Annotated in this window: 54 protein-coding genes, 1 tRNA gene and 1 other RNA gene (1 of these 56 running past the window's edge); 35 read left to right on the forward strand and 21 right to left on the reverse strand. The window is 69.2% G+C overall.

Annotation, left to right across the window (positions count from 1 at the left end; translation table 11 throughout):
- The 5 genes from BR31_RS32450 to BR31_RS0114860 all read left to right on the forward strand — a co-directional run.
- Positions 1–579: asparagine synthase-related protein (locus BR31_RS32450; RefSeq protein WP_027501643.1), on the forward strand; the 579-nt coding region annotated here is incomplete at its 5' end.
- A gap of 102 nt (positions 580–681) precedes the next feature.
- The gene (locus BR31_RS28805) at positions 682–1,635 is read left to right on the forward strand and encodes an EamA family transporter (protein ID WP_037176787.1); all 954 of its coding nucleotides are present in this window, start codon (positions 682–684) and stop codon (positions 1,633–1,635) included.
- A gap of 102 nt (positions 1,636–1,737) precedes the next feature.
- Positions 1,738–2,997 (forward strand): Mur ligase family protein, encoded by a 1,260-nt coding sequence (locus BR31_RS0114850; RefSeq protein ID WP_027501644.1) that lies wholly within the window; start codon positions 1,738–1,740, stop codon positions 2,995–2,997.
- Positions 2,990–3,706: a type 1 glutamine amidotransferase gene (locus BR31_RS0114855; protein WP_027501645.1), complete on the forward strand. Its 717-nt coding sequence runs from the start codon at positions 2,990–2,992 to the stop codon at positions 3,704–3,706. Before BR31_RS0114850 ends, BR31_RS0114855 begins: the two co-directional genes overlap by 8 nt.
- Positions 3,707–3,864: 158 nt before the next feature.
- On the forward strand, positions 3,865–4,686 hold the full coding sequence (locus BR31_RS0114860) for a tyrosine-protein phosphatase (RefSeq protein WP_037176788.1): 822 nt from the start codon (positions 3,865–3,867) through the stop codon (positions 4,684–4,686).
- Positions 4,687–4,744: 58 nt separating this feature from the next.
- On the opposite strand, the gene BR31_RS0114865 is transcribed toward BR31_RS0114860, so the two are convergent.
- On the reverse strand, positions 4,745–5,662 hold the full coding sequence (locus BR31_RS0114865; RefSeq protein ID WP_027501647.1) for an AraC family transcriptional regulator: 918 nt from the start codon (positions 5,660–5,662) through the stop codon (positions 4,745–4,747).
- 96 nt (positions 5,663–5,758) lie between these two features.
- Here BR31_RS0114865 and BR31_RS0114870 point away from each other — a divergent pair, with 96 nt between their 5' ends.
- Positions 5,759–6,817, forward strand: coding sequence for a saccharopine dehydrogenase NADP-binding domain-containing protein (locus tag BR31_RS0114870; protein WP_051637447.1), 1,059 nt, complete (start codon positions 5,759–5,761; stop codon positions 6,815–6,817).
- 364 nt (positions 6,818–7,181) lie between these two features.
- Positions 7,182–7,808 (forward strand): maleylpyruvate isomerase family mycothiol-dependent enzyme, encoded by a 627-nt coding sequence (locus tag BR31_RS0114875; protein ID WP_027501649.1) that lies wholly within the window; start codon positions 7,182–7,184, stop codon positions 7,806–7,808.
- Positions 7,809–7,831: 23 nt separating this feature from the next.
- Here BR31_RS0114875 and BR31_RS0114880 read toward each other — a convergent pair whose 3' ends face one another.
- The 4 genes from BR31_RS0114880 to BR31_RS0114895 form a co-directional block, all read right to left on the reverse strand.
- Positions 7,832–8,608, reverse strand: coding sequence for a VOC family protein (locus BR31_RS0114880; RefSeq protein WP_027501650.1), 777 nt, complete (start codon positions 8,606–8,608; stop codon positions 7,832–7,834).
- A gap of 79 nt (positions 8,609–8,687) precedes the next feature.
- Complete coding sequence (locus BR31_RS28810; RefSeq protein ID WP_081830497.1) at positions 8,688–10,118, reverse strand: lipase family protein; 1,431 nt, start codon at positions 10,116–10,118, stop codon at positions 8,688–8,690.
- A 66-nt stretch (positions 10,119–10,184) separates the two neighbouring features.
- Complete coding sequence (gene recR, locus BR31_RS0114890) at positions 10,185–10,793, reverse strand: recombination mediator RecR (RefSeq protein WP_027501651.1); 609 nt, start codon at positions 10,791–10,793, stop codon at positions 10,185–10,187.
- 8 nt (positions 10,794–10,801) lie between these two features.
- Positions 10,802–11,101, reverse strand: a complete 300-nt coding sequence (locus BR31_RS0114895) for a YbaB/EbfC family nucleoid-associated protein (protein WP_331281132.1) — start codon at positions 11,099–11,101, stop codon at positions 10,802–10,804.
- A gap of 165 nt (positions 11,102–11,266) precedes the next feature.
- Between BR31_RS0114895 and BR31_RS0114900 the strand changes: the two genes are divergently transcribed.
- The gene (locus BR31_RS0114900; RefSeq protein ID WP_197023624.1) at positions 11,267–11,986 is read left to right on the forward strand and encodes an Rv3717 family N-acetylmuramoyl-L-alanine amidase; all 720 of its coding nucleotides are present in this window, start codon (positions 11,267–11,269) and stop codon (positions 11,984–11,986) included.
- Between the two features lie 35 nt (positions 11,987–12,021).
- On the opposite strand, the gene BR31_RS0114905 is transcribed toward BR31_RS0114900, so the two are convergent.
- Positions 12,022–12,456 carry an SRPBCC family protein gene (locus BR31_RS0114905; protein WP_027501654.1) on the reverse strand — a complete coding sequence of 145 codons (435 nt, stop codon included), beginning with the start codon at positions 12,454–12,456 and terminating at the stop codon, positions 12,022–12,024.
- A 255-nt stretch (positions 12,457–12,711) separates the two neighbouring features.
- Here BR31_RS0114905 and BR31_RS0114910 point away from each other — a divergent pair, with 255 nt between their 5' ends.
- The 4 genes from BR31_RS0114910 (at position 12,712) to BR31_RS28815 (ending at position 18,365) form a co-directional block, all read left to right on the forward strand.
- The gene (locus BR31_RS0114910; protein WP_027501655.1) at positions 12,712–14,127 is read left to right on the forward strand and encodes an FAD-binding oxidoreductase; all 1,416 of its coding nucleotides are present in this window, start codon (positions 12,712–12,714) and stop codon (positions 14,125–14,127) included.
- Entirely contained in the window at positions 14,124–15,437 is a 1,314-nt protein-coding gene (locus BR31_RS0114915; RefSeq protein WP_027501656.1) for a class I SAM-dependent methyltransferase, read from the forward strand. The genes BR31_RS0114910 and BR31_RS0114915 overlap by 4 nt, the downstream gene beginning before the upstream one ends.
- Positions 15,438–15,636: 199 nt before the next feature.
- The gene (locus BR31_RS0114920; protein WP_231496498.1) at positions 15,637–16,974 is read left to right on the forward strand and encodes a family 1 glycosylhydrolase; all 1,338 of its coding nucleotides are present in this window, start codon (positions 15,637–15,639) and stop codon (positions 16,972–16,974) included.
- A gap of 62 nt (positions 16,975–17,036) precedes the next feature.
- Positions 17,037–18,365, forward strand: a complete 1,329-nt coding sequence (locus BR31_RS28815) for a GDSL-type esterase/lipase family protein (protein ID WP_081830498.1) — start codon at positions 17,037–17,039, stop codon at positions 18,363–18,365.
- Between the two features lie 80 nt (positions 18,366–18,445).
- Here the strand turns inward: BR31_RS28815 and BR31_RS0114930 are convergent, their stop codons facing one another.
- Positions 18,446–19,216, reverse strand: coding sequence for an IclR family transcriptional regulator (locus BR31_RS0114930; protein ID WP_231496499.1), 771 nt, complete (start codon positions 19,214–19,216; stop codon positions 18,446–18,448).
- 24 nt (positions 19,217–19,240) lie between these two features.
- Positions 19,241–20,014 carry an SDR family NAD(P)-dependent oxidoreductase gene (locus BR31_RS0114935; RefSeq protein WP_027501659.1) on the reverse strand — a complete coding sequence of 258 codons (774 nt, stop codon included), beginning with the start codon at positions 20,012–20,014 and terminating at the stop codon, positions 19,241–19,243.
- Positions 20,015–20,242: 228 nt separating this feature from the next.
- Between BR31_RS0114935 and BR31_RS28820 the strand changes: the two genes are divergently transcribed.
- Complete coding sequence (locus tag BR31_RS28820; protein WP_051637449.1) at positions 20,243–21,601, forward strand: flavin-containing monooxygenase; 1,359 nt, start codon at positions 20,243–20,245, stop codon at positions 21,599–21,601.
- Between the two features lie 54 nt (positions 21,602–21,655).
- On the opposite strand, the gene BR31_RS0114945 is transcribed toward BR31_RS28820, so the two are convergent.
- From BR31_RS0114945 to BR31_RS0114970, 6 genes are all read right to left on the reverse strand, one after another.
- Complete coding sequence (locus tag BR31_RS0114945) at positions 21,656–23,797, reverse strand: 3-hydroxyacyl-CoA dehydrogenase NAD-binding domain-containing protein (protein WP_027501660.1); 2,142 nt, start codon at positions 23,795–23,797, stop codon at positions 21,656–21,658.
- Positions 23,798–23,828: 31 nt separating this feature from the next.
- The gene (locus BR31_RS0114950; RefSeq protein ID WP_027501661.1) at positions 23,829–25,043 is read right to left on the reverse strand and encodes an acetyl-CoA C-acetyltransferase; all 1,215 of its coding nucleotides are present in this window, start codon (positions 25,041–25,043) and stop codon (positions 23,829–23,831) included.
- 280 nt (positions 25,044–25,323) lie between these two features.
- Entirely contained in the window at positions 25,324–25,962 is a 639-nt protein-coding gene (locus tag BR31_RS0114955) for a response regulator transcription factor (RefSeq protein WP_027501662.1), read from the reverse strand.
- Complete coding sequence (locus tag BR31_RS0114960) at positions 25,959–27,932, reverse strand: sensor histidine kinase (RefSeq protein ID WP_027501663.1); 1,974 nt, start codon at positions 27,930–27,932, stop codon at positions 25,959–25,961. Before BR31_RS0114960 ends, BR31_RS0114955 begins: the two co-directional genes overlap by 4 nt.
- 91 nt (positions 27,933–28,023) lie before the next feature.
- Positions 28,024–28,719, reverse strand: coding sequence for a hypothetical protein (locus BR31_RS0114965; protein WP_027501664.1), 696 nt, complete (start codon positions 28,717–28,719; stop codon positions 28,024–28,026).
- A 124-nt stretch (positions 28,720–28,843) separates the two neighbouring features.
- Entirely contained in the window at positions 28,844–29,428 is a 585-nt protein-coding gene (locus tag BR31_RS0114970; RefSeq protein ID WP_231496500.1) for a CGNR zinc finger domain-containing protein, read from the reverse strand.
- A gap of 100 nt (positions 29,429–29,528) precedes the next feature.
- Between BR31_RS0114970 and BR31_RS0114975 the strand changes: the two genes are divergently transcribed.
- The 3 genes from BR31_RS0114975 (at position 29,529) to BR31_RS0114985 (ending at position 32,572) form a co-directional block, all read left to right on the forward strand.
- Positions 29,529–30,365: an SDR family NAD(P)-dependent oxidoreductase gene (locus BR31_RS0114975; protein WP_027501666.1), complete on the forward strand. Its 837-nt coding sequence runs from the start codon at positions 29,529–29,531 to the stop codon at positions 30,363–30,365.
- Between the two features lie 201 nt (positions 30,366–30,566).
- On the forward strand, positions 30,567–31,505 hold the full coding sequence (locus BR31_RS0114980) for an acyl-ACP desaturase (protein WP_027501667.1): 939 nt from the start codon (positions 30,567–30,569) through the stop codon (positions 31,503–31,505).
- 101 nt (positions 31,506–31,606) lie between these two features.
- Entirely contained in the window at positions 31,607–32,572 is a 966-nt protein-coding gene (locus tag BR31_RS0114985; protein WP_027501668.1) for an alpha/beta hydrolase, read from the forward strand.
- A 116-nt stretch (positions 32,573–32,688) separates the two neighbouring features.
- Here BR31_RS0114985 and BR31_RS0114990 read toward each other — a convergent pair whose 3' ends face one another.
- On the reverse strand, positions 32,689–35,001 hold the full coding sequence (locus BR31_RS0114990; protein ID WP_027501669.1) for a DNA polymerase III subunit gamma and tau: 2,313 nt from the start codon (positions 34,999–35,001) through the stop codon (positions 32,689–32,691).
- A gap of 207 nt (positions 35,002–35,208) precedes the next feature.
- Between BR31_RS0114990 and BR31_RS0114995 the strand changes: the two genes are divergently transcribed.
- Both BR31_RS0114995 and BR31_RS0115000 read left to right on the forward strand, forming a co-directional pair.
- Entirely contained in the window at positions 35,209–36,546 is a 1,338-nt protein-coding gene (locus tag BR31_RS0114995) for an ammonium transporter (RefSeq protein WP_027501670.1), read from the forward strand.
- Positions 36,547–36,669: 123 nt separating this feature from the next.
- Positions 36,670–38,367 (forward strand): alpha/beta hydrolase, encoded by a 1,698-nt coding sequence (locus BR31_RS0115000; protein ID WP_197023625.1) that lies wholly within the window; start codon positions 36,670–36,672, stop codon positions 38,365–38,367.
- Positions 38,368–38,438: 71 nt separating this feature from the next.
- Here BR31_RS0115000 and BR31_RS0115005 read toward each other — a convergent pair whose 3' ends face one another.
- Positions 38,439–38,921 (reverse strand): hypothetical protein, encoded by a 483-nt coding sequence (locus BR31_RS0115005; RefSeq protein ID WP_231496501.1) that lies wholly within the window; start codon positions 38,919–38,921, stop codon positions 38,439–38,441.
- A gap of 156 nt (positions 38,922–39,077) precedes the next feature.
- Positions 39,078–39,722, reverse strand: coding sequence for a TetR/AcrR family transcriptional regulator (locus tag BR31_RS0115010; RefSeq protein ID WP_231496502.1), 645 nt, complete (start codon positions 39,720–39,722; stop codon positions 39,078–39,080).
- A 222-nt stretch (positions 39,723–39,944) separates the two neighbouring features.
- Between BR31_RS0115010 and BR31_RS0115015 the strand changes: the two genes are divergently transcribed.
- From BR31_RS0115015 to BR31_RS0115040, 6 genes are read left to right on the forward strand one after another with little or no spacing between them, the layout of a single operon-like run.
- Positions 39,945–41,312 (forward strand): flavin-containing monooxygenase, encoded by a 1,368-nt coding sequence (locus BR31_RS0115015; RefSeq protein WP_027501674.1) that lies wholly within the window; start codon positions 39,945–39,947, stop codon positions 41,310–41,312.
- Between the two features lie 14 nt (positions 41,313–41,326).
- Positions 41,327–42,490, forward strand: a complete 1,164-nt coding sequence (locus BR31_RS0115020; RefSeq protein WP_027501675.1) for an EstA family serine hydrolase — start codon at positions 41,327–41,329, stop codon at positions 42,488–42,490.
- Positions 42,487–43,527 (forward strand): NAD(P)-dependent alcohol dehydrogenase, encoded by a 1,041-nt coding sequence (locus BR31_RS0115025; protein WP_027501676.1) that lies wholly within the window; start codon positions 42,487–42,489, stop codon positions 43,525–43,527. Before BR31_RS0115020 ends, BR31_RS0115025 begins: the two co-directional genes overlap by 4 nt.
- Before the next feature lie 31 nt (positions 43,528–43,558).
- Positions 43,559–45,220, forward strand: a complete 1,662-nt coding sequence (locus tag BR31_RS0115030; RefSeq protein ID WP_027501677.1) for a steroid-24-oyl-CoA synthetase — start codon at positions 43,559–43,561, stop codon at positions 45,218–45,220.
- Between the two features lie 49 nt (positions 45,221–45,269).
- The gene (locus tag BR31_RS0115035; RefSeq protein ID WP_027501678.1) at positions 45,270–47,018 is read left to right on the forward strand and encodes an N-acyl-D-amino-acid deacylase family protein; all 1,749 of its coding nucleotides are present in this window, start codon (positions 45,270–45,272) and stop codon (positions 47,016–47,018) included.
- 30 nt (positions 47,019–47,048) lie between these two features.
- The gene (locus BR31_RS0115040; RefSeq protein WP_027501679.1) at positions 47,049–47,822 is read left to right on the forward strand and encodes an SDR family NAD(P)-dependent oxidoreductase; all 774 of its coding nucleotides are present in this window, start codon (positions 47,049–47,051) and stop codon (positions 47,820–47,822) included.
- A 43-nt stretch (positions 47,823–47,865) separates the two neighbouring features.
- Here the strand turns inward: BR31_RS0115040 and BR31_RS28825 are convergent, their stop codons facing one another.
- Positions 47,866–48,462 (reverse strand): DUF732 domain-containing protein, encoded by a 597-nt coding sequence (locus BR31_RS28825; RefSeq protein ID WP_156042499.1) that lies wholly within the window; start codon positions 48,460–48,462, stop codon positions 47,866–47,868.
- Between the two features lie 204 nt (positions 48,463–48,666).
- Here BR31_RS28825 and BR31_RS0115055 point away from each other — a divergent pair, with 204 nt between their 5' ends.
- Entirely contained in the window at positions 48,667–49,503 is an 837-nt protein-coding gene (locus BR31_RS0115055; protein ID WP_027501681.1) for a hypothetical protein, read from the forward strand.
- Between the two features lie 52 nt (positions 49,504–49,555).
- On the opposite strand, the gene BR31_RS0115060 is transcribed toward BR31_RS0115055, so the two are convergent.
- Positions 49,556–50,140, reverse strand: a complete 585-nt coding sequence (locus BR31_RS0115060; RefSeq protein ID WP_027501682.1) for an HhH-GPD-type base excision DNA repair protein — start codon at positions 50,138–50,140, stop codon at positions 49,556–49,558.
- Between the two features lie 109 nt (positions 50,141–50,249).
- Between BR31_RS0115060 and BR31_RS0115065 the strand changes: the two genes are divergently transcribed.
- Positions 50,250–50,897, forward strand: a complete 648-nt coding sequence (locus BR31_RS0115065) for a DUF5701 family protein (protein WP_027501683.1) — start codon at positions 50,250–50,252, stop codon at positions 50,895–50,897.
- 35 nt (positions 50,898–50,932) lie between these two features.
- Here the strand turns inward: BR31_RS0115065 and BR31_RS0115070 are convergent, their stop codons facing one another.
- Positions 50,933–52,222 (reverse strand): aspartate aminotransferase type Ic, encoded by a 1,290-nt coding sequence (locus BR31_RS0115070; RefSeq protein WP_027501684.1) that lies wholly within the window; start codon positions 52,220–52,222, stop codon positions 50,933–50,935.
- Between the two features lie 46 nt (positions 52,223–52,268).
- An RNA gene (gene ffs / locus BR31_RS31160) (signal recognition particle sRNA small type) lies at positions 52,269–52,363 on the reverse strand.
- A 107-nt stretch (positions 52,364–52,470) separates the two neighbouring features.
- Here ffs and BR31_RS0115075 point away from each other — a divergent pair.
- The 9 genes from BR31_RS0115075 to BR31_RS0115115 form a co-directional block, all read left to right on the forward strand.
- Positions 52,471–52,558 (forward strand) — tRNA-Ser (locus tag BR31_RS0115075).
- A 194-nt stretch (positions 52,559–52,752) separates the two neighbouring features.
- A complete protein-coding gene (locus BR31_RS32455; RefSeq protein WP_269321351.1) occupies positions 52,753–52,875 on the forward strand; it encodes a hypothetical protein in 123 nt (40 codons plus the stop codon).
- A 128-nt stretch (positions 52,876–53,003) separates the two neighbouring features.
- The gene (locus BR31_RS0115085; protein WP_027501685.1) at positions 53,004–53,561 is read left to right on the forward strand and encodes a TIGR03086 family metal-binding protein; all 558 of its coding nucleotides are present in this window, start codon (positions 53,004–53,006) and stop codon (positions 53,559–53,561) included.
- A gap of 199 nt (positions 53,562–53,760) precedes the next feature.
- Positions 53,761–53,883, forward strand: coding sequence for a hypothetical protein (locus tag BR31_RS32460; RefSeq protein WP_269321352.1), 123 nt, complete (start codon positions 53,761–53,763; stop codon positions 53,881–53,883).
- 367 nt (positions 53,884–54,250) lie between these two features.
- Positions 54,251–54,379 carry a hypothetical protein gene (locus tag BR31_RS32465; protein ID WP_269321353.1) on the forward strand — a complete coding sequence of 43 codons (129 nt, stop codon included), beginning with the start codon at positions 54,251–54,253 and terminating at the stop codon, positions 54,377–54,379.
- A 101-nt stretch (positions 54,380–54,480) separates the two neighbouring features.
- Entirely contained in the window at positions 54,481–55,428 is a 948-nt protein-coding gene (gene gluQRS / locus BR31_RS0115100; RefSeq protein WP_051637451.1) for a tRNA glutamyl-Q(34) synthetase GluQRS, read from the forward strand.
- Positions 55,429–55,565: 137 nt separating this feature from the next.
- Complete coding sequence (locus BR31_RS0115105) at positions 55,566–56,087, forward strand: RDD family protein (protein WP_027501687.1); 522 nt, start codon at positions 55,566–55,568, stop codon at positions 56,085–56,087.
- Positions 56,088–56,201: 114 nt separating this feature from the next.
- The gene (locus BR31_RS0115110) at positions 56,202–57,245 is read left to right on the forward strand and encodes a membrane protein (protein WP_027501688.1); all 1,044 of its coding nucleotides are present in this window, start codon (positions 56,202–56,204) and stop codon (positions 57,243–57,245) included.
- Positions 57,246–57,345: 100 nt separating this feature from the next.
- A protein-coding gene (locus BR31_RS0115115; RefSeq protein ID WP_027501689.1) for a queuosine precursor transporter crosses the window boundary here: on the forward strand, positions 57,346–57,671 show its start. It continues 409 nt past the right edge of the window; the window shows 326 of its 735 coding nt (coding positions 1–326); its start codon is at positions 57,346–57,348; the stop codon falls past the right edge of the window.

Here is a 57,671-nt window from a genome sequence, read left to right on the forward strand (position 1 = left end):
CCGTCGGCGCAGGCCTTCCACGAGGAGACCGTCGCCAAGCTCGATGCCCTGCACAGCTACGACTGCCTGCGCGCGAACAAGTCGATGATGGCCTGGGGTGTGGAGGCGCGGGTGCCGTTCCTGGACCTGGAGTTCCTCGACACCGCGATGAGCATGGACGCCGCCCACAAGATGGCAGGCGGGGGCCGGATCGAGAAGGCCGTCATGCGCGAGGCGTTCGACGGGGCCCTGCCCGAGCAGATCCTGTGGCGGCAGAAGGAACAGTTCAGCGACGGCGTCGGCTACGGCTGGATCGACGGACTCAAGGACCACGCCGAGGCCGTGGTCACCGATGCCGAGCTCGCGTCCGCCGCGCAACTGTTCCCGCACAACACGCCGGAGACCAAGGAGGCCTACCTCTACCGGCGGATCTTCGCCCAGCACTTCCCCGGCGAGGCCTGCGCGGCCACCGTGCCCGGCGGCAAGTCCATCGCCTGCTCCACCCCCGCCGCACTCGAGTGGGACCCGGAGTTCGCCGCGATGGCCGACCCCTCCGGCCGCGCGGTGCAGGGCGTGCACGAACAGGCACTCGCCCGATAGCCGACGGCTCACCTTCCATGGACGGTTGATGTAGAAGAACTACATCAACCGTCCATTTATATTCGATTGTTCTGATACTTTCGCTCGCTCACGATTGACGGCATGACCAACCGTGATCGAGCCCTCGGACTGACCGTCGCGCTGCTGTGGGGACTGAACTTCCTCGCGATCCGCGCCGGACTCGATCACTTCCCGCCGTTCTTCTTCGCGGCGTTGCGGTTCCTGGTGATCGCGATCCCCGTTGTGCTCTTCGTGCCACGGCCGAACGTGCCGCTGCGCTGGCTCCTGCTGTACGGGTTCGGATTCGGCGTTGCGCAGTTCGGGTTCCTGTTCTGGGCGATGAACACCGGCATGCCGACCGGGCTGGCCTCCCTCGTGCTGCAGGCCTCGGCGCCGTTCACCGTCCTGCTCGGTGCGCTGCTGATGCGCGAGCACGTGAGCCGTCGCCAGCTGCTCGGGATCGCGGTCGCGGTCTGCGGGATGGCGATGATCGGCTGGGACCGTGCCCAGCATGCGGCGCTGCTGCCGGTCCTGCTCACCCTCCTCGCCGCGCTCGGCTGGGCCTTCGGCAACCTCGGCAACCGGCTCGCCAGGGCGGACAACCCGCTGCGGCTGACGCTGTGGATGACCGTGGTGGCGCCGCTTCCCATGCTGGCGCTGTCCGCCGCGGTCGAGGGCCCGACCACGGGCTGGTCCGCCCTCGGCGACTCGTTCAGCGCCGACGGCTGGCCCGCCCTCGCCGGACTCGCGTACATCGTCCTGCTCGGCACCATCGCCGGCTCCGGGCTGTGGTCCGCGTTGATGAGCCGCTACCCGGCGGGCGTCGTCGCACCGTTCTCGCTGCTGGTCCCGGTCGTCGGGATCGGAGCCGCCTGGCTGGTGCTCGGCGAGCGGCCGAGCGTCCTGTCCCTGGTCGGCGCGGTGGTCGTGGTCGGCGGCTGCCTCGGCGGCATGGCACGGCCGACCACTCCGTCCGCCGCGCGCGAGCCCGTGTCGACGACTCCGGCCACGGCCGGTCCAGTGACGATGCCCACGCCGGAACCGGCGCGAATCTGACCGTGGCCGCGGGTGTGGAAAACTCTGCCCGTGTCTACACGTCATGATGGGGCCACCCGCCCGGGTAATTCCGGGGCGACCCGCCCGGCCACCCGATTCTCCGTGCGCGGACGCCTCGCGCTGCGCGCCGCGGCCGCGGCATCCTGGGCCTCGCAGAAGGCCGGCCGGGGCAAGGGTTCGATGATCGGCGGCCTGATCGCCCTCAAGATCGACCCCACCCTGATGACCCAGCTCGGCCGCGGCAAGCGCACCGTGGTGATCACCGGGACCAACGGCAAGTCGACGACCACCCGGATGACGGCGGCGGCGCTGGCCACCATCGGCGACGTCGCGACCCAGGCCGACGGCGCGAACATGGACGCAGGCATCGTGGCCGCGCTCAGCTCCCACGTGGACGCGTCGCTGGCCGCCATCGAGGTCGACGAACTGCACGTCCCGCACGTCAGCGACGCCCTGCAGCCGCAGGCGATCGTGCTGCTCAACCTGAGCCGCGACCAGCTCGACCGGGTCGGCGAGATCAACATGATCGAGCGCAAGCTGCGGGCGGGCCTGGCCAGGCATCCCGACGCCGTGGTGATCGCCAACTGCGACGACGTGCTCGTCGCCTCCGCCGCCTACGACGCACCCAACGTGGTGTGGGTCGCGGCGGGCGGCGGCTGGGCGGGCGACTCGGTGAGCTGCCCGCGCAGCGGCGAGCCGATCGTCTGGGAGGAGCGCACCGGCGACGCGACGGGCATCGCCTACAACCACTGGCGCAGCACCGGAACCTCCTTCGAGCGGCCGACCCCCGACTGGTGGCTCGACGACGAGCATCTCTACGGCCCGGACGGATCGAAGATCCCGATGTCGCTGACGCTGCCGGGAAAGGCGAACCGCGGCAACGCCGCCCAGGCCGTCGCGGCGGCCGTCGCACTCGGCGCGCGCCAAGAGGACGCCGTCGCGGCGGCCGCCTCGGTCCGCGAGATCGCCGGTCGCTACAGCACCGTCCAGGTCGGCGCACACACGCTTCGGATGCTCCTGGCCAAGAACCCGGCCGGCTGGCAGGAGGCCCTGTCGATGATCGACCACGACGTCGACGGGCTGGTCATCGCGGTCAACGGTCAGGTGCCCGACGGTGAGGACCTGTCCTGGCTGTGGGACGTTCGGTTCGAGCACTTCGAGGGCGTCAAGGTGGTGGCGTCCGGCGAGCGGGCGACGGACCTCGCGGTCCGCCTGACCTACGCCGGCGTCGAGCACACCCTGGAGCCGAACCCACTGCGCGCCATCGCGTCCTGTCCGCCCGGGCGGGTCGAGGTGCTGGCCAACTACACGGCGTTCCGTGACCTGAACACGGCCATCGCGAAGGAGAACAGGGATGCCTGAGTCGACGGTGCGGATCGGGCTGGTGCTGCCCGACGTGATGGGGACCTACGGCGACGGCGGCAACGCACTGATCCTGCGTCAGCGGCTGCGGATGCGCGGGATCGATGCGGAGATCGTCGAGATCACGCTGTCCGATCCGGTGCCCGAGTCGCTGGACGTGTACACCCTTGGCGGCGCCGAGGATTCGGCGCAGCGCCTCGCGACCCGGCACCTGGCCCGCTACCCGGGTCTGCAGAAGGCGGTCGGTCGCGGCGCCCCCGTGCTGGCGATCTGCGCGGCCATCCAGGTGCTCGGACACTGGTACGAGACCTCGGCGGGCGAACGCGTCGAGGGCGTGTCGCTGCTCGACGTCACCACCTCGCCGCAGGCCGAGCGCTCGATCGGCGAGGTGATCACCCGGCCGCTGCTGGACGGGCTGACCCAGCCACTGACCGGGTTCGAGAACCATCGCGGCGGCACCAGCCTCGGCGCGGACGCGAAGCCGCTCGGCCGGGTCACCCACGGTGTCGGCAACGGCGTCGGTGACGGACTGGAGGGCGTGGTGCAGGGCTCGGTGATCAGCACCTACATGCACGGGCCCGCGCTGGCACGCAACCCGGAGCTGGCGGATCTGCTGTTGGCCCGCGCGCTTGGCGTCGACGCCCTCGAGCCGTTGGAGCTCGAGGAGGTCGACCGGCTGCGCCGGGAACGCCTCGCGGTCGGCCGCTAGCCGGGCTCGGCTTCCAGCACTGCAGCACTGCAGCCCTGTTGCAATTACATACCGTATTTTAACGAAATAGCCCCCTCTCGATCCGACACGCCGCTAGCCTCGGAGCCGTTCTCGCTCGAGCACCATGCCAATGTCTCTCGATCGAAAGAGGAACCCACGTGTCCCAGCGCACCCTCACCAGAACCAAGTCGGCGGCGGCCCTCGCCCTGACCGCAGGCCTCCTGCTCGCTCCCGTCCCGGCGATCGCCGCGGCCGCACCGACGCCGGTCGTGGCGATCGCCGCGACCGACCATTCGCTGCACCTGACGGGCGCTCCGAACGCCCGCGACCTGGGCGGCTACACCACCACCGACGGGAAGACCGTCCGGTCCGGGCTGGTATTGCGCAGCGATGCCCTCAACGCGCTGACCGCGGACGACCTGGCCAAGCTCGTGCAGCTGAACGTCAAGACGGTCGAAGACCTGCGCAGCAGCTTCGAGATCTCACGTGCCCAGGACAAGCTCCCCGCCGGTGCCACCTGGGTGAACCGCGACGTGGCCGGCTCGAACCCCGCCAATGCGATCGCGATGCTGAACCTGGCCGAGTTCTACAAGGTCATGCCGACCGATGCGGGCGCCTCCGCCGCATTCAAGGCCGCCCTGCTGGACATCAAGAACTCCCCCGACACGGTGCTCTACCACTGCACGAGCGGCAAGGACCGCACCGGCTGGCTGTCCGCGGTCCTGCTCACGATCCTCGGCGTCCCCCGCGAGACCGTGAACGCCGACTACATGCTCAGCAACGAGTACGTCGACCCGAACAGCGGCGGGTTGGGCAGCCTCGGGAGCATCAGCGGGCCCAATCCCGTCGAGCAGGCCTGGCTCGACAACGCCTTCGCCGCGGCGGACCAGAAGTACGGCAGCTTCGACAACTACGTGAGCCAGGGACTCGGTCTGACGAGCCAGGACATCGCCGACCTCAAGGCGAAGCTGCTCAGCTGATCGTCTCGCGGTCGGCCGGATCGTGCACTCGGCGAGTTGCGCAGAGCGCACGATCCGGTCAGACCGCGACGAGTGGGGGCTTGTCCTCGGCGCGGCGATACTGCCCTGGAGCGAGTCCGTATTCGCGCTTGAAGGCCTTGGCGAAGGCGAATTCGGAGCTGTAGCCGACCTTTCGGGCCACCACGCCGATCGGGCCGTCGGTCTCGCGCAGCAGGCGCGCGGCGGTCAGCATGCGCCATCGGGTCACGTAGGTAAGCGGCGGCTCGCCGACCGTTGCGGTGAAACGCCTGGCCAGAGTCGCCCGCGAGACGCCGGCGACGTCGCTGAGGTCCGGCACTGTCCATGAACGGGCGGGATCGTCATGGACGGCGCGCAGGGCGGCGGCGACCGCTGGATCCGCAAGAGCGCCAGCCCAACCGGTCGTGCGATCCCGAGCCTGGTCGTCGAGCCACGCACGCAAGATGAACAGCAACAGGGTGTCCAGCAATGCGGGAACCGCCGCGTCGCTACCCGGTCTCGGTTCAGCGATCTCGGCGACGAGTAGGTCCACGGCGCCGCGCAGCGCGGCGTGGCGGCCGAGACGTGCGGGGAGATGGACGAATTCGGGCAGCTCGCCCAGGAGCGGATGACTTCGCTGCCTGCCCAGTCCGTATGCCCCGCATAGCAATGCCGTCCGCACGCCCGGTCCGGATATCTCCCTCGGCTCGCCAGGTCGCGCGTTCTCGGTGACCGTACTGCCGAGGCTGTCCACCAGGTCGTGGTCCGCGCCGCGAGGCATGAAGACGACATCGCCGACGCCGAGCGCCATGGGTGCGCCGCCCGGCGGCACCAGCCAGCAGGAGCCCTCGAGCACCACGTGGAAGCCCGCGCCCGGCACCACCGGGTACCTGCGCCCCCACGGCGCGTGACGGACGAACATGCCCGAGGTCGGGTTGCCCGTGCGGATCGCGGCAACAGCTTCACTGAGAATGTCCACCACCTCACCCTACCGCTCATCCAGTGAGCGCTTGAGGCATAGAAGTGAGCAAACAAGCCATTGGTTCACTCAATCAATCTCCATACTGTTTGAGTCATGACAACAGCGAACTCCACCGACACCGTCAAGACGATCGCCATCTACGGCGCCACCGGCGCCACCGGCGGCTCTGTCCTCACCGAACTGAACCGCCGCGACATCACCCCGATCCTGGTGGGCCGCAACGCCGATCGGATGCGCGCCGCCGCCGCGGCCGTCGGGCTACCCGCCGCTGACGTTCGGGTCGCGGACCTCGGCGATCACGACGCACTGGTGGCCGCGTTCACCGGCGCCGACGCGGTGATCAGCAGCCTGCCCGCGTACGTCGACCACGGCGAAGCGGTGCTCGCGGCCGCGATCGACGCCGGGGCGCACTACACCGACCTGTCCGGCGAGCAGCTCTTCCTCAAGCGCGTGTTCGACGACTACGCCGCCCGTGCCGTGCGGGCCGGGGTGACGGTGGTCCCCGGCATCACCAACAGCAATCTCCCCGGCGACCTCCTCGGCTACCTGACCTCACGACGGCTGACGGGTCCGGTGGAGATCACGATGAGTCTCGTCGGCACGAGGGAAGGCAACGGGTCGAAGGGCAGTGCCCAGACGGTCCTGGCCGGCCTGGACTGGTTTCGCAGCGGCGGCTGGCACTTCCAGGACGGTGGACTGCGGACCGGCGAAACCGCGAGGCGCGCCGAGATGACCTTCCCCGGCGCCACCGAGCCCACCGGCGTGTCGAAGTTCCCGCAACCCCCGGTGCTCACGATCCCCCGCCACTCCGACGTCTCCTATGTGGAGGGCGTGCTGGAGACCGCATTCCACAGCCAGCTGACCGGCCTGAGCGCGGAGATCGTCGAATCATTGCCGAACGAGCCCACCCCGGGGTTGAGCTACGACTTCGTGGTCGACGCCTTCGGCGCGGACGGCCGCGCGGTTCGCGGTGTGGTGAGCGGCCCGGACTCGTACGTCGACTCGGCACTGATGGCGGTCGAGGCGGCGGTTCGGCTCGCGGACGGCGCTGCCGAGGCGGGCGTGCTCACGGCGGCCGAGGCCTTCGACGCCGAGAGGTTCCTCGACGCACTCGCGCCCTTCGGCATCACCTGGACGATCGACGAGCGGTAGGGGGCGGGCGACCGCAACCGGGATCAGACCAGACGCCGGACGGCTCGCCGAGCTTCGGGAGAGCGAACTTCCCCCAGACAGGGGTTCGGCCGGGGATGTAGCGATTAATCGCATCCTCGGCCGGATCTCTGCTTCTCAAGTTATTGACCGTTACCGGCCTTTCTTCTTGATCCGCACCACTGAGAGTACGCCCGGCGCGGCACCCTCGGCAATAGTTCTGACCTGCGAATCAGGGGTGAATTTCGCGACGCCGGGACCGGACACGATTGCGGAATCGGGCACCGAGGACGATCGTCAGAGGTACCGATGACGGCAGGGTCGCACCCACCGTGCGGGTCCGTCGGCAACTGCTCCGGGAGGCACCATGGCACCACCCAGCCCATGGCCCACGATTCACGCCGAGCGGTCGGCCCTCGCCGACGACCTCGCCTCGCTCACCGATGAGCAATGGTCGACCCCGTCGCTGTGCGGGCAGTGGTCGGTGTGGGAAACGCTCGGTCACATGACCGCGACCGCGAAGATGACGCCCGCGCGGTTCCTCCGCAAGATGGCCGGGACCGGATTCCGCTTCGAACCGATGTTCGCGAAAGAGATCGCGCGGGAGACCGCGGGCACCCCTGCCGACACCCTCGCCCAGTTCCGGTCCGCCGCGAACAGGTCCACAGCGCCGCCCGGCCCGGTCGACACCTGGCTGGGCGAGACGGTCGTGCACGCCGAGGACATCCGGCGCCCCCTCGGCATCACACACGAGTACCCGCCGGACGCACTCGTGCGCGTCGCGGACTTCTTCAAGGGCTCGAACCTGCTGATCGGTACCAAGACCCGCATTGCCGGGCTCACCCTCCGCGCCACCGACGCCGACTGGTCGACGGGGTCCGGGCCTGAGGTGACGGGACCGATGCTCCCCCTCGTCCTCGCGATGACGGGACGGCCCGCCGGACTGGCTGACCTGTCCGGCGACGGCCTGGCAACGCTGACCGAGCGGATCTGACCCGGCGCTCCGTCCCGACGCCGCTACTGCTGCTGAATCGAGGCGATCTGGAAGTTCGCGCCAAGCGGATCGGCCACCGCCGCCAACCGGCCGAACGGCGTGTCCTCCGCGGGGCGGACGACCGAGCCCCCGAGTTCGACCACCTTTTCGAGCGCCAGGTCCGTGTCCTGCACCCCGACGTAGAACTGCCAGAACGACGGGACACCCTCGGGCAGGAAGCCGGATGCGTCCATCGCACCCGCCACCATCTCGTCGCCGATCTTGGCCTGGGAGTACCGGAACTCGTCGCTGTCGCCGATCGGGTCGTACCTCCACCCGAACACGCTCTCGTAGAACGGCAACGCCGCCGCGTAGTCGCGGGACAACGTCTCGAACCAGACCGGGGCGCCGGCCTCGTCCACCAGACCGAATCCGCGGTGCTGATCCGCCTGCCAGACACCGACCACGGCTCCGGCCGGGTCGCCGATGATCGCCATCGTGCCCTGGTCGCCGACCACCATCGCCGGCATCATCACCTGCCCGCCTGCGGCCGCGGCCTTGTCCGCGGTCGCCGCCGCGTCCTCCGAGGCGAGGTAGACGGTCCAGACGTTGCCGTACGGATTGCCCTCCTGCTGCGGGCCGAGACCGGCGATCGGCTTGCCGTCCTTGCTGAAGATCGAGTAGCCGCCGTACTGCGGGTCCTCATTGGTGTCGGCCGCCCACCCGAAGAGCCCGGAGTAGAAGGGGATGACGCGCTGCGGATCCGAACTGGTCAGGTCCACCCAACACGGTGCGCCGACGATGGTTTTGGGTTCAGGCACTGCTGTCTCCTATGGCCGAGGTGTGGCTGCTGACGGTGTGCGGTGCCGAACCTACGCTCCCGCACCGACATCCGCGCGGTCACGCGGGCGGGCACTCGTCCGGCGCCGGAACTCCGCGCAACCGATCGTCGAGCCAGTGCAGCGCCCCCGGATAGCCGGTGACCGCGGCGACGAGATGCTCACCGAAGACCTCCCGGTACACCGCTGGAACGCCGAGCCCGCACTGCTCCAGGTAGAGCTCCCGTGCCCCCGCGGCCGGGATCCAGAACTCCTGCGCGCCGTTGTAGATGTACAGCGGGGTGCCCGACGCCATGCCTGCCATCTTCGTGACGCGATAGAGCTCGCGCGCCTGCGGCGAGGCCAGCGGATTGTCGATGTCGGCCATCACCTCGATCGGCAGGAACGTCACGCCCGCCGCACCGAGCGTGACGACGCACTGGTCCTTGAGCGGGGAGGTGGCCAGCTGCTGCGCCAGGTTGTTGGCGAGGGCGAGGATCTCGGTGCGCTCCCTCGCGATACCCAGCGTCGCGCCGTGGAACAACCCGGTCGCGAGATTGCCGTTCATGCTCCTGGTGAGCATCTCGAAGTTCGCGGGAACCCCGCCGAGCGCGGCGCCCACGATGGCGCCCGCCAGGTCCGGGGCGTAGGAGTCGATCAGCTTGACCGCGCCTTCGGTGGCGATCGCCCCACCCGAGTAGCCCGTCATCGCGAACTTGCTCGCGCCGAATTCGTCGGGCAGCGCGCGGTGCAGTCCGCGGATGGTGTCCAGGACCGCATGCCCCGCGACATACGGCTCGGCGTATGCCATTCTCGGCCCCTCGTGGTCCGGGATGAGGACCGCGTAGCCGTGCAGGGCCGCCAACGCGGTGGTCGGCGGGACGAAGTCGGCGACATTGGTGGACAGGTTCAGGCCGTGCGCCAGCGTGTAGCCGGGCGTGCACGCCCGCCCGAGCGCATCGATGGGCAGGTTGTTGACCAGGACCGGCCGACCGCCCGCCCCGGTCCACGGCCTGGCGGGGATGATCAGCGTCGCGGTCGCGTAGGAGGGCACGCCCACGGCGTCGGTTGTCCTGACCTTGATCTGGCGGACCTCCCGCACCGCCACACCGACGAGGGGCGCAGCCGCCGCGGTCACGTCCCGCATCTCCAACACGTCACCGTTCGCGCTGTCCCCCAGCGAGTCCGGCCACCGGTCGAAGAACGGGTCGCCCACGTCCGAGGGCATGACCGCGATCCGCAGCGCCTGGATTTCCGAGGGCTCCCCCGCGGCGGCCGCTATCGGCGGCACCTCACGCGGCGGGGGGCCGAGCGCCGGTGGCGGCACGATCGAGTCGACGATCGCAGGCAGCCCGGTGCCGGGAGGCGGCGGGACGGCCGTCTGCGCGGCGGCCGTCGCCCGCGCGGGGGACACCGCGAGCGCGATCGCCGTGGAGCACACGATGACCCCGCGTCGGGTGCGCCTCGCCAGAGCTCCCGTTGTCGTTCGTGCCCCTGCCCCGAGGACCGGCATACACCCACGCTAACACCGGAATCCGCCGCAACGGCGCACCCGGAGTGGCTCGATCCGCCGGTCGCGTCAGAGGGTTCGGCGCCCCGACAGCGCTCGCCCGAGGGTGAGCTCGTCGGCGAACTCCAGGTCTCCGCCCATCGGCAGACCCGAGGCCAGCCGGGAGACCGTCAGGCCGGGGAAGTCGCGCAGCATCCGAACCAGGTACGTCGCGGTGGCCTCGCCCTCGGTGTTCGGATCGGTCGCGATGATCACCTCCGAGACGTCGACGCCGTCCTCCTGATTACCGATGCGCGCCAACAACTCCCGAATGCGGAGCTGGTCCGGACCGACACCGCTGAGCGGGTCGAGCGCGCCGCCGAGCACGTGATAGCGGCCACGGAACTCCCGCGTCCGCTCCACCGCCTGGACGTCCTTCGGCTCCTCGACGACACAGATGACGGTGCGGTCGCGGCGGGCGTCCGCACAGATCCGGCACTTCTCCTTGTCGGACACCGTCCCGCACACGACGCAGAACTGCACCCCGTCGCGGACACGCTGCAGCGCGTTCTGCAGCCGATCGATGTCCGGCGGCTCGACGCTGAGCAGGTGGAAGGCGATGCGCTGCGCGCTCTTGGGCCCGATACCCGGCAGCTTGCCGAGCTCGTCGATCAGATCCTGTACCGGACCCTCGTACACCGGGGCCTCTAGAAGGGGAGCCCGGGCAGGCCGCCCGCGAGGGGGCCGAGCTTGCCCGCCGCGATCTCCTGCGCCTTGCCCGACGCGTCCGCGATCGCGCCGATCACCAGGTCCTGCAGGGTCTCGACGTCCTCGGGATCGACCACCTTCGGGTCGATCGTCAGCGCGACGACCTCGCCGGTCCCCTTGACCGTTGCCGTCACGAGCCCACCGCCGGCCTGGCCGGTGACCTCCGCCTGGGCGATCTCTGCCTGCGCGGCCATCAGGTGCTGCTGCATCTGCTGGGCCTGCGCGAGGAGCTGCTGCATATCGGGTTGTCCACCGGGCTGCACGTCGATGTCCTTTCTGCGTGTTGCCCCGTCAGCGTAGCCCCATCCGGATAGCGTGGGTCCGTGCGTGCGAAGTCGGCCGGGTACCGGAGCGTCCTGCTCACGGCCGTCGCTGCCTCGGCGCTGGCGCTGTCGGCCTGCACCATCCCGACCGAGACCGCCGCGGGCGTGACCGCGGCCCCCACCACCACCGCAGGCGAGTTGGTGCGATCGGCCACCCTCCAGGGCAAGACGGTGTTCCTCGATCCCGGCCACAACGGAGCCAACGACGCGGGGATGAGCGCGCCGGTCCCGACCGGGCGAGGCGGCACCAAGGAATGTCAGACCACCGGCACGAGCACCGACGGCGGCTTCCCCGAGCACTCCCTCAACTGGGAGGTCGTCGCCCAGATGCGAACCGAGCTCGAGAATCTCGGCGCACGGGTGCTTCTGAGCCGCGCCGACGACACGTCGGTCGCCCCGTGCGTCGACCGGCGGGCCGCCGACGCCAACGCGTCCGGCGCCGACGTGGTGGTCGCGATCCACGCCGACGGTGCCGCACCGGACCAGCACGGATTCCATGTCTGCTTCTCGGCGCCGCCGCTGAACGCGGTCCAGGCAGGCGCCTCGGTCGCCTTCGCCAAGTCCATGCGCGACGCCCTCGAGACGTCCGGCCTCACCCCGTCCACCTATGTCGGGGCGGGCGGACTGCTGCCGCGCGGGGACCTGAGCGGGCTCAACCTGTCCGAGCGGCCGTCGATCCTGGTCGAGCTGGGCAACATGCGCAACGCGGACGAGGCCCGCGCCATGACCAGCGAGGAGGGCAGGGCCCGGTACGCGCAGGCCGTGGTGTTCGGCATAGTCCGCTATCTCGACGGCCGCTGACCGAACGGATCGGTCAGCGGCCGCGGTGGTCGGCGTCAGGCCAGTTCGCGGGCCAGGTTCGCCAGCACGGCCGCCTGGATCTTCCGCAGCCCGGCAGGCGCGAAGGTGCGCTCGAAGAAGCCGCCGATGCCGCCGGCCCCCTTCCACTCGGTGGTCGTGGTGACCGTGGACCCGGCGCCGGAGGGGGCGACGGTCCAGGTGGTGACGAGGGTGGAGTTGGCGTCCTTCTCGGTCACCGTGTTGCCGTCGACGGTCACGGTGGCCTTGATGTCACGCGAACGCTTCTCGGTCGCCTTCAGCGTCCACTGCGCGATCGTGCCCGCACCCTGGCCGCCCTCGAGGACCCGGTAGTCCAGGTACTGCTCGGTGAGGATGCGGGGACGCACCGTCTCGTAATCGGTGAGCGCAGCGAGCGCCCGCTCCGGAGCCGCCGCGACCTCGACCGAACTGCTGGCGCTGACCTGTCCCACTGTGGATCTCCTTAGCATCTGCTGGCCGCACCCTGACGGTGGCCGACCCCGCCATCGTGCCCGCTCCGCGAACAGCCGGGCCAGTCCGCTCGACCGCGTGTGCCCCGGATCACAGCGACGCCGCGAACCCCGAACCGCGACCGGTTCGCAACATTTGCGTGACGTTTCTCCGGACCGCCTTCCACTTGGGTGGCCGGTGTCGCACCCAGGCGATAGCGTCGGGGGGTGGCTGCCTCTCAGAGTGCGTTGCAACGACTGGGTCGACGAACATCCACGCCGGGTCACACCGGCGCGGCGGCCCATCATGCCGGTGTCGAGCGCCTGCTCGCCAGCTATCACGCGATCCCGCCGTCGGCGACGGTGCGCCTGGCGAAGAAGACCTCAAACCTGTTCCGGGCGCGGGCGAAGACGAATGCGCCCGGACTGGACGTGTCCGGGCTCGGCGGGGTGATCTCGGTCGATCCCGCCGCCCGCACCGCCGACGTCGCGGGCATGTGCACCTACGAGGACCTGGTCGCCGCGACCCTGCCGTACGGCCTGGCACCGCTGGTGGTCCCCCAGCTCAAGACCATCACCCTCGGGGGCGCCGTCACCGGCCTCGGCATTGAGTCGACCTCGTTCCGGAACGGTCTGCCGCACGAATCGGTGCTCGAGATCGACGTGCTGACCGGCGGCGGGGAGATCATCACCGCCACCCCCGACGGCAAGCACTCGGACCTGTTCTGGGGTTTCCCCAATTCGTACGGCACCCTCGGCTACTCCACCCGGCTCCGCATCGAACTGGAACCGGTGAAACCGTTTGTCGCGCTGCGGCACCTGCGCTTCGACGATCTCACCGAACTGCAGCGGGCGATGGACCGCATCGGCACCGATCGCAGCCACGAGGGCGTCGCGGTGGACTATCTCGACGGTGTGGTGTTCTCGGCGACCGAGGCCTACCTGACCCTCGGGACGCAGACCGACGAGGGCGGCCCGGTCAGCGACTACACGGGCCAGCAGATCTACTACCGGTCGCTGCAGCAGCGCACCACGGATCGGCTCACGATCGCGGACTACCTGTGGCGCTGGGACACCGACTGGTTCTGGTGCTCGCGGGCGTTCGGCGCGCAGAATCCGCGGATCAGGCGATTCTGGCCGAAGCGCTACCGGCGCAGCAGTTTCTATTGGAAGCTGATCGCCCTCGACCAGAAGTACGACATCGGCGACCGGCTCGAACGCCGCAAGGGCAACCCTCCGCGTGAGCGGGTCGTGCAGGACGTCGAGGTCCCGATCGAGCACACCGCGGACTTCGTGTCCTGGTTCCTGCGCGAGATCCCCATCGAGCCGCTGTGGCTGTGCCCGCTGCGGTTGCGCGAGCCCGGGCCCGCGGGCGCGTCCGCCGTGCGCCCGTGGCCGCTGTATCCGCTCGAGCCGAAGCGGACCTACGTCAACGTCGGCTTCTGGTCGTCGGTGCCGATCACGCCCGGCGCCCGCGACGGCGAGGCGAACCGGCTGATCGAGGACACCGTCGCACGGTTCGACGGCCACAAGTCCCTGTACTCGGACTCCTACTACGACGCTGACGACTTCGCCCGCCTCTACGGCGGCGACAACTACTCGATCCTGAAGCAGAAGTACGACCCCGATTCGCGACTATTGGACCTGTATTCGAAGGCGGTGCAACGCAAGTGACCACGTTCAAAGACGCCAGTACCCAGACTCGCAACCACCACAAGCTCTCGATCGCCGAGATCCTCGAGACGGTGGCGGACGGTGAGATCCCGGTCCGCTTCACCGCCTACGACGGCAGCGCCGCGGGTCCGGAGGACGCCGAGTACGGCCTGACGCTCAAGTCCCCGCGGGGCACCACCTACCTGGCGACCGCGCCGGGCGATCTCGGCATGGCACGCGCCTACGTCGCGGGCGATCTCGACGCCACCGGGGTTCACCCGGGAGACCCATACGAGGTACTCCGGGTGATGGGCGACGACCTGCACTTCCGGCGGCCGTCGGCGCTGACGATCGCGAGCATCACCCGCTCGCTCGGCTGGGACCTGCTTCGGCCCATCGCCCCTCCTCCGCAGGAGGCCCTCCCCCGCTGGCGCAGGCTCGCGGAAGGCTTGCGCCACTCCAAGACCCGCGATGCCGAAGTCATCCACCATCACTACGACGTGTCGAACACCTTCTACGAGCACGTGCTCGGCCCGTCGATGACCTACACCTGCGCGGCGTACAAGTCGCCGAAGCAGAGCCTCGAGGACGCGCAGGAGAACAAGTACCGGCTGGTGTTCGAGAAGCTCGGGCTCAAGGCAGGCGACCGACTGCTCGACATCGGATGCGGCTGGGGCTCGATGGTCCGGTTCGCGGCCCGGCGCGGGGTCAAGGTGATCGGGGTGACGCTGTCCGCCGAGCAGGCAGCGTGGGCGCAGAAGGCCATTGCCGACGAGGGCCTCTCGGATCTCGCCGAGGTCCGGCACTCCGACTACCGGGACATCACCGAGACCGGCTTCGACGCGGTGTCCTCGATCGGGCTGACCGAGCACATCGGGGTGCACAACTACCCCGCCTACTTCGGTTTCATCCAGTCCAAGCTGCGTGACGGCGGGCGGCTGCTCAACCACTGCATCACCCGCCCGGACAACCGGCACCAGGCGCGCGCAGGCGGGTTCATCGACCGCTACGTGTTCCCGGACGGCGAGTTGACCGGGTCGGGCCGGATCATCACCGAGATCCAAAACATCGGCCTCGAGGTCCGGCACGAGGAGAACCTGCGCGAGCACTATGCGCTGACCCTCAAGGCCTGGTGCCAGAACCTGGTGGACAACTGGGACGCCTGCGTCGCGGAGGTCGGCGAGGGCACGGCGCGGGTGTGGGGGCTCTACATGGCCGGTTCACGGCTCGGGTTCGAACGCAATGTGGTCCAGCTGCACCAGGTGCTGGCCGTCAAGCTCGGCCCGAAGGGCCAGGCGGAGGTGCCGCTGCGCCCGTGGTGGAAGGGCTGACCGCCCGGATACTCCCCCGCTCGCTCTCGCCGTGATCGCGGCCACCCGGCAAGGGTGGCCGCGGCCGGCTGACCTCCACTGCTCGAAGATGCGCTGCCCAACGCATATCTGACCCAAAGCTGACCTACCGATCACTCGGTCAGCTAGTGTCTCCCGCATCACCACCGCGCCCGACGGCGCACGGATGCGAGGAGAACTGATGCGTCGACGAACGAGCGGCCTACTGGCGGTGCTGACGGGGCTCGCGTTGCTGGCCGGCGGGCCCGCGGCCGCCGCGCAGGGCAGCGGCGGCAGCGTGGACGGCGTCGGGAGCACCGGGTCCATCGAGCCGGTCGACAGCCTGCCCGCCGACTTCCTGTGGGGAGTGTCCTCATCGGGGTTCCAGTCGGAGGGCTATTCGCCGGACAGCAACTGGATGCGCTACGAAGCGGAAGGCAAGACCAAGGACCCGGTCGGCACGTCCGCCGACTTCCGCCACCGATACAAGGAGGACATCCAGCACGCCAAGGACCTCGGGACCAGGGTGTACCGGATGGGCGTCGAGTGGGCGCGCCTCGAACCCCAGCAGGGCCGCTACGACGAGACCGCCTGGGCCTTCTACGACGACGTGGTCGCGAGCATCCGAGCCGCGGGCATGCAACCGATGATCACCCTCGACCACTGGGTGTACCCCGGGTGGGAGTTCGACCGCGGCGGGTGGAACAACGCGGGCATGGTCGCCGACTGGCTTGCCAACGCCCGCAAGGTCGTCGACCGGTACGCGAAGTACGACCCGTCCTGGATCACCATCAACGAACCGTCGGCATACCTGTTCCAGGAACTCAGCCACGGGGGCCTCGACCCGGTGAACACCCCGGCCGCCCTCGATCGGTGGGTCCAGGTCCACTCCGGGATCTACGACTACATCCACCAGGTGCAGCCGGGCGCGCAGGTGTCCTCGAACGTGGCCTACTTCCAGGCGGTCGAGGCCGCGATCGACACCACCTTCCTCGACCGCATCACCGACAAGCTCGATTTCGTCGGCCTGGACTACTACTACTCGATGTCTCCCACGGACCTGAGCTACGCCAACGTCTTCTCGGAGCCGTGGAAGGCCAGCGCGGCGCCCGACGGTCTGTACTACGCGCTGCGCCACTACGCGAAGCGCTTCCCGGGCAAGCCCCTGTACATCGTCGAGAACGGCATGCCGACCGAGGACGGCAAGCCCCGCCCGGACGGTTTCGCCCGCGCCGACCACCTCCGCGACGCCGCCTACTGGCTGCAGCGAGCAAAGGACGACGGCATCAATGTCGTCGGATACAACTACTGGGCCACCACCGACAACTACGAATGGGGAAGCTACACACCCCGTTTCGGCCTCTACACCGTCGACGTGAAGAACGATCCGACGCTTGAGCGGAAGCCGACCGAGGCGGTCGCGGCGTACCGGTCTCTCATCGCACAGGGTGGAGTCCCGACCGACTACCAGCCGAGCAGGCCACCGACCGCGTGCTCGCTGGTCGACGGACTCGACAGCTGCCTGAGTCCGGCCAACTGATCGCCGACGCGGCGCCCCAAGGGCCAGGCGACGTTTCAAGTGAACCCGACAGAAGGATCTGCATGTCAAGGGATTTCAGGTATGGATTACTGGCGACGATCTGCGCGTCCGCGCTGGCGGCAACAAGCGTCACCGCCAGCGCGTGGGCAGGCGTGCCGAGCGCCGGATGCGGTGATCGGCACTGGGTGAGCGCCTGGTCCGCGAGCCCGACCGATGCTGTCGAGGCCACCGGTTCCGGGATGCCGGGCGGCGACCAGACCTACCGCGTCGTGGTGACGCCCCACCGCGGCGGGGACGACGTACGGATCCGGCTCAGCAACCGGTTCGGCAGCGAACCCGTCACCTTCACCCGGGTGACCGTCGGACGCCAGACCCATAGTGCCGCAATCGATCCGGATTCCGTCCGCCCGGTCACCTTCGACGGCGGCAACACCTCGACAACGGCCGCGCCGGGGACGGACATCCTGACCGACCCCGTGCCGATCACCGTCGAGGGATTCCAGCCGCTGTCGATCAGCATCCACACCGACGGTCGGGCAGGCCGGGTCACCGGGCACGCCAGCGGGAACGCGACGAGCTTCTACACGCCGCCGGGGCTCGGGGACCACACAGCGGATATCGGCGGTGACGCTTTCAGTCACACCACCATGCGGGTTCCGTTCGTGTCCCAGGTGGACATGCTGGCCCCGGCCGGTGTCTCGACGGTCGTCGCCTTCGGGGACTCCGCCACCGACGGGCATGTGGGTGCGGACTTCCTTGGCAACCCACAGGTCGACGGGGTCGTCGACCGGAACGTGCGCTACCCGGACTTCCTCCAGCGCCGGCTCGACGAGGCCGGCGGCGAGGTCGTCGTCACGAATGCCGGGATCGGCGGCAATCGTCTGCTCTCCGACGGGATGGTTCCGGCACTCGGACGGGCAGGCGAGTCGCGGATCGAGGCCGACGTGCTCGACCAGTCCGGTGTCACCGATGTGATCGTCTGGATCGGGATGAACGACCTCGGAATGCCGATCGGCGCACCGTACGAACAACTCGTCGCGGGGTACACCAGGGTCATCGGCCGACTGCACGACGCGGGCCTGCGGGTACACCTCGGCACCATGATGCCCGCGTCGAACTCGCTCGCGGCCGGACTGACCAGCTTCCCGCCCGCCGATCCCGTCCGGGTCCGGGTCAACTCCTGGATCAGGTCGCAGCACCTGTCCGACAGCGTGATCGACTTCGACGCCGCCGTTCGAGACCCGAACAACCCCAGCATCATCGACCCCGAGTACGCCAGCGCGGACAACCTCCACCCGACCCCCGAGGGATACCGGCTGATCGCCGACACCGTGGACATCACCGAGTTCGTCGGGAACGCCTGCCACTCCGGGAGCAGGTCTGGGAGATGAAAAGGACCTACACGGCAAGGGGTTTCAGGACTTGACCGCGCACGAGCACTCCTCCGGGCCACGGCCGGAAGCCGGTCGGCTCACTCTGCGGGAGCGGCCTGCCGGACGCTGCGGGCGATCTCGGCGGCGGCGCTCTGCACCGCCACACTCATCCTGCGATCGGTGGTGATGCGGCTGAGCGGCCCGCAGATCGAGAGGGCCGCGGGCGTCGGGTGACCGTGCGCGATCGGCGAGGCGACACACCCGAGGCCGGGCAACGCCTCACCGCGGTCGAAGGCGACGCCCTCCACGGCGACCCGGTCGAGCTCGTCCTCCAGCTCGCGCCTGCCGCCCGACCGCTGCGCGTCCCGCCGGTTCAGACGACCGAACACCGGCTGGTCGAGGGCCTCCCGCGGGAGCGAGCTCAGCAGGGCCTTCCCCACCGCGGATCGGTGCGCCGGGTACCGGCCGCCGATCCGCGAGGGGATCTTCGCCCCGAATGCGCCGGAGATCTTCTCCCAGTAGATGCCGTCGGCCCCGTCGAGGAAGGCGAGGTGGACCACGGCCCCCGTGGATCGGTGCAGTTCCTGCATGATGGGCAGGGCGGTGCGGTGGAACCAGTGGTTGCGGACCGCCCTCGATCCCAGCTCGAACAGTCGGACTCCGATCTCGTACCGGGTCCCGACCCGGGTGAGCCACCGCCTCTGCACCATCTTCTCGAGCAGTCGATGCGCTGACGATGTCGGGATCCCGGTCAGTCGCGATGTCTCGCTGAGAGTGAGATGCCCACAGTCGTCGAGCGCCTGCAGCACCAGCTCGATCCTGTCGAACATCTGCAGGGATTGCGTCTGCTCACCCTCGTTCACCGCCACGACCTCCTCTCCGGCCCGAACCGGCTAGACGCCGAAACCGCCGGACACCGAGATCTGTTGCCCGGTGATGTAATTGGCCTCGTTCGAGGCCAGGAAGACGCACGCAGCCCCGATGTCGGCCGGCGTGCCCCAGCGCTTGAGCGGCACCAGCTTGTGGACCTCGCGTTCCCACTCCTCGTCGAAGACGCCCTGGGCCTTGAGCTCGAGGAACATGCCCGCCTCGATGACGCCGACCAGCACCGAGTTGGCCCGGATGTTGTGCGCGCCCTCCTCCTTCGCGATACCGCGGATCAGCGATTCGTTCGCCGCCTTCGGGATCACCGACAATCCGTCGAGCGCCGGGAACCAGTGGTCGCCCGCAGATCCGAGATGGACGAACGAACCCCCGCCGTGCTCGCGAAAGTGCGGCAGCACGGCGTGCGCGGCGGCGAACAGTCCGAGGGTCTCGATCTCGATCGACCGCCGGTACTGCGCGGGCGTCGTCTCGGCGACGGTGATCTGGTCGACGACCGGGCCCGCTCCCCACACCACGGTGTGGATCCGCGAGTGTTCGCCGACGACCTCCCCGAGCACCCGCGAGACCTCCTCGTCCGCGCGGACGTCGACCTGGTGTGCGCTCGCCTTCACTCCGAGCGCCCGCAGCTCGGCCACCGTTTCCTCGGCGACCTCCCGCTTGGAGTTGTAGCAGATCGCGACGGCGCTGCCTGCCCTGGCGAACTCGCGGGCGACACCACGCCCGATGCCGCCGCTGCCGCCGAAGACCAGGGCAGCGCCCTCAGGAAAGCTCAAGGTCAGCATGCACGTGCTCCGTTCGTGTCCGATCCGAATCCCGCGCTGCCGTCGGAGGCCGCGCCGGGTGTGACCGGACGCCGTCGATGTGCTCCAGGCCACACCGGCTGAACGTAGCCGCCGCACCCAGCGGCGAACATACGGTTTCCCTTGTCGCGGGAACCCACAGGTCACCGTGCCGATCGTGTGCCAGCGGATCCCCCGCGACCGGGTGGTTTCCGCGGTTACTGTGGACCCATGGGCACCCGAACGCCGTCCACCTGTGTCATCGGCGCCGGCCTCAGCGGGCTGGTCGCGACCAAGGCGCTGCGCGAGCGGGGGCTACCGGTCGAGACGTTCGAGATGAGCGACCGGGTCGGCGGCAACTGGGCCTTCAAGAATCCCAACCGGCGCTCGTCCGCGTACCGCTCGCTGCACATCGACACCTCCAAGGAGCGACTCGGCTTCTCGGATTTCCCCATGCCCGACGACTATCCGGACTTCCCCTCGCACGAACAGGTGCACGCGTACTTCGAGTCCTATGTCGACCGGTTCCGCCTCGCGGAGAGCATCCGGTTCCGGACCGAGGTGCGTCATGCCCGCCGGCTCGAGGGCGGCGGCTGGGAACTCGAACTGTCCGACGGCGGCCGCCGCCACTGCGACGCGCTGATCGTCGCGAACGGCCACCACTGGGACCCCCGCTGGCCCGAGCCCGCCTTCCCCGGCGAGTTCGCCGGCCGTCAGATCCACTCCCACGAGTACATCGATCCCACCGAACCGATCGACATGCGGGGCAAACGAATCCTGGTGGTCGGCATCGGGAACAGCGCCGTCGACATCGCGTCCGAACTCAGCCGCAGGGACCTCGCCGAGAAGGCGTTCATCTCCACGAGGCGGGGCGCGTACGTGATCCCGAAGTACGTGTTCGGCAGACCGATCGACACGATCATGCGCACGATGCCGCACGTGCCGCTCGGCCTGCAGAAGTCCCTGGCCCGCGGCCTCATGCGGATCACCGTCGGGCGGATGGAGAACTACGGCCTCCCGACCCCGGACCACAAGCTGCTCGAGGCGCACCCGACCGTGTCGAGCGAGCTGCTCGTCCGGCTCGGCTCCGGCGACCTGGCCGCGAAACCGGACATCCGGCGGCTCGACGGCACCGAGGTCGAGTTCACCGACGGAAGCCGCGAGCGCATCGACGTCATCATCTACGCGACCGGGTACAGGATCACCTTCCCGTTCTTCGACGAGGAGTTCATCTCGGCGCCCGACAATCGGCTGCCGCTGTTCAAGCGGATGATCAAGCCAGGGGTGGACGACCTGATCATGATCGGTTTCGCGCAGGCGATTCCGACGCTGTTCCCGTTCTGCGAGCGGCAGGCCAGGTGGGCCGCGGCGTACCTGGCGGGCGACTACGCGTTGCCGGACATCGCCTCGATGGAGGCCATCATCCGCGCGGACGAGAAACGGGACCTCAAGCACTTCGTCAAGAGCAAGCGGCACACCATGCAGGTCGATACCGCCGTGTACGAATGGGGCCTCGACGCCGAGGAGTCCGCCGGTCGCGCCCGCGCCGCCGCAGGAACCGGGCGGCGTCTCGCCCCAGGAAACGACTGAAGGTGCCCCCCACCCGGTCGGACCGGGCGAGGGGCACCTTCAGGAGTTCGGTGCCTAGGCCTTCAGCGAGGCGGGCGGGGTGAAGCGCTCGCCGTACTTCGCGGCGAGCTCCTCCGCACGCTTGACGAAGCCCTCCTGGCCGCCGGGGTAGCCGGCGACGAACTGGCTGACGCCACCGGTCCAGGCGGGGTAGCCGATGCCCATGATCGAGCCGATGTTGGCGTCGGCGGTGGACGTGATCACGCCCTCGTCGAAGCACTTGACCGACTCGATCGCCTCGATGAACAGCATGCGGTCGATCAGGTCCTGGATCGGCGGGGTCACCGAACCCGACTTGAAGTGATCGCGCAGGCCCTGCCACAGGCCGGTGCGCTTGCCGTCCTCGTAGTTGTAGAAGCCGGCGCCGCCGAGGCGGCCCTTGCGGTCGTTGCCCTCGACGAGGTAGTTGATGACGTCACCGGCCGGATCCGCGGGCAGGGTCTTGCCCTCGGCGATCGCCGCGGCCTTCGACTCCGCACGGATCTTCTGCATCAGCGTCAGGTTCAGCTCGTCCGACAGCTGCAGCGGCGCCGCCGGGTAGCCGGCCTGCATGCCCGCCTGCTCGATGGTGGCCGGCTCGATGCCCTCGGCCACCATGCCGATGGCCTCGTTGACGAAGGTGCCGATGACCCGCGAGGTGAAGAACCCGCGGGAGTCGTTGACCACGATCGGGGTCTTGCGGATCGCCTGCACGAAGTCGAACACCCGCGCCAGCGCCTCGTCCGAGGTCTTCTCGCCGCGGATGATCTCCACCAGCGGCATCTTGTCGACGGGCGAGAAGAAGTGGATGCCGATGAAGTCCTCGGGACGCTTGACCCCGGTCGCCAGGTCGGTGATCGGCAGCGTCGACGTGTTCGACCCCAGCAGGGCGTCGGCGTCGACGATGTCCTCGATCTCCTGGAACACCGATCGCTTCAGGTCGGGCGACTCGAAGACGGCCTCGACGACGAAGTCGACGCCTGCGAAGTCGGCCGGGTCCGCGCTCGGCGTGATCAGCGACAGCAGCGCCTTCGACTTCTCCTCGGTGGTCTTGCCCCGGGAGAGCGCCTTGGCCTCGATCTTCTCGGAGTACGCCTTGCCCTTCTCGGCGGCCTCGATCGTGACGTCCTTGAGCACCACCGGGATCCCGGCCTTGGCACACACGTACGCGATGCCGGCGCCCATCATGCCTGCGCCGAGGACACCGACCTTCTTGATCTCACGCTTGGGGATGTCCTTCGGACGCGAGGCACCCGAGCCGATGGCCTGCATGTCGAAGAAGAACGCCTGGATCATGTTCTTCGCGACCTGCCCGGTGACGAGCTTGGTGAAGTAGCGGGACTCGATGGTCAGCGCGTTGTCGACGTCGACCTGGCTGCCCTCGACCGCGGCGGCCATGATGGCGCGCGGGGCCTCCATCGGCGAGCCCTTGAGGGTCTTGCGCAGGTTCGCCGGGAAGGCGGGCAGGTTCGCCGCGAACGCCGGGGTGGCGGGGGTGCCACCGGGGATCTTGTAGCCCTTGACGTCCCACGGCTGCACGCCCGACTCGGGGTTGGCCTTGATCCACGCCTTCGCGGCGGGAACGAGCTCCTCGACGGAGGAGACGACCTCGTCGATGAGGCCGATCTCCTTGGCCTGCACCGGTCCGCGCTGCTGGCCCTGCAGGAGCAGCTGGGTCAGCGCGGTCATGATGCCGAACATGCGGACCGTGCGGACCACACCGCCGCCGCCGGGAAGCAGGCCGAGGGTGACCTCGGGCAGACCGATCTTGACGCCCTTGACGTCCGCGGCGATGCGGTGGTGGGTGGCCAGCGCGATCTCGAGGCCGCCACCGAGCGCGGCACCGTTGATGCAGGTGACGACGGGCTTGCCGAGGGTCTCGAGGCGACGCAGGTCGGCCTTGAGGGTGACGCTGTGGTTGAAGATCTGCTCGGCGTCCGCCGGGCCGACCTTGATCATGTTCTTGAGGTCGCCACCGGCGAAGAAGGTCTTCTTGCCCGAGGTGAGGACGACGCCGGCGATGGCGTCCTTCTCCGCGTACAGCCGGTCGACGGTGGCGTTCATGGACGCGATGTAGGCCGCGTTCATGGTGTTCGCGCCCTGGTTGGGGTCGTCGATGGTGAGCACGACGATTCCGTCGGCGTCCTGCTCCCAGTTGATGATGTTCTGCTCGCTCACTGCTTCAAGTCTCCTGGTAGTCCGGGCCGCGTCAGACGCGCTCGATGATGGTGGCCACGCCCATGCCGCCGCCGATGCACAGGGTGACCAGTGCGTAGCGGGCATTGCGGCGCTCGAGCTCGTCGATCATGGTGCCGGTGATCATCGCGCCGGTGGCGCCGAGCGGGTGGCCCATGGCGATCGCGCCGCCGTTGACGTTGAGCTTCTCGTCCGGGATGTTCATGTCCTTCTGGAACTTGAGCACCACGGAGGCGAACGCCTCATTGATCTCGACGAGGTCCATGTCCTCGATCGTCAGACCGGCAGCGGCCAGGGCCTTCTTGGCCGCCGGCGTCGGGCCGGTGAGCATGATGGTCGAGTCGGCACCCGAGGTGGCGGTCGCGACGACGCGGGCCCGCGGGGTCATGCCCATGGCCTTGCCCGCCTCCTCGCTGCCGACGAGCAGCAGCGCGGCGCCGTCGACGATGCCGGAGCTGTTGCCGCCGTGGTGGACGTGGTTGATCTTCTCCACGAAGTGGTACTTCTGCATGGCGACGGCGTCGAAGCCGCCCATCTCGCCGATCATCGCAAAGGCGGGAGCGAGGCCCGCCAGGCTCTCCACGGTGGTGCCGGGGCGCATGTGCTCGTCGTGGTCGAGGATGGTGATGCCGTTGATGTCCTTCACCGGAACCACGGACTTGGCGAAGTATCCGCCGGCCCAGGCCTTCGCCGCCAGGTCCTGCGAACGGACGGCGTACGCGTCGACGTCGTCGCGGCTGAAGCCCTCGATGGTGGCGATCAGGTCGGACGAGATGCCCTGCGGGACGACGTAGTTGTCGTAGTTGGTGGCCGGGTCGTTCACCCAGGGGCCGCCGTCGCTGCCCATCTTGACGCGCGACATCGACTCGACGCCGCCGGCAATGACCATCTCGTCCCAGCCGGAGCGCACCTTCTGCGCGGCCATGTTCACGGCCTCGAGGCCGGAGGCGCAGAAGCGGTTGATCTGCACGCCGCCGACGGTGTCGGGCAGGCCGGCGTCGGTGGCGGCGATGCGCGCGATGTCCATGCCCTGGTCGCCGAGCGGGGAGACCACACCGAGGATCAGGTCCGAGATCCGATCCTCGTCGAGGTCGGGGAAGCGCACGCGCAGCTCGTCGATCAGGCCGGTGACCAGCGAGATCGGCTTGACCGAGTGCAGCGAACCGGTCTTCTTTCCTCGGCCACGTGGGGTTCGGATGGCTTCATAAATGAATGCCTCTGTGGTCACTGTGAGGTGTTCCTTCCTGTGCACGGCTCCGCCGCGTGCGTGGTGTTCGCAATGGCAGTTCAAACGTCATCGCCGAGCGCCGACTCGAGCGGCACCTGGCCCGAGGCATACACCTCGACGCAAGCCATACTAGAACTCGTTTCAGAATTGGGTCTAGGACCGAACCGAGCGGGCTCTGTGACCGTTGCGATCGTCACGGCGGGCCGGGGTCGGGGCCCGTTCTAGTGAGACGGCCCGGCCCGGCCCGGCCGCGAGGCTCAGCCCAGCCCGCCGGCGAGGCTCAACCCAGCCCGGCCTGGCGCGCCCGCACGATGGCCGCGGACCGGTCCGGCACCCCGAGCTTGGTCAGGATGTTGGAGATGTGGTTGCGGACCGTCTTCGGGCTCAGCACCAGGCGCCGGGAGATCGTCGCGGTGTCGTGCCCGCCCGCCACCAGGTCGAGCACCTCACGTTCCCGGTCGGTCAGCTCGGGGAACACGGTCGGCGCGAGGCTCCTGGAGGCCGCCATGAATCCGAGCGCGCGCTCGGCCACCGCCGCGCCGAGCAGCAGCTCGCCGTTCGCGACCGCCCGGATGGCCCGCTCCACCTCGTCCGGGACCGCACCCTTGACGAGGTAGCCCCTTGCCCCCGCACGCATCGACGCGACGATCGACTCGTCGTCCTCGTGCATCGTCACCATCAGCACCCGCAGCGCCGGGAACCGCGAGACCAGGTCCCGCGTCGTCTCGACGCCGGAACGATCGCCGAGTTCGAGGTCCATCAGCACCACATCGACGTCGGCCGTCACCAGCGCCGTCGCCTCCGCCGACGAACTGGCCTCGGCGACCACCTCGATCCCGTCGAGCGTGGAGAGCAGCGCCACCATCCCCAGCCGGAAGACGGGGTGGTCGTCGACGACGGCGACACGGATGGCGGTCATGATGCGGTCAACGGTAGCCGCGCGGTGACCCTGGTGCCGTGCGGGTGCACCGAGTCGATGACCAGCGTGCCGCCCAGCTCGCCCGCCCGCTCCCGCATCGAGCGGGTCCCGACGCCCGCCTCCCGGCCCGCGTCGAAGCCGGTGCCACCGTCCCGGATCGTGACGGTCAGCTGACGGCCACCGGACTCCGTTGCGGCACAGACCGCCTCGACCCGGCATCCGACGGCACCGCTGTGCCGCCTCGCGTTCGAGACGGCCTCCACCACGATTCCGTATGCGGCCGCGCCCGCGTCCGGGTCCACCCGCGCCGGCAGCTGCGCGCGCACGTCCAGCGCAAACCCGCCGCGGGCGTGCTGGGCGGCGAGGTCCTCCAGCGCCGCGGCCAGGCCCAGTTCGTCCAGGATCGGGGGGAAGAGGTTGCGGGACAACGACCGGACGCCGTCGACCTGGTGGTCGAGCTGGACCTGCAGCGACTCCAGCAGCCGCACCGCCGCGTCCGAATCGGTCCGCAGCAGGTTCCTGACCCCCTGCAGCCCGAGCCGGATGCCGGCGAGGGACGGCCCGAGACCGTCGTGCAGCTCCCGCCGGATCACCCGGCGCTCCTCCAGCCGCACCGTGGACAGCCGCTCCCGCGCGGCGTCGAGATCCTGCGTCGCCTGCACCAGCACCAGTCCGGCGGCGACCACCGAGGCCAACTCGTCCAAGGACTTCCGGCTCCGCGACCCGAGGGTCTCCCCCGGCGGGGCGGTCACCGTCAACCGGCCGACCGGGGCGCCGCGGTGGATGAGCTCGACCGTGGTCGGGTGGCCCGTCGGGTCGCCGAAGCTCGCGACGGGGTCGGTGTCGTCTGAACGCCAGACGGACACCGATTCCAGGCGCAGCGCGACCGCCACGCCTGCGGCGAGCTCGGACACCAGGTCCTCGGGCGTCTCCGCCTCCGCGAACCGCGCCCCGAGGCGGCGCACCGCCCTGGCCGGGTCACGGCCCTCCCCGTACACGAGGTCGTGCACGCGGCGCTGCAGCCACAGCCGGGACGGTTGCACAGCCACGGCAACGGCTCCGGCCGCAACGGCCTGTGCGAGCACCGAGTCCGCGGCGGGCAGTAGCCGGGCCAGCGCCGTGGCCACCACCACGTACAGCGCGAGGAGAACGACGGTGAGGGTGCCCGCGAGCACCGCGCGGCTGACCGCGAGGTCGAGCCCCCACATCCGTTGCCGCAGAATCGAGACCAGGATCGCCGCCGGATAGAACGCCTGCACCGCCAGGTGGATCAGCGGGGTGAGCATCCACAGGCTCGGCCACGTCGGCGGCAGCGCGAGCGGGACGAACGAGAGCGCCATCAGCGCTGTGCCAAGGCACAGCCAGCCGAGCCCGATCCGCTCGTCGACCGGTCCCCGCCGCCACCGCCACGCGGCGTCGGCCGCGGCGAGCAGGCCCACCGTCACCACCGGTGCGATCAACCAGATCTGCGTGATGTCGGTGTAGGTGCGGGACACGAAGTACCAGACGATGGTCGCGGTGCCGAGGAGCAGGCCTGCGCGGGCCACCGGCTCCAGCCGGTGGTCGCGGATCAGCCATGGGATCACCAGGAACAGCGCCAACGTGCCGGGAATCCAGGCGGTGTTCTGCAGTGGCTCGATCGCCGCGACCGCGGGCAGGCCGGGCCGAACCAGCGCCAGCTGGGTGTAGCCGTAGCTGAACGCGGCCAGCCCGACCCCGATCCCGGTGAGCCCGAGGATGATCGGCACCGGATGCACCCGCCGCGCGAGCACCACCCCGGCGACCGTGCCGTAGACACCCGCGCCGAGCAGGTCGACGAGGAAGAACAGCTGGTCGGCGTCGAGGGTCGGCTCGGCGGCGACGAACGCCACCAGCGCCAGCACCCCCAGCAGCCAGGACGTGAACGCGAGCACGGCGGCGGGCACCGGCCATCCGCCGGTGCCCGCCGACCCCCCACTTCGCTCGCTCAAACCGTTCCTCCTCGAGGCGACTCCGTCGCCCGTGAGTCCTTCTGGTCCGTTGGCGGGCCAGAAGGACTCACGGGCCGGGGCCCATTCTGGGTCACGCCCGCGCAGAACGCCCCGAGAACCACAGCCCGACCGCGCACACCAGCACCCAGACCGGCCCGGTGAAACCGGCCATGTACTGCAGCGGGGAGATGCCGAACAGCGCCGTGACCGTGCCCAGCACCGCGCTCGTCCAGCCGATCCATCGCGGCAGCGCGCCGTGTCGCAGCGAGGCCGCCGCGACCGCGAGCGCACTGATGCCCGCGCCCGCCCATAGCCACGGGATGGTCCCCATCCAGTGCGCCCCGAAGGCCGCGAACTCCGGCAGCAACTGGTCGCCCTCGCCGAGCCCGAACACGAGCTCGGTGGTCAGGCCGGTGCCGATCAGACAGGCGGCCGACGTGAGGATCAGTCCGCCCGCCGCGACCTGCGGCAGCAGGCTGTGCTGGTCGAGGCCGCCCGCGAGCCGGCGACACAGCCCGGCGGCGAAGACCAGCAGCAGCAGCGCCGCCACGTTCATGGCCACGTGCTCGGTCAGGATCAGGGCCCGCTCCTCGGCCATCCTGTTCATCATCGCGACGGCGTTGCCCACGACACCCTCGTCCATGGTGGCGGAGAGGCTGGTGCTCGCCTGCATGCCGACGATCCCGGCGAGACCCGCGATCGCACCGGTCACCGCCCACCACGACGACGGTCCACGCCGGTCGGCCGCGTCGACCTGGCGCCCCTCCGTGGGAATGGTGGTACTCATCTGCACGCTCCTCCGGTTCTGTCCCGACCGTTTCGACTGCAGACGAGGATGGTGCGCCCGGTGTCCCGGCCGCCAGGGACAACCGACCCGAACCGCCAGGAATTACGTACGGACAACGGCCAGTTCAGGAACCGGCCCGCTTCTGGCGCTGACGATAGGCGCGCATGGAAACCTGAGAGCCGCATCCGGGACTGCAGTAGCGAGCCGCCCGGTTGCGGGTCCGATCAACGAAGCCGAAATGGCACGGTGGGTTGCAGCACGCCTTGATCCGCGTCCAGTCGCCGCTCTGCGCCACCTCGGTCACTGCGGCGAGAATGGTGCCCAAAGCGCCAGGGACACCGGTGGATCCGGCGCCGAGCCGTGCCGACCCCGCGGTGATGACCGTGGTCAGGGGATAGCGGGCACCGGCCTGCCGGAGATACCTTTCCGCGTCGCCGATCCGGACACCGTCGACCGCGGGGTCACCCGCATGCGCCAGGAACACCGTGACAAACGCATCGCGAAGCTCGCGTGCGGCCGCGGCGTCCGAGTCGGTCACGACCGTGGCAGTGGTGAGCAGGTCCTGCTCGACCGCCCAGTCAGCGAAGCCCCCGGCCGTGCTGAAGACCTCGATGTTCCCCGCGCCGTCCGCTCGGGTGTTCACGAATCGCAACACCACATCGGCGGCGTCGGGGCGGCTCCGCGTCGGCGATCCATGCACTGCATCCACCCCCCACACGATACACAGCGATATGTCCATACCGAGAAGAGCCGCAACATCCACACAAATCTTACGGAGATGTTGCGGTCTAACGTGTTACGGTCACAACATGAATACTCCAGAGATCACCTCACCTGTTTGGTTTGTCACCGGCGCTTCCTCGGGCATCGGGCGCGAGCTCGTGCGCCAGGCCCTGGAGGCGGGCGAAGCGGTCGCGGCCGTGGCACGGCGCACCGCCGACCTCGACGAGCTGGGCGAGCGCGACCAGTTGCTCAGGATCGACGCCGACGTGCGCGACGAGGCCGCCGTACGGACGGCGGTCGAGCAGACGATCGCGCGGTTCGGACGTATCGACGTCGTGGCGAACAATGCCGGCTACGGACTTTTCGGCGCCGTCGAGGAGGCGGACGACGCTCAGGCGCGGGCGATCTTCGACACCAACGTGTTCGGCGTGCTGAACGTGCTCCGCGCGACATTGCCCGTGCTGCGGGGCCAGCGGTCCGGTCACATCCTGCAGGGCTCGTCCTACTACGGCCAGACCGCGGACCCAGGGGTCGGCCTGCTCGCGGCGACGAAATACGCCGTCGAGGGGCTCACCGACGCGCTTGTCGCCGAGGTGGCTCCGCTGGGCATCAAGGTGACTCTCGTCCAGCCCGGGCTCACCGCAACCCCGTTCCTGGGCAATCTCGCTGCGGCCAGCGCGACGCATGCCGACTACGACCAGACGGTCCGCGTGGTGCAGCAGGCCATCGGGGCACTGCCAGGGTCGGCGTACTCCGGCGTGGACCGCGTTGCGGCCGGCATCCGCGCCGCCGCGGCAGGCGACAACCCCCCGCTACGTCTGGCGTTGGGTGTCGCGGGCGCCGATGCCATGCGCTCCGCGCTCACCGCGCGCATCGCCGAACTCGACGAATGGGCCGCCGTCACGCAGGCCGTCGACGCCTGAGCCCACCGTCGGCCACCCTCGACACGATCGGGCAGTGGGCGGGCCACACGACTGACGTACGACGCCGCGTGGCCCGCCGCCGATTCTGCGGCTTTCCTGGAAGTGTCGCGATGCGCGGTGTTCAATAGGGCCTGGACAACCGCGGGCATCGCCGCGGGCCAGGTACTGGTTCTCGAGGTTCTTCCTTCCCAAGGAGTTCTCATGACCATGACGTTCACCCAACTCGACCTGCTCAGGGAGCTCGAGCCGACGGTCGAAGCCAATCTCAACCGGCACCTGTCGATGACCAAGAACTGGAATCCACACGACTACGTGCCATGGGACGAGGGCAGGAACTTCGCGGAAATGGGTGGGGTGGACTGGGACCCGGACCAGTCGCGGCTCTCCGAGCTGGCGAAGGTCGCCATGATCACGAACCTGCTGACCGAGGACAACCTGCCCTCGTATCACCGCGAGATCGCCGCCAGCTTCTCCCTAGACGGGGCGTGGGGCACCTGGGTCAACCGGTGGACGGCGGAGGAGAATCGGCACGGCATCGTGATGCGCGACTACCTGGTGGTCACCCGCGCCGTCGACCCCGTCCAGCTCGAGCAGTACCGGATGGAACACCTGACCAACGGCCTCGACTCCCCGCTGAACGCCGCGTTCCTGCCATCGGTGGCCTATGTGACGTTCCAGGAGCTCGCCACCCGGCTCTCGCACCGCAACACCGGACATGTCTGCGCGGACGACGTCGCGGAGCGGATGCTCGACCGGATCGCGGCGGACGAGAACCTGCACATGGTCTTCTACCGAACGCTCGCAGGCGCAGCCCTCGACCTCGTCCCCGACGCGGCACTCGAGGCGATCACCGACGTGCTGGTCAATTTCCAGATGCCCGGCCTGTCCATGCCCGGCTTCCGGCGGAACGCGGTGCTCCTCGCCAAACACGGCATCTACGATCTCCGGCAGCACCTCGACGACGTCGTGATGCCGGTGCTCCGCATCTGGAACGTGTTCGAGCGCAACGACTTCACCGATGCGGGCGAGCGGGCGCGGGACCGTCTGGCGGCCCACCTCGACGACCTCCGCCGCTCGGCCGAGCGGTTCGAGGAAGCGCGGGACCGAATGCTCGCCCGCGAGGCCGCGCGCGCGGAATAGCGGCCACACACCGGCCGGGCGGCTGGGACTCTGGTCGCCGGCACCACGCCGCCATATCGTGGTGGCACCGAAACCGGCACCAACGAGGGGACAGCAAGCCGATGCAGGGATCCACCGTATGGCACTGGAACGTCAGCCTTCGGGCACGGCTGGTGTTCTGGTTCGCGAGAATCTTCATCAAACCGCTGTTCACGGTGTGGCCGATGTCCGACCGCGGCATCCGCGCACTCGGGAAGCTCGATGAATGGTCCGACCGCACACCCGCCCCCAAGGGGGTGAGCATCGAGCCGATCACCCTGGGCGCGGTGCGATGCGAGAAGGTCACCCACCCGAGGCGTGCCACCGACGCACTGCAGGGGGCGACCATCCTCTACTTCCACGGCGGTGGATTCGTCTTCTGCGGGCTGGCCACCCATCGCGGCGCCTGCGGGGCGCTCGCAGCCCGCTCGGGGGTCCCGGTGATCTCGGTGGAGTATCGGCAGCTGCCGCACGGCGGCATCGGCACCTCGATCGCCGATGCGATGGCGGCGTACACCGCGCTGTTGGAGACCTGTGACGATCCGACGCGGATCATCGTCGCGGGCGATTCCGCGGGCGGCTACCTCGCGATGAAGGTCGCCGAGATCACCGCGCTGCAGGGGCTGACCACCCCCGCCGCGGTACTCGGGTTCTCGCCGCTGCTCAATGTCGATCTCGAGTCGCACGACCCGGAGTACATGAAGCGCGACGCGTACCTGCCGATGCGTCAGGTGCGCAACCTCAAGGACCGTTGGCTCGCGGGTCCCGACCTGATCGTCGGGGCGCAGTCCCCGGTGCAGGCAGACCCGGCGCTGTTCCCGCCGGTGTTCTTCTCCGCCGCCGAGTACGAGCTGATGCGGCCGGATGTGGAGGTCATGACCGAGCGGCTCGAGCGGGCGGGCAGGCCCGTGGAGACCCACCTGTGGAGCGGGCAGATCCACGCCTTCCCGGTGTTCGGCATCATGCTCGAGGAGAGCAAGACCCTGATCGCGCTCAGCATCGACTTCGCCAGGCGGAACGTGGCCTCGCGAGAGCGTCGTTCGGCCTAGCCGGCCCGGCGCTTCCGCCGAGTGTGCACCTACCGGGGCATCGGCCCAGGACAGGCGACGAGAACTGCACACTCGACGGGGCGGGCGGACTGGGGTGAGCGAACGAGCCGGGCCTGCTAGCCGTCGATTCGCTTGGCCCCGAGGTGGGTCTCCAGCAACTGGAGCGCGATCTCCTCGGGATCACGGCGGACGGATGGGTCGGCCGGCTCGGCGGCCTGCGCCATCATCTCTTCCTCGTCCTCCGGGGTGACCGACTCGGGCGTGGCGGGCGGCGGGCCCGGGTCGTCCGGATAGTCGGGTTCCTCGGGCGGCGGGATGTCGTCGGCGCCCGCACCCGGCGCGGACACGGCCCGCGGGGCGGGCGCGGATGCCGCCTGCTCCTGGCTCGGACGCGAGAATCTCGGTGCGCCGGCCGGTTTCGCCTGCTGCTGGCGGGCGGGCTGGGCGCGCGGAGCAGTCTCTGCGGGCGCGGCGGTGCCGACCTCGCAGTCGATCGCCCAGTCCACGCCGAACACCTCCCGCAGCGCATCGCGGATCACGTCGGCGTTGCGCGGCTCCACCAGACGCTTGGCCAGTGGCGCGGAGGCATGGATGAGGATCAGGCGGTCGTTGTCCACCGCTCGGACCGTGGCGCCCGAGAGCATCACCTCGACGGTGCGACTCCGGTCGCGCACCTTCGCCCTGACCTCCGACCACACGGCGCGGACCGCGGTGGCGTCGGGCTGACCGGCGGCCGCGGGCGCGGACACCGGCGGGGCCACCGGCTCGGACGGCGACGGCTCGGGCTCGGGCTCGGCGACGGCCAGCGGTTCCGGTTCGGGCGCGGGCACGGACACCGACTCGACGGGGGGCGCAACGGGTTCGGGCACAACCGCTTCCGGGACAACGGGGGCCGGTGCGGAAGGTGCAGGGGCAGGCGGTTCCTGGGCCGCGGGGGCGGGCTCGGGCGGCTGCGGGGCGGACACCGGCTCTGGCGCTGCGGCGGGCGCCTCGGCCGGAACACCGACCTCCGCGGCGGGCGCCGCATCCCGTTCCTGCGCACCACGTTCGGCCGCCGCGGGGGCGACGACCTCAGGGGCGACCGGCTCGGGCCGAACGGGCGGGGCCGGTGCCGGCTGCGCCGGCTGGGCCGGTTCGGGGTGCCGCTGCTGCGCCGCCGCGCGCTGCGACGGGCGCTGGTAGATCGGCTCGGGCTCAGGGGCACTCGACCGCGCCACGGGCTCCGCGGGCGCGCTCGATCGTGCCCCTGTGGCCTGCTCCGTCACCGGCAGGCCACCCTCGGCCCGCCGTTCGAGCCGCTCCAGCCGTTGCAGCACAGCCGATTCCGCGTCCGACGCGGCCGGCAGCAGCATCCGGGCGCACATCACCTCGAGCAGCAGCCGGGGTGCCGTGGCCCCACGCATCTCCCCCAGGCCTGCGTGCAGGACCTCGGCGTAACGGGCCAGGGTCGCCGGACCGATCCGTTCCGCCTCCTCGCGGATCCGCTCGAGCACGTCGCCGGGGGCGTCGACCAGGCCGCGCTCCCCCGCGTCGGGGACCGCCCGCATCAGGATCAGGTCGCGGATCCGCTCGAGCAGGTCAACGGCGAACCGCCGCGGATCGTGGCCCGCGTCCATCACCTTGTCCACGGTGCCGAAGAGCGCGGCGCCATCACAGGCGGCGAGCGCATCGACCGCGTCGTCGATGAGCGCGACGTCGGTGACCCCGAGCAGGGACAGCGCGCGCTGATAGGTGACGCCCTCGTCGCCCGCGCCTGCCAGCAGCTGGTCGAGCACGCTGAGCGAATCGCGCGGCGATCCGCCGCCCGCGCGGATCACCAGCGGATAGACCGGGGCCTCGACGGCGACGTTCTCCTGCGCGCAGATCTTCTCCAGCAGCCCACGCATCGTCGAGGGCGCCAGCAGCCGGAACGGGTAGTGGTGGGTGCGCGACCGGATCGTCGGCAGCACCTTCTCCGGCTCGGTGGTCGCGAAGACGAAGATCAGGTGCTCCGGCGGCTCCTCGACGATCTTGAGCAGCGCGTTGAAGCCCGCGGTGGTGACCATGTGGGCCTCGTCCACGATGAAGATGCGGTACCGGGACTCCGCGGGCGCATAGAACGCCCGGTCACGCAGCTCGCGGGTGTCGTCGACGCCGCCGTGGCTGGCCGCGTCCAGCTCGATCACGTCGAGGTTGCCGGGGCCGCCCGGGGCGAGCGCCACGCACGACGAGCACACACCGCACGGGGTGGAGGTCGGACCCTCCACACAGTTCAGTGACCGGGCCAGGATCCGGGCCGACGACGTCTTACCGCAGCCGCGCGGGCCCGAGAACAGATACGCGTGGTTGATGCGTCCGGCGTCGAGGGCGGTGCTCAGGGGGTCGGTGACGTGCTCCTGCCCCACCACCTCGGCGAAGGTTGCCGGTCGATATTTCCGGTAGAGGGCCACGCGGAGAGGGTACCGGCGAGGGGCGACAGCGCGTCGGCGGACCGCCGTCCCCGGGCCTCCTGCGCCGGAACCCGCACCCATGGGACGGCTCGGGTGAGCGGATTCCGAAACACAGCCGCAACACATTCGCAGCGCAGGCGAAACCGCGACAGACCATCGTCACCACTCGCGTGCGGCCGAGGCCCGCGCGCGTGAGGAGAAACCGACGTGCCCGAGACCATCGACGCCGGAGCCACCGCATGGCTGCTGGTGAGCACCGCCCTGGTCCTTCTGATGACGCCGGGGCTCGCCCTGTTCTACGGCGGCATGGTCCGCTCCAAGGGCGTGCTCAACATGATCATGATGAGTTTTGTCGCGATCGCCCTGGTCAGTGTGGTCTGGCTGGTGATCGGTTACAGCCTGGCCTTCGGTGAGGACATCGGCGGCGGGCTGCTCGGCGGGCTCGAGCACCTCGGCATGGCCGACATCACCCCGACAACCGTGCACAGCGGCGTACCCGAGTTCCTGTTCGCCACCTTCCAGCTGACCTTCGCGATCCTCACAGCCGCGTTGATCAGCGGTGCGATCGCGGACCGCACCAAGTTCTCGGCGTGGATGGTGTTCGTCCCGGTGTGGACGCTGGCCGTGTACGCCCCGGTCGCGCACTGGGTCTGGGGTCCGGACGGCTGGATCGCGCAGCTCGGCGCGCTCGACTACGCGGGCGGCCTGGTCGTCGAGATCGTCTCCGGCGCGTCCGGGCTGGCGCTGGCACTGGTTCTCGGCCCGCGCATCGGCTTCCGTTCCGAGCCCATGCGACCGCACAACCTGCCCCTGGTGCTGCTCGGCGTTGGGCTGCTGTGGTTCGGCTGGTTCGGCTTCAACGCCGGTTCCGCGCTCGCCGCGAACGGCACCGCGGCCGCCGTCTTCCTCAACACCCTGGTCGCGGGCTGCGCGGGCATGCTCGGCTGGCTGCTGGTCGAGCAGAAGCGCGACGGACACCCCACCACCTTCGGCGCGGCCTCCGGCGTGGTGGCCGGCCTGGTCGCGATCACCCCGTCCTGCGGCTGGGTGACGGTCCTCGGCGCCGCGGTGGTCGGCACGCTGGCGGGCGTCGTCTGCTCCTTCGCGGTTGGCCTGAAGTTCCGCTTCGGCTACGACGACTCGCTCGATGTGGTCGGCGTGCACCTCATCGGCGGCATCGTCGGCACGCTCCTGATCGGCCTGCTCGCGGCCGAGGTGATGACCGGAGGGGTCGAGGGCCTGCTGTACGGCGGCGGACTCGCCCAGCTCGGCAAGCAGACCCTTGCGGTCGTCGTGGTCGGCCTCTACGCCTTCGGGGTCACCTACGCGCTCGGCAAGGCGATCGACCGCTGGATGGGTTTCCGGGTCAGCCGCGAAGAGGAGATCGCGGGCGTCGACCTGGCGTTGCACGCCGAGTCCGCATACGAGCACGCGGTCCTCGCCCACGGCGGACCGGCCGGTCCGCCGCCGGGGATCTTCTCCCGCGAGCACGACGAGCAGCGTCACCGCCCGGCCGAGCCCGACCCGGACGACGTCACCGACTGACCGAGATGCCCTCGTTGTCGGGTTCGATTCGATACGCTCCGCCCCGGTCCGGATAGGTAGGACCGTCAGCAGCCGACCCTCCCGCCCGGAGGCGCCGCGACCGGACCAGGAACGACGATGACGATGACGACGACGCTCCCCCCTGCCGGGCCGCACCCGGCGGGCACCCCGGACACCGACGGGTTCGCCGATCGCGCGCGCCGCTACGGCCGATCACTCCATCCCGTCGGCCTCGCCGTCGCGCTGCTCTTCTTCTGCTGGTCGCTGACGCCCTCCCTGCTGCCGCGCGTGTGGTACCTGCAGGGGGTCGCCACCGGCATCAGCATCGCGACGGGCTACGGGATCGGCTGCCTCGCGGCCTGGGCGGTGCGCAGATGCGGTGTCTCGCCTCGATACTCCGAGCGGACCAAGCGGATCGGCCGATGGACCCTGCTCGGGTTCACGGTGGTCCTCGTCCCGACCTTCGCGATCCTCGGCGCGGTGTCACAGCAGGTGGTGCGCGACCTCGTCGGTGTCGAGAAAGAGCACGAGGCGAACTACCTTCTGGTGCTGTTGATCTCTCTCGGTATCGCCGCATTGCTCCTCTGGATCGCCCGCGCCACCCGGACGGCCACCAACCGGATGGCGGCATTCGGCCGCCGCTATGTGCCCGCACCGGTGGCCAGGGTCGCGAGCCTGGCCGTCGTGGTCGCAGTCGGCCTGATGATCGTCAACGGCATCGTCTACCAAGGACTCATCGGCCTCGCGAACCGGTCGGCCGCCGCGTCCGACCACGGCACCGCCGACAACGTGACCCGACCCGAGATGCCCGAACGCTCGGGTTCTCCCGCGTCCGCAGAGCCGTGGGAGAGCCTCGGGCGCGAGGGCCGCACCTTCGTCGCGGGCGGTCCGACCGCAGACCAGATCACCGCGGCCACCGGCCGCCCCGCGCTGACCCCGATCCGCGTGTACGTGGGACGTGAGTCCGCGGAGTCGATTTCGGACGCGGCGGATCAGGTGGTCGCGGAACTGGTGCGGACCGGCGCATTCGACCGCGCGGTGCTGGCCGTCGCCACCGGCACCGGCCGCGGCTGGGTCAACGCCTCGGTCGCGGGCGCGCTCGAGTACACGGCCAACGGCGATTCCGCGATCGCGTCCATGCAGTACTCCTTCCTGCCCAGCGCGTTGTCGTTCATCGCGGACCGGGAATCGCCCAAGGAGGCGGGCAGGGCACTGTTCGAGGCCGTCTACCGGGAATGGGGGTCCCGGCCCGCCGAGAGCCGCCCGAAGCTGCTGGCGTTCGGCGAGAGCCTCGGCTCCTTCGGCGGCCAGTCCGCGTTCGCGGGAGCCCAGGACATGCTCGCCCGAACCGATGGCGCGCTGTGGGTTGGTACCCCGAACTTCTCCCCGCAGTGGTCGGGCGTCACCGAGGGGCGCGATCCCGGTTCGCCCGAACGACTTCCGGTGATCGACGGCGGCACCAACGTCCGGTTCGCCTCGTCCGCACAGGATCTCGAACTCGAGGGCCCCTGGGGCATGCCCCGGATCGTCTACTGGCAGCACGCGAGCGATCCGATCACCTGGTGGTCGTTCGACCTGTTGCTGAACCGGCCGGACTGGCTGCGCGAGCCGCTCGGCCCGGACGTCAACCCCGATATGCGCTGGATCCCGTTCGTGACATTCTGGCAGGTGACCCTGGACATGGTCTTCTCGGCGGACGTGCCCGACGGCCACGGGCACACCTTCCAGGCGGACGCCGCGAACATCTGGGCGGCCATCCTCGCGCCCAACGGCTGGACGGCCGCGGACACCGAGAAGGTTCGGGCCGCGATGTCCGAGTAGGCGGCTTCGCCGCCCGTGAGTGATTCGTACCCCGGTAGGGGTGCGAATCACTCACGGGCGGCGCAGCCGCCTCAGGGATGCATGGTGACGGTGTAGCCGGCGTTCAGGTTCGGGAAGCCGGTGTCCATGGTGCTCGCGATGCCGTAGTACATGCCGTCCTGACCGGTCATCCTCGTCCCGTCCAGGTTCGCGTCACCCTGGTAGTTGTTCGCCATGAACACGGCCTGGGCGTCGCCCGGCAATCCGTAGGTGACATCGACACCGATCCCCCGCGGATCGTTGTTCGTCGCGGTGACGATCTGCGAGCTCCACGGCGCGAGCACCGCCCGCGGCCCCTGGATCCACTCGCCGTACGGATTGTCCGAGCCCCGCAGCACCATCGGCTGACCGGTGTTGTTCGTGATCGTCATCGCGATCGTGGGACCGGTCGTGGGCAGCGTTCCGGCGGACGCCGCGGCGCCGGTGAGGCCGAGGGTGGCGCCAAAGGCCAGGACAAGCGGAGGCAGGATGGCGATGCGGGCGAGGCGACGGCTGCGGGTTGTGGCAATGCTCATGGTGAATGATCCTGTCCGGGTGGATGTTTGACATCTCGGGCCGGACCGTTCCGGCGCTGAGACAACTATCACCCGGCCGCACCGCCAGCTCTGTCCACCGGGCGGCCCCCACAGGGGATGAATCGCGTGTCCCCCGACCGGGGGACACTGCAGGCGCTACGACGCGGCGGGAGCCGTCAGCGCAGGGAACCAGATGTCCGTCAGGACCTCGGCAGCCTCCCCGCCGGAGACGTCGATCGTTCCCAGCATCGCCCACCGGGTGAAGAACCGTTCGAGCTGCGTCACGAGAAGCTCGACGCGGAGCCTGGCCTCGTCGCGCTTGTCCTCGGGCCAGCGTGCGAGATAGCTCGTCATCGAGTTCGGGAGGGCGAGGATCCCGTCCCTTGCGATGGCGCGGAAGTCGGGCTCGAGCGCCGTCGCCTCGTCCCAAGCCGGGAGCATCTCCTTGTACAGCTGGAACCACTCGATGGCCCGGGTGATCCAGTCCGTGAACTCGGCACGCGATCCGGTGTCGAGCACGCGGTCGAGGTCTTGATAGAAGGCCAGCGCGCTCGGCGCCATGCCGTCCTCGGCCACGGCGAGCAGGATGTCCACCTTGCCTGGGAAGTGCAGATAGAAGGTCGCCCGGCTGCAGCCGACCTCGGCGGCGATGTCATCGACCGTCACGGCCGCGTAGCCCCTGGCGGCGAAGAGCCCCCGGGCCGACTCCAGCAGCCGCGCGCGGGTCGCCCGCTTCTGCTCGGCCCGGAGCGTGCCGCGCCTGTTGCCCGCGCTCGTCGCATTGCTCACTGCGTCCACCACCAATCGGAGTTTACTCGCGGCCCAGTAAGTGGCCGCATCGCCAGAAAAGCAACTTTACGTCATTCACTTGACAGACCGTCAGTCAACGCTAGTCTATGTCGCAGGTCACATCGAGTCGTACTTGCTGTAGTCATCACAGTCGTGTTCCCACCGGCGCCGCGACCGCGCCGGCCAGGAAGGACGAGACCGCGGCCCATCGATCCCCGGCAGAAAGAGATCGCCATGCACTCCCCGAACCTGCCCCGCGTCTGCGTCATCGGCGCCGGTCCGTCAGGAATCACCACCGCCAAGCGTCTCAAGGACTACGGCATCCCCTACGACTGCTTCGAGGCCTCCGACGAGGTCGGCGGCAACTGGTACTACAAGAACCCCAACGGGATGTCGGCCTGCTACCAGAGCCTGCACATCGACACCTCCAAGTGGCGCCTGGCGTTCGAGGACTTCCCGGTTCCCGCCGAGTGGCCCGACTTCCCGCACCACTCGCAGCTGTTCCAGTACTTCAAGGACTACGTCGACCACTTCGGTCTGCGGGAGACGATCACGTTCAACACCTCCGTCGAACACGCGGAGCGCGACGACGACGGGCTGTGGACCGTCACGCTGTCCAACGGCGAAGCGCGCACCTACGACGCGCTGATCGTGTGCAACGGCCATCACTGGGATCCGCGGACCCCGGACTACCCCGGCGAGTTCGACGGCACGCTCATCCACAGCCACGCATACAACGATCCGTTCGACCCGATCGACATGCGCGGCAAGAACGTCGTGGTGGTCGGGATGGGCAACTCCGGCCTCGACATCGCCTCCGAGCTCTCGCAGCGCTTCCTGGCCAAGACACTGACCGTCTCCGCCCGTCGCGGGGTCTGGGTGCTGCCGAAGTACCTCAAGGGCACGGCAGGCGACAAGATGTCGATGCCCGCCTGGATACCGCGCCCGATCTCGCTGGCGCTCAAGCGGCGCTTCCTGAACAAGAACCTCGGCTCCATGGAGGGCTACGGTCTGCCCAAGCCCGACCACCTGCCCTTCGAGGCGCACCCGTCCGCGAGCGGCGAGTTCCTCGGCAAGGCGGGCTCGGGAGACATCGCGTTCAAGCCGGCCATCGCCGCGCTGGAGGGCAAGCAGGTGCGCTTCACCGACGGCAGCACCCTTGACGTCGACGTGATCGTCTGCGCCACCGGCTACCACATCAGCTTCCCGTTCTTCTCGGATCCGAACCTGTTGCCCGACAGCGAGAACCGCTTCCCGTTGTTCAAGCGAATGATGAAGCCCGACATCGACAACCTGTTCTTCATGGGCCTCGCGCAGCCGATGCCGACCCTGGTCAACTTCGCCGAGCAGCAGAGCAAGCTCGTCGCCGCCTACCTCGCGGGCAAGTACCTGCCGCCTGCCCCCAGCGAGATGGGCGCCGTCCTCGCCGCCGACGAGGAGTACTACCTCAAGCCGTACTACAAGTCGCCCAGGCACACCATCCAGTGCGAGTTCGATCCCTACGTGCGCAACCTGAAGAAGGAAATCGTCAGCGGCGGCAAGCGCGCCCAGGCCGCGGGCAACGCGTTGCCCGTGCCTGCCCGCGCCATGCAGAACGCGTGAGGGAGGAGATCGACATGGCACTGACACAGGGATTCTGCGCGGAGGGCTTCGAGCCGGTCCGCGATGCACTCGAACAGCAGCTAGCGTCGGGCGAGGAACTCGGCGCATCCATCTGCGTGACCGTCGACGGTGCGCCCGTCGTCGATGTCTGGGGTGGCTACGCCGACCAGGAGCGGACAACGCCCTGGGCCGAGGACACCATCGTCAACGTCTTCTCGATCACCAAGACGATGACGGCGCTCAGCGCGCTGCTCCTCGTCGATCGCGGCGAACTCGACGTGTACCAGAAGGTCTCGCACTACTGGCCCGAGTTCGCGGCGAACGGCAAGGCGGACATCGAGGTTCGGCATCTGCTCTCACACACCTCAGGGGTGTCCGGCTGGGAGCGGCCGATCGAACTCGAAGACATCTACGACACCGAGGCCGCCAGCGCCCGGCTGGCCACGCAGGCGCCCTGGTGGGAGCCGGGCACCGCGTCGGGTTACCAGGCACTGAACTACGGGCACCTCGTCGGCGAGGTGATCCGGCGAGTGGACGGCCGCAGCCTGGGCCGCTTCTTCGCCGAGGAGCTGGCGGGACCGCTGGGTGCCGACTTCCACATCGGTACCGGCCCCGAGCATTTCGGCCGGATCGCTCCGATGATCCCCGCGCCGGACCTCAACTTCGACATGTCCACGCTCGATCAGGACAGCATCCTGGTCAAGACGGTGACCTGCCCGTGGCTCGACATGGCGAAGGTCAACACCGCCGAATGGCGGCAGGCGGAGCTCGGCGCCATGAACGGTCACGGCAACGCGCGCTCGGTCGCCCGCCTGCAGTCGCTGATCTCCTGCGGCGGCGAAGTGGACGGCACGCGCCTGCTCTCCCAGGCCACCATCGACCTGATCTTCGAGCAGCAGGCCGACGGCATCGACCTGGGCATCCTCACCCCGCTGCGGTTCGGCATCGGTTACGGTCTCCCCCACCCGGACACCGCCCCGCTGGTGCGCGACGGCCGGGTGTGCTGGTGGGCCGGGTTCGGCGGCTCGATGCTCGTCAACGACCTCGACAACCGGGTCACCTTCGCCTACACGATGAACAAGATGGCGCCCGGACTGATCGGTTCCGATCGCAGCGACGCCTATCTGCACGCCACCAACGAGGCCGTTCGATCGGCACGAAGCGAGGTTTCCCTGTGAGGGCACTACAGCTCACGGATCCGGGTGTCATCGAGATCCGGGACGTCCCCGTACCGGAGATCGGCCCGTCCGACCTGTTGATCCGCGTCGGTGCGGCCGGCATCTGCCACTCCGACCTGCACCTGCTGCACTTCCCGGTGAAGATGCGGGAGGAACCGCTCACCATCGGACACGAGATCGCGGGCACCATCGAGGCCGTCGGCAGCGAGGTCGACGGGCGCCAGGTCGGCGAGCGCGGGATCGTCTACCTGTGCTGGTCGTGCGGCGTCTGCCGGGAGTGCATCAGCGGCAACGAGAACGTCTGCCTGGCCGCGGGCCGGACCGCCATGCCGCCGTGCCCGGGGCTCGGCCCCGACGGCGGCATGGCCGAGTACGTCCGGATCCCCGCCCGGTCGTTCGTCCCCATCGGAGACCTGGACTTCCTCCAGGCGGCTCCGATGGCCGACGCCGCACTGACCAGCTACCACGCCATCCGGGGCGCCAAAGAGCACCTCCGTCCCGGCTCGACCGCCGTGGTGATCGGCGTCGGCGGCCTCGGGCACGTCGCCGTGCAGATCCTGCGCGCGCTCAGCGCGACCAGGATCATCGCGGTGGACCTCGGCCAGGACCAGCTGGACCTGGCCAAGCGCTGCGGTGCCGACGTCACCCTCGAATCCGGCCCCGACACCGCGCGCCAGATCCTCGAGCTGACCGGCGGCCGCGGCGCGGAGGCGGTGTTCGATTTCGTCGGCGTCGACCCCACCGCCCAGATGGCGGTCGAGTCCGTGGCACCGAACGGCGCGTACCGGATGGTCGGGCTCGGCGGCGGCGTCCCCGGCGTGACGGCCGACCCGGCGGGTGGCCCCGGCTGGCCGTGGGGCGCCTCGGTCCGGAAGTCTTACGGCGGCACCAGAAGTGACCTCGTCGACTCCATCGCGCTCGCGCAGGCCGGGCGACTGACCGTCGAGGTGGACCGGTTCGACCTCGACGACGCCCGAGCGGCGTTCGACCGCCTCGAAGCGGGCAAGATCCGCGGACGAGCGGTGCTGGTTCCGTGACCGGGTACGACACGATCCGAAAGGAAATGCAGTGACGAAGTCTGTTGACCCCCAGGCCTACATCGCCTCCGTGATGGCCGGACTGACGGGCCCGGGCGGCCGCTTCGAGCTGGGCGTCGAGAGCGTGCTCGGGGCCGAGATCCCGGTCATGAAGAACCGCGACCGGGCGCTCGGCGACGTCCTGAGGGCCTCGCTCTCCCACGGTGACCGGGACTACCTGGTCACCGAGGATCGCCGGATGAGCTACGCGGAACACGGGGCCGCTGCAGCCGCGCTCGCGACCGCGCTGCGTGAGCGGTACGGCGTCGGCAAGGGCGACCGAATCGGCATCCTGGCCGCCAACACCCCCGAATGGCTCGTCGCCTTCTGGGCGGCGCAGTCACTCGGCGCGATCGCGGTCGGCTTCAACGCCTGGTGGGCGCCGCGTGAGGTCGAGTACGGCATCGACCACACCAAGCCCACCGTCGTGGTCGCCGATGCCAAGCGCGCCGCGCTGCTCGGCGAGCTCGGCACCGACGTCCCGGTGCTGACCATGGAGGAGGACGTCCCGCGTCTGATCGCCGAGTTTGCCGGCTCCGACCTGCCGCACACCGACGTGGACGAGGACGATCCGGCGCTGATCCTCTACACCAGCGGGACCAGTGGCCGACCCAAGGGCGCGGTGCACTCGCACCGAAACGTGCTCGCGACCATCGACTACCACCGGTTCAGCGATGCGCTCGCCGCCGCGTTCACCGGCGGCGACCCCAACTCGGATGCCCCGAGCGACCGGCGGTACCTGCTCACCTCGCCGCTGTTCCACATCGCCAGCCTGCACAACCTGGCAGTCCCCCGGCTGGCCACGGGCGGCGCGGTGGTGATCTACCAGGGCTCGTTCGACGTGGATCGCATGCTCCGGCTGGTCGAACGCGAGCGCGTGACCAACTGGGCCGCGGTCCCCACCATGGCGAATCGTCTACTCGAGCACGAGGATCTGTCGCGATACGACCTCTCCTCGGTCACCGCGTTCGCGCTGTCGGCGGCGCCGTCGTCCGCGGCGTTCCAGGACCGCCTGCGCGAGAAGGTGCCGTTCGCGCGCAACTCCCTGGTCGACAGCTACGGCCAGACCGAGAGTGCCACCGCGATCTCCGTCGCCACCCCCCTCGATCTCGCGCAGTTCCCCGGCACCCTCGGCCGGCCCATCATCGGGGTCGCCGTTGAGGTCAGGGACCCGTTCGGGGAGAAGGTCCCCGACGGGGTGGAGGGCGAGATCTGCGCGCGCAGCCCCTACGTGATGCTCGGCTACTGGGACAACCCAGAGGCCACCGCCGCGGCGATCACCGAGGACCGCTGGCTCCGCACCGGCGACTTCGGTGTGATCGAGAACGGCATGGTCCGGCTCACCGGGCGCAGGTCGGACCTGATCCTGCGCGGCGGCGAGAACGTGTACCCGATGGAGATCGAGCAGTGCCTGGACGAGCACCCCGAGGTCCTCGAGTGCGTGGTGCTCGGCGTGGACCACCCCGACCTCGGTCAAGAGGTGGCCGCGGTGGTCGTCACGCGGTCGGAGGGCGCGATCACGGAGGAGGAGCTGCGGGCCTTCGCGGGCGAGCGCCTCGCCTATTTCAAGGTCCCGGCTCGGTGGCGGATCACCACGGTTCCGTTGCCTCGCAACGCGACCGGCAAGACGATGCGCACCGAGGTCGTGCTCTGATGGACCTCTGCTTGAAAGCCGACAACGTTCGAGAATGGGGTGGACTCCGATGAGCTACGACGTAATCATCAAGAACGGCCGGTGGTTCGACGGCACCGGCGCACGGTCCGAGACCAGGAACCTCGGCATCCGTGACGGGCGGGTGGCCGCCGTGTCGGTCGATGCGCTCGACGAGTCGGACTGCCCGCAGGTGGTCGACGCCGCCGGGAAGTGGGTCATCCCGGGCATGGTCGACATCCACACCCACTACGACGTCGAGGTCATCCTGAGCCCGGGGCTCAAGGAGTCGGTGCGGCACGGCGTCACCTCGATCTTCCTTGGGTCGTGCTCCCTGTCGGCGGTCCATGCCGGCCCCTCCGACGCGGGCGATCTGTTCGGCCGGGTCGAGGCCATTCCACGCAAGTTCGTGGTCGACACGCTCACCGAGTCCCAGACGTGGACCTCGGCACACGAGTACGTCGAGGCGATCGAGGCGTTGCCGTTGGGCCCGAACGTGGCCTCGTTCATCGGCCATTCGGACATCCGTGCCGCGCAGATGGGTCTGGACCGGGCGACCCGCAAGGACGTCAAGCCCACCCCGGCCGAACTCGACGCGATGGCGGCCAAGCTCGAGGAGGCGCTCGACGCGGGCTTCATCGGCATGTCCTCGCAGGAGCTGCTGTTCGACAAGCTCGACGGCGAGGTCTGCCGGTCCCGGACCCTGCCCTCGACGTACTCGACACGGCAGGAACGTCGCAGGCTCAGTGGGATCCTGCGCCGCCGGGGCCGGGCATTGCAGGCAGGCCCGGACGTCGGCCGCCCGCAGTCCATGGTCGCGTTGGCGCTGAGCAGCGTCGGGCTCTTCCGCCGTCCGTTGAAGGTGAGCCTGCTCTCGGCCGCCGACGTCAAGGCGATACCGGCTGTGGCGCAGGTGTTCCCGGCGATGGCGCGGGCCGTCAACGGGATGCGCGGGGACTTCCGGTGGCAGCACCTGCCCGTGCCGTTCGAGGTGTACTCGGACGGCATCGATCTGCCGGTCTTCGAGGAGTTCGGATCCGGTGCCGCGGCGCTGGACCTGTCCAGCCAGCTCGAGGCGCGGAGCGCGCTGCTGGCCGACGAGTCCTACCGCCGCCGGTTCCGCAAGGACTACGACAAGAAGTACGGGCCGCGGGTCTGGCACCGCGACTTCTTCGACGCCGAGATCGTCGAGTGCCCAGACGCATCCGTGATCGGCAAGACCTTCGGGCAGGTCGGGGTCGACCGGGGCGGGGTGCACCCGGTGGACGCCTTCCTCGACCTGGTGGTCGAGTACGGCACCAAGGTTCGGTGGCGCACCACGATCTCGAACCACCGTCCCGAGGTGCTCAACAAGTTCGCCGCCGATCCCGGTATCCAGCTGGGCTTCTCCGATGCCGGCGCGCACCTGCGCAACATGGCCTTCTACAACTTCGGGCTCCGCCTGCTGCGTCGCGTGCAGGACGCCGAGCGATCGGGGAATCCGTTCATGTCGGTGGAGCAGGCCGTGCACCGGCTCACCGGCGAGCTCGCCGACTGGTACGACCTCGACGCCGGGCACCTGCGCGAGGGCGACCGGGCCGACGTGGTGGTGATCGACCCGGCGCATCTCGACTCGACTCTCGACGCCTACGCCGAGTGCCCGGTCCCCGAGTACGACGGCCTCTCCAGGATGGTGAACCGGAACGACGACGCGGTCACCGCGGTGTTCGTCGGCGGCGAATGCGTCGTCCGGGACGGGGAACCGACCCCGGTGCTCGGAACCCGTCGCACCGGGCGGTTCCTGCGAGCCGGTCAGAAGTGACCCACCCATCGATGAACGGAAGAAGCACGGATGAGTGAGAACAGATTTGCCGGCAAGACTGCGGCGGTGACCGGCGCCGCATCCGGCATCGGTGAGGCCATCGCGATCCGTCTGATGGCCGAGGGCGCGAACGTCGTCGGGATCGACCTGGCCGGGGATGCACTCGGCGCCATGGCAACCGAGTTCGGCAAGGCGTTTCTGCCCGTCACCGCCGACGTGACCAAGGAGGGCGAGATCGCGGCGGCCCTCGACGCCGCGGTGACGCGGTTCGGGGCACTGGATCTGGCCTTCAATGTCGCGGGCGCGTCCCGCGTCGGCGCGATCGTCGATCTCGACGAAGCCGACTGGGACTTCACCATCGACCTCGTGCAGAAGGGTGTCTTCCTCTGCACCAAGCACGAGGCCCGACGAATGGGGGCAGGCGGGGCCATCGTCAACGTCTCCTCGCTGAACGCCCGCATGCCGATGCCAGGGGGCAGCCCGTACGCGACCGGCAAGGCCGGCGTCGAGATGTTCAGCAAGAACGCCGCTCTCGAGCTGGCATCGTCGGGCATCCGGGTCAACTCCGTGCTGCCGGGACTCGTCGACACCCCGTTGGTCGCCCCGGTGCTGGCCTACGAGCCGGCCCAGGCGATGTTCCTCGAGCGCATCCCGATGGCTCGAGCCGCGACACCCGACGAGGTCGCCGGGCCGTGCCTCTACCTGGCCAGCGACGACGCCAGCTACGTCACCGGCGCGAGCCTGGTCGTCGACGGCGGCTGGGACCTGTCCAACTTCCCGAACTTCAGCAAGCTCGCGGGCTGATGCTCGGCCGCCGAGCGACGTCGAGTGGTCCGTTTCCAGACGCTCAGCAGTAGACCCGCTCGGCGGCCGAGACGTACGTCTCGGCCACTTGATCCGATGACATCGGGATGAATCTCGAGTACGCCTGGCCCACTCCGGCGAACTCCCGCAACACTTCCTGCCGCGGCGTGCCGTCCGCGAGCGCCTCGCAGGCACCCTGCGCGTAGAGGATCTCGGCCGCGTCCATCCCGGACGGCGGCAGGCCCGCCGCCCGGAGCGCACCGAGATAGCGCTGCCCCTTCTCCCCCGATTCCGCGACGACCTGATCTGGGCTACGCGCGTCGATCGAGGCCGCCGCGCGGGGTGCGGGGATCGGCGACGGTTCGGGGGCAGGCGGGGGTTCGGGAGCCGGCGGAGGTACCGACGGCCCGGGATCAGGAGCGGCGATCGGCGGAACCACCGCTGCTGCGGCCGGTCGCTCGATCGCCGGTACCGATCCGTCGGCCGTCGGCTCCACCGATGCCGGTGCGGTCACCCCGGCGGCACTCGCGACCGGGCCTCGCTCCGCGCCGGCGGCCTCCTCCTGTGGTTCACCACAGGCAGCAACGACACCGCAAACCACGATGAGCGTGGCGATTCCGGCGATTCGCACGAACCTCATGGCCGCAGAGTCTGGCACAGATGGTTTGCGAGGTTTGCGGCTTTTCACCAGGGCGAATGTCTTTCCTTAGAAAAGGACACGAATGACTTGGCGCGTGCTATAACTCTGTCTTGTCTTTCGAATGTGATTGCAAGCACAGCTCATCCGGGATGACACACGCATGCAGACATCCCGCCACAGCCCGTCGACTGGTGAAGGAAACGCATGAAGAGATCTGAGCATCGACATCGATCCGCCCGGCGCGTTGTCGCCGGGCTCGCCGCCGGTGGCGCGCTGGTCCTCGCCGCACCGACGGCCTCGGCCGCGCCCGGCACCACCCCGGTCCCCGGCGGCGTGGTCTGCGACCCCGCGGTCGGCGAGGGCTGCCTCAGCGTCGTCGTGAACAGCGGCACCTTCGACAACAACGGCTTCACGCTGCCGATGAAGGACGGCGACATGATCATCGCCGCGACGCTCCCGCCCGAGGGCGACATGGTCCCAAGGGACGACGGGCATTTCGGCGTCTACAGCAAGCCGATGACCGTGCCGGGCGGCGTTCTCGGGGTCGATCTGCCGCTGAACAACCTCTTCGGCCTCGCGGGCGTCACCTCCGAGGTGCAGGCGGTCTCGGTACCCAAACTCAACGGCATCATCACCGATTTCGACCTCACGCTGCCGGTCCGGCTGAAGATCAACAACGCCTTCCTCGGCGACAACTGCTACATCGGCTCCCCCGAGAACCCGGTGGTCTTCGAGCTCGACAACGTCAACACCCCCGAGAACCCCGTTCAGTCCCACTTCGAGGACACCTACCCGGCAGGCACGGTGTGGATGTCGAACGTGGCGAACGAGGCCAGTGGCTTCGCGCTGCCCGGCGCGACCGGGTGCGGGCCGTTCGGCGCCCTCAACCCGATCGTCAACTGGCGGGCGAAGGTCCCCAGCAGCGAAAACACCACGCTCAAAAGCGTTTCCACCGGATACCTGTTCCCCTCCGCCAACGGCGGCACCGACCCCGTCACGGATGCCGGCACCGGCGGTAGCTCAGGGTCGAGCGGCAGCTGACCGGACGTGCACCGAGTTCCCGCACCCTCCATGGGTCGGGAACGGTGCAACGTCATTTCGCCTTCGCGGCCTTCGCCGCCGCCTTCGCGGACTTCTTGAACTCGCGGACCTCGCCGAGGGTGCGGTCGTCGACGACGTCGGCGATGGAGCGGCGCGAACCGTCGTCGCCGTACGCCCCGGCGGCCTCCCGCCAACCCTCCGGCGCGACGCCAATCTGCTTGCCCAGCAACGCGAGAAAGATCCTGGCCTTCTGATCCCCGTAGCCGGGCAGCGCCTTGAGCCGCTTGAGGACCTCGCGACCGTCGGGATCACCCTCGGTCCAGATCGCCTCGGTCCGGCCGTCGTAATGCTCGACGAGGTAGATGCACAGGTCCTGGATCCGCTTGCCCATCGACCCGGGGAAGCGGTGTACGGCGGGCGGGGTCGCGCAGAGCGCGAGGAACGCGTCCGGATCCATCTCCGCGATCTTGTGCACGTCCAGGCCGGACAGCCGATCGTCGAGCTTCTTCGGCCCGGCGAAGGCCACTTCCATGGGGATCTGCTGATCGAGCAACATGCCGATCAGCAGGGCGAGTGGATCCGCGGCGAGCAGCGCGTCCGCGTCAGCGTCTCCGGCGAGGTGCAGCGTGAGTGCCATGGCCCGATCCTGCCATTTTCGACGGCGAACTTTCGACTCTCCCGCGTCCGGGAACAATCCCGCGACCCGGCCCGTTGAGTTCGGTACACCGTACGGAACTGAGGGATCCTTGACCACAACTCCGACCGACATCGAGTTCGACCGCCAGATCGGCGCACTCACCGCGGCTGGTTACCCCGCCATGACCGGGCTGTCCGACGCCGACTTCGCGGCCGCACTGGAACCGCTCCGCGCGAGAGTGCTCGCCAACCCGGAATGCGCCGCCGACCACGGCGAGGACCACATCCCGTTCGTTCTGGTCGTGGCCCGCACCGCACTCGGCGCATCCATCGACGCGCACGCGGCGATGTCGCGCACCGCCCTCGGCACCCAGCAGGGGTTCGCGGACCTCGAGCCCGCCGAGCTCGCCGCGTTCCGGCCGATCGAGTCCGTCGAGATACCGGACGGGATCGGCTACGTGCTGCTCGACATCGACACCGGGAGCGAGTACCTGAACGTCACACCCGAGACCGCGCTGGCGTCGCTGACCGCGAAGGGACGCACCGGGCTGACCGTCGAGGAGGGCATCGCGCTGATCGCCGTCCGCCCCGACATGCTCCGCAAGAACAAGTGCTTCTCACTGCTGTCGTCACGCTGCGGCGACAAGCGGGTGCCCGCGCTGTGGATCAGCAAGCGCCGACCGAAACTGGGCTGGTGCTGGAACGGCAACCCGCACACCTGGCTTGGCTCGGCATCGACGGGCGGCCGGCTGCCGTGACGACGGGCGGGCGGACCGGGGCAGGTTCGCCCCGGTTACGCCTGCTCGAGTGACTTCTCGGTGGCGGCCAGCAACACGCAGGTCGCCACCCCGTCCATCGCCTTCGCGAGGTCGTCGGTGGACGGGAAGCTCGGCGCGAGCCGGATGTTCTTGTCCTCCGGGTCGGTGCCGTACGGGAAGGCCGAGCCGGCGGCGGTCAACGCGATGCCCGCCTCCTTCGCCAGGCCGATGACCCGCTTGGCCGTGCCCTCGACGACATCGAGGCTGATGAAGTAGCCGCCCTTGGGTTCGGTCCAGGACGCCACCTTCGACGCCCCGAGCCGGTCCTCGAGGATCTGCAGGACCAGCGCGAACTTCGGCGCGAGGATCTCGCGATGCTTGGCCATGTGCGACCGCACCCCGTCGGCGTCCTGGAAGAACATCAGGTGCCGCAGCTGGTTGATCTTGTCCGGCCCGATGCTCTTCTTGCCCAGATGCTGCTGGTACCAGGCCAGGTTCTGCGTCGACCCGCCGACGAAGCTGACGCCCGCGCCCGCGAAGGTGATCTTCGACGTCGACGCGAACACGAGCGGCCGGTTCGGATGCCCCGCCGCCGCCGCCATGCCGAGCACGTCCAGCGGGGCCTCGAACTCCTCGACCAGCGGGTGCACCGCGTAGGCGTTGTCCCAGATGAGCCGGAAGTCGGGGGCCGCGGTCGGCATCGAGGCCAGCGTCCGCACGACCTCCTCCGAGTAGACCGCACCGGTCGGGTTCGAGTAGGTGGGCACCGCCCACATCCCCTTGATCTGCGGATCCTCGGCGACCAGCCGGGCGATCAGAGCCACGTCCGGGCCGTCGTGCCGCATCGGGACGGGGATCATCTCGATCCCGTACGACTCCGTGATCGCGAAGTGCCGGTCGTAGCCGGGGCTCGGGCACAGGAACTTGATCTTCGGCTCCTGCGACCACGGCCGCGCCGAGTCGGGGGTGCCGTGCAGCAGCGCGAACACGATGACGTCGTGCATGATCTCGAGGCTCGCGTTGTTGCCCGCCAACAGGTTCTCGGTCGGGATGCCGAGCAGTTCACCGAAGATCGCGCGCAGCTCCGGCAGCCCGGCGAGGCCGCCGTAGTTGCGGCAGTCCAGTCCGTTGCCGTCGCGGTACTCGGCGCCGGGCAGCGCGAGCAGTGCCTGCGAGAGGTCCAACTGCTCGGGCGACGGCTTCCCGCGGGTCAGGTCGAGGGTGAGCTTCTCGGTCTTGAGCTGCGCGTACTTCGCAGACTGACGTTCGTGCTCCGAACGGAGTTCCTCGTGGCTCATCAACCCAACTTGGGTTTGGGTAGGCATGCCGAAAGACCTTTCACCGGCGCGGCTGACATGAGGTGCGCGAAAATAAAGGGGACCCCGCGCACCCGGCAGAGCCCATTGACCCTTGCTGCCTTCCGGCCCTGGGGGAGTTCACAGGATGCGCGCCGCGCGGGATCCGTCCACGAGTGTAGCCATGCCCACCGCGCGGGCGGACAGGCGGCCGAACTTTCACCCGGTTCGGGGGGCCGTTTTCATTTCCTGGCGGGTGAGCCGGTATGCTCGCCCACGGAGGATTCGCCTAGTGGCCTATGGCGCTCGCCTGGAACGCGGGTTGGGTTAACGCCCTCAGGGGTTCAAATCCCCTATCCTCCGCCACGCGATGGCCCCCGATCTCCGGATCGGGGGCCATCGTTGTATCCGGGGCCGCTCCCGATGAACTGGTCGAGCCGGCCTCGCCCGTCACCGCAGTTCTGCGAGATCGCGCTCCCCTATTCGCCTCTCCCCCGGCAGCCGCCCTTGCTACGGTCCCCATCACTCGATGAAACAAACCGACCATTCGGAAGGTCCACATGTCCAACGTCACCGACATCTCCTACCCCCCGACCATCGCCGCCGGCAGCCTCGAAGGCACCCCGATCGACTCGGCCGCCACAGCCCTTCTCCAGCTGTTCTACGGCGGCAGCCTGAGCTGACGAATGCGCTGGACATCCCGGCCGCAGCCATGGCCCCGATCTTCGGACCGGGGCCATCGTTGTATCCGGGGTGGACGGATGTCGCGAATCTTCAAGACCGGCTCGTCGGCGGGTCGCACCATGGAGTCATGACCACCACGACCAGCAATGCCGATCTCTACCGGCGGCTCGCCGCCGACCTGACCAGCCGCGTCGAAGCCGTGCCAGCCGACCGCTGGGAGAACACCTCCCCGTGTGAGGGCTGGACCGCAAGGGACGTGCTCCGGCACGTCATCGAGACCCAGTCCTTCCCGGTCAACGCCGCGGGCATGACTCTGCCGGCGGTCCCCGACGTCGATGTCGATCCCGTCGGGGCCTGGACACAGACCCGCGACGCCGTGCAGGCGATCCTCGACGATCCCGAGCGGGCCGATCGCGAGTACGAGGGCCAGATGGGCACGGCGAAGGTCTCCGACACCTTCGGCTCCTTCTACACCTTCGACCTGGTGGTGCACGGCTGGGACATCGCGAAGGCGACCGGCGCCGACACGGCCATCGATCCCGCAGACCTGGCGATGCTCGCCCGCTTCGCGGAGCGGATGGGCGAGGCCCTGCACGGGCCAGGGGTCTGCGGCCCCGTGGTCGCGGTTCCCGCCGACGCCGACGAGCAGTCGCGGGTCCTCGGCCTCCTCGGCAGGCACGCCTGAGCCACCCGAGTCGATGTGACGGTCGACACTCTGTGAAGGGCGCTGCCCGGGCAGGAACCCGCGTGACCACGACGATCGATCGGGCCGCAGTCGCTCGGGCGGCGGCGGCCGATTCGCTCGCGCTGCGCGGCGCGGGACCCTTCACTACTGTCCGCGATGCGTCGGCCGTCGACGCACAATCCACTCGGGAGGAACCACCATGGCAGACACCGGAAGCTCCGTACTCGACACCGGCGCCGCGACCGCCGTCGACATCGATGGCATCCTCGGCACGACCATCAAGGCCGTGCTCGACACGCTGAACAACGTGACCATCAGCTGACGTATATTCACCCAAGATCGGCCCCGCCCAAGAGTTTTCGGGCGGGGCTCTTTCATTTTCGGGCCAGTACTGTCGAACCACAGTGCCCATCAACGGATTTCAAGCTTCATCGATGTCCGCAGATGCACTCCCAGGAGGCCAGGGCGGGCGGCATCACACCGCCGACGGCCGACCGGACCCGCTCCCGCGCCGGTTTGATACACGATCTGTTCACATTCCGGAAGGGTTGCAGCACAGGTTGTTTCCCGTCGATTCGGCTGACGTTAACCGAACAGAAACCCCGCGATTCCAACGGATGCGCGCGCGCAGAACCTCCGATACAGTCCGCGGTGCAGATCGAACGACACAGACTTCCTGGAGGAATCCCATGGCCGACATCACCCCCATCGCAGCCGCAGGCGCCGACACCGGCAGCAGCGGAATCGACGTCATCTCCGAGGTTCTGACCGGCGCGGGCGGCATCTTCGGCAGCCTGGTCGGCGCCTTCAGCAGCTGAGCCCCCTCAGGTGTGACGTCGGCCCCCGCCCCTCCCCGGCGGGGCCGACGTCACACCTGGACCATGCCGGGCGGGTGGCCATCACTCGATAGGCTGACCTCATGCCACAGTCGGCCCCGCGCGGTTCAATTTCGAGCGACCTGCAAGCAGTCGCGAGTGGTGCCGGACGGTTCGCGCCGAGCCCGTCCGGTGACCTACACCTCGGCAACCTCCGAACAGCGATGCTGGCGTGGCTGTTCGCCCGCTCGACGGGCCGGAGATTCCTGATGCGAATCGAGGACCTCGACCGGGTGCGGGCGGGCGCCGAGAAGCGGCAGCTCGACGACCTCGCAGCCCTCGGGCTGGACTGGGATGGTCCGATCGTCCGGCAGTCGGAGCGCCTGGCGCACTACGACGCCGCCATCGACGAACTCACCGCCGCCGGGCGCACCTACGAATGTTTCTGCACCAGAAGAGAAATCCAACATGCCGTCTCGGCACCGCACGGACCCGACGGCCACTACCCCGGCACCTGCCGTGACCTGAGCGCCGCCGAGATCGCGGCCAAGCACGATTCCGGCCGACCACCGGCCATCCGACTACGCGCGGAGATCTCCGAGTTCGCCATCGAGGACGAGCTGCACGGCAGCTACACCGGCGCCATCGACGATGTGGTGCTCCGGCGTGGCGACGGCATCGCGGCCTACAACCTGGCCGTGGTGGTCGACGACGCGGAGCAGGGCATCGACCAGGTGGTGCGCGGTGACGACTTGCTCTCCTCCGCCCCACGGCAGGCCTACCTGGCCTCGCTGCTCGCGCTGACCGTGCCGCGCTACGCGCACGTCCCGCTGGCACTCAATGCCGATGGTAAGCGGCTGGCCAAACGCGACGGCGCCGTCACCCTTGCCGATCAACGGGCGCTGGGACGCACCGCCGACGAGGTGCGCGGAATCCTGGCCGCCTCCCTCGGAATGGCCGAGGCAGGCGACAAGCCCGGATTGGACGAGTTACTTCGAGGTTTCGATCCCGCTGCGCTTCCGCGAACCGCCTGGATATTTGCGGATCTTTAGTGGATGTTTGCCCAATCGAAACGTATTCGGCGAACGACAGGGTACCGGGCAATGGTGATCGCACGTAGGGTCACTAAGCACTGTGAATGACGAGCACCGTTGAATGGCACCAATCAGACCGTATCCGAGGGGAAAACATGACCACCGGTGGATTTGATCAGAACCAGAACCAACCAGGCGAGCCGTCCTACCCGACTCCGCCGCAATTCAACGACCAGGGCGCGGGGGGCGCATTCCCTGGCGGCGCCGAACCCGGCAGCCTCGGACTCCGGTTCGGCGCGCGGCTCGTCGACTACATCCTGGTCGGAATCGTCACCTGGATTCTGCTGATCGCCTTCGGCGGCGCCGACAACATCGCCATCAGCGGACTCGTCTCGGGCATCCTGACGTTCGCGTACTTCGTGGTCTTCGACATCAGGGGCTGGACCCCGGGCAAGAAGATGCTCGGACTGAGCGTGCGCGGTCCCGGCGGCGGCAACCCGACCCCGCAGCAAGCCTCCATCCGCGAGGCGTTCAACCTGCTCAACATCATCCCGTTCATCGGTGGGCTCCTGAGCCTCATCGCCGTCATCGTGATCGCGGTGACGATCAATTCGAGCCCGACCAAGCAGGGCAAGCACGACGAACTGGCAGGCGGAACCCAGGTCGTCAAGGGCTGACAGATCACCGCGGTGCGATCGGGTGAATGCCCGGTCGCACCGCCGTTTCACCCGAACCGGCATTTGCCGGATTCGCCAAGCACGACAACTCGACCGCACAACAGAAGGACGACTGTGAGCGAAAACCCACCGCCCGGCCAGCCCGGCAACGAGGGCACCCCGGACAATCCGATTCCGCCGCAGAATCCGCCTGCCGGCGGCTACCCGCCCCCGCCCGGATACCCGCAGCCCGGCGCCACCCCGCCTCCCGGCGGCTACCCGCCCCCGCCCGGTGGCTACCCGCCGCCGCCGAGCGGCACCCCCGGCGGCTACCCGCCGCCGCCCGGATACCCGCAGCAGGGCGCGCCGCAGCCCGGCGGTTACCCGCCCCCACCCGGATACCCGCAGCAGGGCGGCGTCCCCAACATGCCCGGCGGCTACCCGCCGCCGCCCGGATACGGGGCAGGCGAAGGCGGCTACCCCCCGCCGCCCGGGTACGGTGCGGACGCGTTCTCGGCCCCCGGCTTCGGTGGCCCCGGCGGCACCCCGCAGCTGACGGTCGGCGACGCGCTCGGCTACGCCTGGAACAAGTTCAAGAGCAACGCCGGGATCTGGATCGGCATCGTGCTGATCGCCGCCGTCATCCAGGTGGCGCTCAGCCTGATCTTCGGCACCGGCAACTCGACCGACTTCTCCGAGGCCTTCTCGCCGTGGAGCATCCTCGGCACCATCGTGACCACCGTCGTGGGATACCTCATCCAGGCGGCCATGATCCGCGGGGCCCTGCACGAGGTGGACGGCAACAAGCCGGCGATCGGCTCGTTCTTCCAGTTCAACAACGTCGGCGCGATCATCCTCGCCAGCGTCATCGTCGGTGTCCTCTCGGCGATCGGCTTCGTGCTGCTGATCATCCCCGGCCTGATCATCGTGTTCCTGACCTGGTGGACGCTGCAGTTCGTCATCGACCAGAACCAGGACGCGATCACCGCGATCAAGTCGAGCTTCAGCTCCATCTCGCAGAATGTCGGACCGCTGCTGCTCCTCGCGCTGGCGCTCGTCGGCATCAACATCGTGGGCGCGCTGCTGTGCGGCCTCGGCCTGCTGGTGACCATCCCGCTGACCGTCATCGCCTCCACCTACGCCTACCGCGTGGTGGTCAGGGGCCCGATCGCCCCCTGATCCGGACAACCGGACAAACCGCGCACCCGCCGCAGGGCGCGAGCTCTTCCCGAATGGGTCGAGGTCGCGCCCTGCGGCGTTGTGATGCTTGGATGGCGTCGTGACAGTGTCAGAGCACGCCGAGAAGAACCCCGAGCACGCGACGTTCGCGCACGTCAGTCGCGGCTACTACCCCACCATCGTGGCGCTCTTCACCGCCGTGTTGCTGATCTCGAATATCTGCGCCACCAAGGGGGTGGCCTTCTTCGCGGGCACCGAGCTCAGCATCGGCCCGCTGCAGATCCTGCCGATCATCACCGACGGCGGGTTCTTCCTCTTCCCGCTGGCCTACATCCTCGGCGACGTGCTCAGCGAGGTCTACGGCTTCAAGGCCACCCGACGGGCCATCTACCTGGGCTTCGGGGCCTTGATCCTGGCGTCGGCGTG

The organism is Rhodococcus sp. UNC363MFTsu5.1, assembly GCF_000686785.1.
In the GTDB taxonomy this organism is placed as follows: Bacteria; Actinomycetota; Actinomycetes; order Mycobacteriales; family Mycobacteriaceae; genus Rhodococcus_G; species Rhodococcus_G maanshanensis.

Coding starts and splice junctions, on each gene's coding strand:
- BR31_RS28805 (WP_037176787.1), top strand. CDS start 682: ATGACCAACCGTGATCGAGCCCTCGGACTGACCGTCGCGCTGCTGTGG.
- BR31_RS0114855 (WP_027501645.1), top strand. CDS start 2,990: ATGCCTGAGTCGACGGTGCGGATCGGGCTGGTGCTGCCCGACGTGATG.
- BR31_RS0114870 (WP_051637447.1), top strand. CDS start 5,759: ATGACAACAGCGAACTCCACCGACACCGTCAAGACGATCGCCATCTAC.
- BR31_RS0114875 (WP_027501649.1), top strand. CDS start 7,182: ATGGCACCACCCAGCCCATGGCCCACGATTCACGCCGAGCGGTCGGCC.
- BR31_RS28810 (WP_081830497.1), bottom strand. CDS start 10,118: ATGCCGGTCCTCGGGGCAGGGGCACGAACGACAACGGGAGCTCTGGCG.
- BR31_RS0114895 (WP_331281132.1), bottom strand. CDS start 11,101: ATGCAGCAGCTCCTCGCGCAGGCCCAGCAGATGCAGCAGCACCTGATG.
- BR31_RS0114920 (WP_231496498.1), top strand. CDS start 15,637: ATGCGTCGACGAACGAGCGGCCTACTGGCGGTGCTGACGGGGCTCGCG.
- BR31_RS28815 (WP_081830498.1), top strand. CDS start 17,037: ATGTCAAGGGATTTCAGGTATGGATTACTGGCGACGATCTGCGCGTCC.
- BR31_RS0114935 (WP_027501659.1), bottom strand. CDS start 20,014: ATGCTGACCTTGAGCTTTCCTGAGGGCGCTGCCCTGGTCTTCGGCGGC.
- BR31_RS28820 (WP_051637449.1), top strand. CDS start 20,243: ATGGGCACCCGAACGCCGTCCACCTGTGTCATCGGCGCCGGCCTCAGC.
- BR31_RS0114955 (WP_027501662.1), bottom strand. CDS start 25,962: ATGACCGCCATCCGTGTCGCCGTCGTCGACGACCACCCCGTCTTCCGG.
- BR31_RS0114965 (WP_027501664.1), bottom strand. CDS start 28,719: ATGAGTACCACCATTCCCACGGAGGGGCGCCAGGTCGACGCGGCCGAC.
- BR31_RS0114975 (WP_027501666.1), top strand. CDS start 29,529: ATGAATACTCCAGAGATCACCTCACCTGTTTGGTTTGTCACCGGCGCT.
- BR31_RS0114980 (WP_027501667.1), top strand. CDS start 30,567: ATGACCATGACGTTCACCCAACTCGACCTGCTCAGGGAGCTCGAGCCG.
- BR31_RS0114985 (WP_027501668.1), top strand. CDS start 31,607: ATGCAGGGATCCACCGTATGGCACTGGAACGTCAGCCTTCGGGCACGG.
- BR31_RS0115000 (WP_197023625.1), top strand. CDS start 36,670: ATGACGACGACGCTCCCCCCTGCCGGGCCGCACCCGGCGGGCACCCCG.
- BR31_RS0115005 (WP_231496501.1), bottom strand. CDS start 38,921: ATGAGCATTGCCACAACCCGCAGCCGTCGCCTCGCCCGCATCGCCATC.
- BR31_RS0115015 (WP_027501674.1), top strand. CDS start 39,945: ATGCACTCCCCGAACCTGCCCCGCGTCTGCGTCATCGGCGCCGGTCCG.
- BR31_RS0115020 (WP_027501675.1), top strand. CDS start 41,327: ATGGCACTGACACAGGGATTCTGCGCGGAGGGCTTCGAGCCGGTCCGC.
- BR31_RS0115035 (WP_027501678.1), top strand. CDS start 45,270: ATGAGCTACGACGTAATCATCAAGAACGGCCGGTGGTTCGACGGCACC.
- BR31_RS0115040 (WP_027501679.1), top strand. CDS start 47,049: ATGAGTGAGAACAGATTTGCCGGCAAGACTGCGGCGGTGACCGGCGCC.
- BR31_RS28825 (WP_156042499.1), bottom strand. CDS start 48,462: ATGAGGTTCGTGCGAATCGCCGGAATCGCCACGCTCATCGTGGTTTGC.
- BR31_RS0115055 (WP_027501681.1), top strand. CDS start 48,667: ATGAAGAGATCTGAGCATCGACATCGATCCGCCCGGCGCGTTGTCGCC.
- BR31_RS0115060 (WP_027501682.1), bottom strand. CDS start 50,140: ATGGCACTCACGCTGCACCTCGCCGGAGACGCTGACGCGGACGCGCTG.
- BR31_RS0115070 (WP_027501684.1), bottom strand. CDS start 52,222: ATGCCTACCCAAACCCAAGTTGGGTTGATGAGCCACGAGGAACTCCGT.
- BR31_RS32455 (WP_269321351.1), top strand. CDS start 52,753: ATGTCCAACGTCACCGACATCTCCTACCCCCCGACCATCGCCGCCGGC.
- BR31_RS0115085 (WP_027501685.1), top strand. CDS start 53,004: ATGACCACCACGACCAGCAATGCCGATCTCTACCGGCGGCTCGCCGCC.
- BR31_RS32460 (WP_269321352.1), top strand. CDS start 53,761: ATGGCAGACACCGGAAGCTCCGTACTCGACACCGGCGCCGCGACCGCC.
- BR31_RS32465 (WP_269321353.1), top strand. CDS start 54,251: ATGGCCGACATCACCCCCATCGCAGCCGCAGGCGCCGACACCGGCAGC.
- gluQRS (WP_051637451.1), top strand. CDS start 54,481: ATGCCACAGTCGGCCCCGCGCGGTTCAATTTCGAGCGACCTGCAAGCA.
- BR31_RS0115105 (WP_027501687.1), top strand. CDS start 55,566: ATGACCACCGGTGGATTTGATCAGAACCAGAACCAACCAGGCGAGCCG.